General features: G+C 40.6%; 39 protein-coding genes and 2 pseudogenes (1 of these 41 cut by a window edge). 36 read left to right on the top strand and 5 right to left on the bottom strand.

Annotated features, from left to right (window positions below):
- The 5 genes from AC6RNO_RS30045 to AC6RNO_RS30025 all read left to right on the top strand — a co-directional run.
- Positions 1-1,290, top strand: the 3' portion of a protein-coding gene (locus tag AC6RNO_RS30045; protein WP_497107754.1) for a DEAD/DEAH box helicase family protein. 1,158 nt of this gene lie to the left of the window's left edge; the window shows 1,290 of its 2,448 coding nt (coding positions 1,159-2,448); its start codon lies beyond the left edge, outside the window; it ends in the stop codon at positions 1,288-1,290.
- A gap of 350 nt (positions 1,291-1,640) precedes the next feature.
- Positions 1,641-4,247 (top strand): DrmE family protein, encoded by a 2,607-nt coding sequence (locus tag AC6RNO_RS30040; protein ID WP_497107753.1) that lies wholly within the window; start codon positions 1,641-1,643, stop codon positions 4,245-4,247.
- A gap of 16 nt (positions 4,248-4,263) precedes the next feature.
- Positions 4,264-7,878, top strand: a complete 3,615-nt coding sequence (locus AC6RNO_RS30035) for a helicase-related protein (protein ID WP_497107752.1) — start codon at positions 4,264-4,266, stop codon at positions 7,876-7,878.
- A gap of 5 nt (positions 7,879-7,883) precedes the next feature.
- Positions 7,884-9,695: a DrmB family protein gene (gene drmB, locus AC6RNO_RS30030; protein WP_497107751.1), complete on the top strand. Its 1,812-nt coding sequence runs from the start codon at positions 7,884-7,886 to the stop codon at positions 9,693-9,695.
- Positions 9,696-10,159: 464 nt separating this feature from the next.
- On the top strand, positions 10,160-10,450 hold the full coding sequence (locus AC6RNO_RS30025; protein WP_497107750.1) for a phospholipase D-like domain-containing protein: 291 nt from the start codon (positions 10,160-10,162) through the stop codon (positions 10,448-10,450).
- A gap of 40 nt (positions 10,451-10,490) precedes the next feature.
- On the opposite strand, the gene AC6RNO_RS30020 is transcribed toward AC6RNO_RS30025, so the two are convergent.
- Positions 10,491-11,696: a DNA (cytosine-5-)-methyltransferase gene (locus AC6RNO_RS30020; RefSeq protein ID WP_497107749.1), complete on the bottom strand. Its 1,206-nt coding sequence runs from the start codon at positions 11,694-11,696 to the stop codon at positions 10,491-10,493.
- 109 nt (positions 11,697-11,805) lie between these two features.
- On the opposite strand from AC6RNO_RS30020, the gene AC6RNO_RS30015 reads away from it, so the two are divergent.
- The 8 genes from AC6RNO_RS30015 to AC6RNO_RS29980 all read left to right on the top strand — a co-directional run bounded on the left by AC6RNO_RS30015 (position 11,806) and on the right by AC6RNO_RS29980 (position 24,023).
- Positions 11,806-14,955, top strand: coding sequence for an ATP-binding protein (locus AC6RNO_RS30015; RefSeq protein WP_497107748.1), 3,150 nt, complete (start codon positions 11,806-11,808; stop codon positions 14,953-14,955).
- Between the two features lie 2 nt (positions 14,956-14,957).
- Complete coding sequence (locus tag AC6RNO_RS30010; RefSeq protein ID WP_497107747.1) at positions 14,958-16,862, top strand: response regulator receiver domain; 1,905 nt, start codon at positions 14,958-14,960, stop codon at positions 16,860-16,862.
- Between the two features lie 8 nt (positions 16,863-16,870).
- Complete coding sequence (locus tag AC6RNO_RS30005) at positions 16,871-17,299, top strand: DNA mismatch endonuclease Vsr (RefSeq protein ID WP_497107746.1); 429 nt, start codon at positions 16,871-16,873, stop codon at positions 17,297-17,299.
- A 34-nt stretch (positions 17,300-17,333) separates the two neighbouring features.
- Positions 17,334-19,292 carry a DUF8727 domain-containing protein gene (locus AC6RNO_RS30000; RefSeq protein WP_497107745.1) on the top strand — a complete coding sequence of 653 codons (1,959 nt, stop codon included), beginning with the start codon at positions 17,334-17,336 and terminating at the stop codon, positions 19,290-19,292.
- Positions 19,258-21,675, top strand: coding sequence for a DUF2357 domain-containing protein (locus tag AC6RNO_RS29995; RefSeq protein ID WP_497107744.1), 2,418 nt, complete (start codon positions 19,258-19,260; stop codon positions 21,673-21,675). Before AC6RNO_RS30000 ends, AC6RNO_RS29995 begins: the two co-directional genes overlap by 35 nt.
- Positions 21,676-21,678: 3 nt before the next feature.
- Complete coding sequence (locus AC6RNO_RS29990) at positions 21,679-22,443, top strand: hypothetical protein (RefSeq protein ID WP_497107743.1); 765 nt, start codon at positions 21,679-21,681, stop codon at positions 22,441-22,443.
- Positions 22,444-22,538: 95 nt separating this feature from the next.
- A complete protein-coding gene (locus AC6RNO_RS29985; RefSeq protein WP_497107742.1) occupies positions 22,539-23,414 on the top strand; it encodes a hypothetical protein in 876 nt (291 codons plus the stop codon).
- Positions 23,415-23,477: 63 nt separating this feature from the next.
- Positions 23,478-24,023, top strand: a complete 546-nt coding sequence (locus AC6RNO_RS29980) for a hypothetical protein (RefSeq protein ID WP_497107741.1) — start codon at positions 23,478-23,480, stop codon at positions 24,021-24,023.
- An 813-nt stretch (positions 24,024-24,836) separates the two neighbouring features.
- On the opposite strand, the gene AC6RNO_RS29975 is transcribed toward AC6RNO_RS29980, so the two are convergent.
- Together AC6RNO_RS29975 and AC6RNO_RS29970 are read right to left on the bottom strand one after the other, a co-directional pair.
- A complete protein-coding gene (locus AC6RNO_RS29975; protein ID WP_497107740.1) occupies positions 24,837-26,648 on the bottom strand; it encodes a DUF2201 family putative metallopeptidase in 1,812 nt (603 codons plus the stop codon).
- Positions 26,649-26,650: 2 nt separating this feature from the next.
- The gene (locus AC6RNO_RS29970; protein WP_497107739.1) at positions 26,651-27,715 is read right to left on the bottom strand and encodes an AAA family ATPase; all 1,065 of its coding nucleotides are present in this window, start codon (positions 27,713-27,715) and stop codon (positions 26,651-26,653) included.
- Positions 27,716-27,955: 240 nt separating this feature from the next.
- Here AC6RNO_RS29970 and AC6RNO_RS29965 point away from each other — a divergent pair, with 240 nt between their 5' ends.
- Positions 27,956-29,221: a methyltransferase domain-containing protein gene (locus AC6RNO_RS29965; protein ID WP_497107738.1), complete on the top strand. Its 1,266-nt coding sequence runs from the start codon at positions 27,956-27,958 to the stop codon at positions 29,219-29,221.
- A gap of 3 nt (positions 29,222-29,224) precedes the next feature.
- Positions 29,225-31,809, top strand: a pseudogene (locus AC6RNO_RS29960) (metallophosphoesterase).
- Between the two features lie 319 nt (positions 31,810-32,128).
- Here AC6RNO_RS29960 and AC6RNO_RS29955 read toward each other — a convergent pair.
- Positions 32,129-32,485, bottom strand: a pseudogene (locus AC6RNO_RS29955) (transposase); the annotation flags it as partial.
- A gap of 607 nt (positions 32,486-33,092) precedes the next feature.
- Between AC6RNO_RS29955 and AC6RNO_RS29950 the strand changes: the two are divergent.
- The 18 genes from AC6RNO_RS29950 (at position 33,093) to AC6RNO_RS29865 (ending at position 52,997) form a co-directional block, all read left to right on the top strand.
- Positions 33,093-35,867, top strand: coding sequence for a YfhO family protein (locus AC6RNO_RS29950; protein ID WP_497107737.1), 2,775 nt, complete (start codon positions 33,093-33,095; stop codon positions 35,865-35,867).
- A 47-nt stretch (positions 35,868-35,914) separates the two neighbouring features.
- Entirely contained in the window at positions 35,915-36,685 is a 771-nt protein-coding gene (gene rfbF / locus AC6RNO_RS29945) for a glucose-1-phosphate cytidylyltransferase (RefSeq protein WP_497107736.1), read from the top strand.
- Entirely contained in the window at positions 36,685-37,734 is a 1,050-nt protein-coding gene (rfbG, locus tag AC6RNO_RS29940) for a CDP-glucose 4,6-dehydratase (protein ID WP_497107735.1), read from the top strand. Before rfbF ends, rfbG begins: the two co-directional genes overlap by 1 nt.
- A gap of 30 nt (positions 37,735-37,764) precedes the next feature.
- Positions 37,765-38,184 carry a GtrA family protein gene (locus AC6RNO_RS29935; RefSeq protein ID WP_497107734.1) on the top strand — a complete coding sequence of 140 codons (420 nt, stop codon included), beginning with the start codon at positions 37,765-37,767 and terminating at the stop codon, positions 38,182-38,184.
- Between the two features lie 30 nt (positions 38,185-38,214).
- Complete coding sequence (locus tag AC6RNO_RS29930; RefSeq protein ID WP_497107733.1) at positions 38,215-39,021, top strand: thiamine pyrophosphate-binding protein; 807 nt, start codon at positions 38,215-38,217, stop codon at positions 39,019-39,021.
- On the top strand, positions 39,018-39,938 hold the full coding sequence (locus AC6RNO_RS29925) for a transketolase C-terminal domain-containing protein (protein WP_497107732.1): 921 nt from the start codon (positions 39,018-39,020) through the stop codon (positions 39,936-39,938). Before AC6RNO_RS29930 ends, AC6RNO_RS29925 begins: the two co-directional genes overlap by 4 nt.
- A 61-nt stretch (positions 39,939-39,999) precedes the next feature.
- Positions 40,000-40,950, top strand: a complete 951-nt coding sequence (locus AC6RNO_RS29920; RefSeq protein ID WP_497107731.1) for a sulfotransferase — start codon at positions 40,000-40,002, stop codon at positions 40,948-40,950.
- Positions 40,940-41,842 (top strand): phosphotransferase, encoded by a 903-nt coding sequence (locus AC6RNO_RS29915; RefSeq protein ID WP_497107730.1) that lies wholly within the window; start codon positions 40,940-40,942, stop codon positions 41,840-41,842. Before AC6RNO_RS29920 ends, AC6RNO_RS29915 begins: the two co-directional genes overlap by 11 nt.
- A 23-nt stretch (positions 41,843-41,865) precedes the next feature.
- A complete protein-coding gene (locus tag AC6RNO_RS29910) occupies positions 41,866-42,789 on the top strand; it encodes an NAD-dependent epimerase/dehydratase family protein (protein ID WP_497107729.1) in 924 nt (307 codons plus the stop codon).
- The gene (locus tag AC6RNO_RS29905) at positions 42,786-43,799 is read left to right on the top strand and encodes a glycosyltransferase (protein WP_497107728.1); all 1,014 of its coding nucleotides are present in this window, start codon (positions 42,786-42,788) and stop codon (positions 43,797-43,799) included. Before AC6RNO_RS29910 ends, AC6RNO_RS29905 begins: the two co-directional genes overlap by 4 nt.
- A gap of 470 nt (positions 43,800-44,269) precedes the next feature.
- A complete protein-coding gene (locus AC6RNO_RS29900) occupies positions 44,270-44,521 on the top strand; it encodes a hypothetical protein (protein ID WP_497107727.1) in 252 nt (83 codons plus the stop codon).
- Positions 44,522-44,704: 183 nt separating this feature from the next.
- Entirely contained in the window at positions 44,705-47,155 is a 2,451-nt protein-coding gene (locus AC6RNO_RS29895) for a TOTE conflict system archaeo-eukaryotic primase domain-containing protein (RefSeq protein ID WP_497107726.1), read from the top strand.
- A 187-nt stretch (positions 47,156-47,342) separates the two neighbouring features.
- Positions 47,343-48,797, top strand: coding sequence for an ABC transporter permease subunit (locus tag AC6RNO_RS29890; protein ID WP_497107725.1), 1,455 nt, complete (start codon positions 47,343-47,345; stop codon positions 48,795-48,797).
- Positions 48,784-49,506 carry an amino acid ABC transporter ATP-binding protein gene (locus tag AC6RNO_RS29885; protein ID WP_474684548.1) on the top strand — a complete coding sequence of 241 codons (723 nt, stop codon included), beginning with the start codon at positions 48,784-48,786 and terminating at the stop codon, positions 49,504-49,506. Before AC6RNO_RS29890 ends, AC6RNO_RS29885 begins: the two co-directional genes overlap by 14 nt.
- A 228-nt stretch (positions 49,507-49,734) precedes the next feature.
- Positions 49,735-50,427, top strand: a complete 693-nt coding sequence (locus AC6RNO_RS29880) for a YHYH domain-containing protein (protein WP_497107724.1) — start codon at positions 49,735-49,737, stop codon at positions 50,425-50,427.
- Positions 50,428-50,673: 246 nt separating this feature from the next.
- On the top strand, positions 50,674-51,582 hold the full coding sequence (locus AC6RNO_RS29875) for an NrtR DNA-binding winged helix domain-containing protein (protein WP_497107723.1): 909 nt from the start codon (positions 50,674-50,676) through the stop codon (positions 51,580-51,582).
- A gap of 27 nt (positions 51,583-51,609) precedes the next feature.
- A complete protein-coding gene (locus tag AC6RNO_RS29870; RefSeq protein ID WP_497107722.1) occupies positions 51,610-52,065 on the top strand; it encodes a macro domain-containing protein in 456 nt (151 codons plus the stop codon).
- A 26-nt stretch (positions 52,066-52,091) separates the two neighbouring features.
- Complete coding sequence (locus AC6RNO_RS29865; RefSeq protein ID WP_497107721.1) at positions 52,092-52,997, top strand: ADP-ribosylglycohydrolase family protein; 906 nt, start codon at positions 52,092-52,094, stop codon at positions 52,995-52,997.
- Here the strand turns inward: AC6RNO_RS29865 and AC6RNO_RS29860 are convergent.
- A complete protein-coding gene (locus AC6RNO_RS29860; RefSeq protein WP_474684543.1) occupies positions 52,994-53,926 on the bottom strand; it encodes a helix-turn-helix transcriptional regulator in 933 nt (310 codons plus the stop codon). The two genes, AC6RNO_RS29865 and AC6RNO_RS29860, sit on opposite strands and share 4 nt — an antisense overlap.
- 165 nt (positions 53,927-54,091) lie before the next feature.
- On the opposite strand from AC6RNO_RS29860, the gene uvrA reads away from it, so the two are divergent.
- Genes uvrA through AC6RNO_RS29845 form a run of 3 tightly spaced genes read left to right on the top strand, consistent with a single transcriptional unit; the run spans position 54,092 to position 57,629 of the window.
- Complete coding sequence (gene uvrA / locus AC6RNO_RS29855) at positions 54,092-56,647, top strand: excinuclease ABC subunit UvrA (protein ID WP_497107720.1); 2,556 nt, start codon at positions 54,092-54,094, stop codon at positions 56,645-56,647.
- Positions 56,634-56,981 carry a hypothetical protein gene (locus AC6RNO_RS29850; RefSeq protein ID WP_474684541.1) on the top strand — a complete coding sequence of 116 codons (348 nt, stop codon included), beginning with the start codon at positions 56,634-56,636 and terminating at the stop codon, positions 56,979-56,981. Before uvrA ends, AC6RNO_RS29850 begins: the two co-directional genes overlap by 14 nt.
- A 42-nt stretch (positions 56,982-57,023) precedes the next feature.
- Positions 57,024-57,629, top strand: coding sequence for a pentapeptide repeat-containing protein (locus tag AC6RNO_RS29845; RefSeq protein ID WP_497107719.1), 606 nt, complete (start codon positions 57,024-57,026; stop codon positions 57,627-57,629).
- Positions 57,630-57,671: the final 42 nt, after the last annotated feature.

Here is a 57,671-nt window from a genome sequence, read left to right as displayed (position 1 = left end):
GCCATCCGTCGTGGCTGGTTATCTTCATTCCGATATTTTGGTGTCTATGATGATACCGATTATTCATCAATTAGGTGGCTTGGATCACACTATGATGATGAACAGCTGACTGCAGCGCAGCTAAAACAAACAATGGCCGACAAGATCTACGATGCCTGGGCTGAGCATAAGCAAACAAGAACGATTGGTTTTTGCTCGTCCATCCGGCAGGCGGATTTTTTGGCGGGCTATTTTCAAGACAGGGGAATATCAGCAGTCAGTCTTCACTCTGGAACGGTAGGAATCTCGAGGGAAGAAGCGATAACACGTCTAGCCAGAGGGGATTTAGAGGTCATATTTACAGTCGATTTGTTCAATGAGGGTGTAGATATTCCTAGTGTAGATACCTTACTTTTCGTCCGCCCGACGGAATCATTAACGGTTTTCACACAGCAGGTTGGTCGGGGGCTGCGATTGTCGGAGCAGAAGTCGCATTGCACGATCATTGACTTAATAGGAAATTACCGAAATGCAGATGTGAAGCTTCGATTGTTCGCAAACGACGGGAAAGCAAAAGGAACAGCCAAGGAAGCGGTTATTCCAACCGTACCGGTCGGATGCCAACTGCATCTGGAGACGGCCGTTATCAATCTGCTTAATGAATTAAGCCGTAAAAAGCTGCCACATCGCGAGCGTTTGCATCGTTCCTTCCTTGATCTAAAGAATGAGTTCGGACGAATCCCTACTTATTTAGAGCTTCACCTTTATGGCAAATCCAACAGCTGGGAATATCGAAACGACTTCGGTTCTTACGTTGGTTTTCTTCAATGGGCCGAATGCTTAACGAAGGAAGAAGAGGAAGTTTATTATCGATATGAAGCTTGGATCCGTGATGTCGAGAAGACGGTCATGACCAAAAGCTATAAAATGATTGTTCTCCTTTATATGCTCGAACGTGGACCGGAACATTGGGCGGAGTCTGTTACCTCAAAGGAGGTAGCGCCATTCTTTCACGGTTACCTTATGGAAAAGGAATACCGGAGGAGAATCGATTTCTCCGACAAGGATTCGAAACGGCTTTGGGAGTATAATGAGACCGGGGTTAGCCAACTTATTGAACGTATGCCAATGACGAAGTGGGGTTCGGCTAAAGGGAGCATGACCCGCTTCGAGGATGGGGTGTTTAGTCTAAGGATTGAGCCTGCCCCCGAGCATCGTTCTATCCTTTACCGCTGGACGAAAGAAATTTGCCTTTATAGGCTGCATCATCATTTTGAGCGTAAAGAACTAAAGCAGGGACCCCTTCAGTAATGATGGATCATTTACGAAAAATTCATTATAAGTTGGGGTTGTATATGAATTGATGTAGGAAGCTGTTTCTTTAAAAAGAAGAACTGTTTGATACCAGACGAATATCTACGGATTAAATTATACTGCTGACAGATGGATAAGATTATTAGCACGCCAGGAAAATGACAAGATATACAAGCGTTAGCAAATAGACTCTGAAACGAACAAACAGACTAAATAACTTGAGCAGTATTTTGATACAAGGTTCAATTGAATGATGAGTAAATCGACGACACCGGACGCTATCCTGTACGTAAAAAAGTAAGCGCGGCCGGAGACGGTGATCACGATGAGTTAGAGGATGGGTGCTTATGGAGAGTCCACTTTTAGATAAATTGAAGTATGCTTTTTCAAAGGCGTCTTTTTTACTTGATGGAAAGTTGTTGATTAAAAATAATTTTATATCTCAGCACTCTGAAATTATCATTGAACTCCTCACAAAATCCAGAAAAGAACGTGGTATTATTCTTCATCAAGGAACATCCTTGCCTCTTTATTTCGCAACAGTGCTTGCCTGTTTTAAAACTTATTTATCCGATGACAGGGATCATGCTGAATTTCTTGAAGAGCTAAGCGTTGGGGACCTTGTTCTGTATGAAAACAAAAGGGGTATATACGAGGGTAGAGATGCTGACGGGAAGATAATCATTTATTACAACGACAAGGGAGGGACTAGGACAAAAAATCTGATCCCTATATCACTTGTTAACCGAATACAGCCATATTACGGAAATGCTAAAAGTCTTGACGGGAGGGGGATTAAGCGTAAGAGGTATGTAAAGAACGTCATATCGAATTTATTCAAAATCGGAGCGGACGATATAAAAAGTGTTATCAGAAATTCTGTGGTTGTGGTTTGTGATAAGTTAGAGGCAGATCAATTTATTAGTCAGCTTAGCCTTTTGGTTGACCAATCTCAGGCAAAGGTAGGGGATATTTTTCCGGCTGCTTATTATACATCGAATGAAGTCTATTACTACTCTGGTAACTCGGCAAAGGTAGATCCTCTCATTAAATTTACTAGTAAATTGTCTGTGGCACGTGAATTAATTATTGATGATAATTGCATTGAAATGCTTCTTATCGATGGGACTAACTATTTCGCAGAAGATATTTCAGAAATAACAAGTGTTTACAACCGGGGATCGCTGAAAAGCATCATCATGCTTGGTGAAGTCTGCAAAGGTTTGAATTCCAGAACTTTAAATAATCTAGAAAATCTCAAGTTGTTTCTTTGGACAAAGGATAAGATTCAGCTGAACAGTGACAACGTTCTAGCTGGTGTAAACGTTCACGATGAAAGTAAGCGCCTTGATAAGTTATTGAATAATTATATAAACGTCAATTTTGAAAAGGTTAGGGTGAATTTCGAGTTTTCAGATGTAATAGTTAAGTGCAAACAGGATATATATTCATTATCGAGGCATCCGCAGGAAAATGAAAAAAAGTCATTGTTTATTAAAAAATCATATTGGTTGCTCAATCTTCTTGAGAAGTCATTCTTTCCAATTGTACAGATGGAGAGGCTGGTTGCTGAAAACAAAGTTAATGCTCCCTCTCCTGATAAAGAACTCCAATCGTTAGTAGAATTAACAAGGGAGTTATCTGGTTGGAATTTTGAATCATTAATGCAGAATGTGATAGGGAACCTTCAAATAATTAAAAGGGGACTTGACGAATCTAATCCGAGATATAACTACTTGGTAGAAAAGTTAAAAGACTTTAAACTAACAAAAAGAAGATTTTCGATTATTTGCGCAAAAACATATTATGCAAAAGTCTTTTTAGAGTCAGTACCACACTACTTGAGGGAGATAGTTGAAAAATGTGACTTTTTCACACCAAACAAATACAGTTCAAACACGAATTACCACAGTGTAGAGGTTATTGGGGTTTGGGATTGGTCCAAACTAAATCCGTTGTTATTATGCAATGCAAAGACTGTTTCTTTTTTGTTATACGATCACGAGAGCAAGAGACTTACACAAGCACAAGATCAAACAAATCGTAGGTTATTGTCCATAAAAGAGAATAATATGCTGATAGAAAGATTTAATAATGGTACCAGGCATCAAGATGAGGAAATTACTGTTAGTGTAGAACCCGATGAAGAATACATTGATAACTACCTAGAATCTATTACGAATAATATTAATTTGACTGTGGTCTTAGATAGTTTGAGAGAATCCTCTAGTTCCGGCACTCAGACCTCTGAAATTATAAAGGTTGCAATGTTAGATACAGGGGAAAGACTTTTTTTAACACGATATTATTCCCCTTATGTATTTGATGTCGATCGTCAAAATATAACTGAGAAGGAAGTACCTTCGTTAAGTGTTGGAGATTTACTAATATTTACGAATTACGATAACGACACAAGGGATATCGTAGAGAGAATAATTGATATTATTTTACAAAGTGAAGACTGTGAAGAAAATTTTCGTGAATCTTATCGGAAGTCATTGCATTGGAAAAGTGTACTCAAAGACTTGATAAAGAAAAAACGGATTAGTTATCGAGATTTATCTAATATTATGGCAGATGCCGGGACACTAAAACACGAAGTAACTTTAAGAAGTTGGCTAGATCAGAGCTCTCATATTGTAGGTCCAAGAGATGTTGAGTCATATATGGCTATAGCCAAAATAACTAAAGATCCTCAATTGTTAAAGAATCCGGAGGCTTTCCATCAATCGACTAGAGAAGTCCGAACAATGAGAATTCGTATCTTAAGGTTTCTCGGCAAGAACATCGTTCAAAGCTATAATAAAAATCAGGATGCACAGGAAGATGAAGTCCTTAGTAAGCTGCCAATCGACCTCAATAAAATGTCGAGATTAGTACAAATCGAACAACTTTCCGATACTGAGAACTTACTAATTCCAGCTCATTTAGCAAATAAGCCTGTAATACTTTAAAGTGTGGAGGAAAGAGATGAGAGATACCCTATTAGATACGAGAAAAGATTTATTTGATCAAGTCAAAAAGGAGCTTCTCGGGCCGGGGTCCGAATATTCAATTCCAAACGAAGAACACGAAATAATTACTGACTTGCCAGAAGTAAGATACAGTGTCGGTGTTCTATTTCCTCAAAAGAACCTTGTCAATGCGGACAATAACCAAGAAGCTGTACCGAAAACTACCGTTCAGGAAGAGAATGAAGGATTAATTGAAGAGGAACCTTCAAATGATTTTGATGCCAAAAGTGAGAAAAAAAAGAGGTATTTGGGTAACGTGGCAGATGATTCCGAGAATGGTTCCTTAGATGAAGATATCAGCCTTTCGATGCAAAATATGCCATCATCCGTTGGAATGACCTTCTTTGTGGATCAGAACTGCGAAACACTTAGCGTTAAGGTTTCATTTGCTACTTACCGGAAAGCTTTACTTGAGGACTGCAAATTGCCCTTTACTCCGGAGAATGCGGATAGCTACATTCTGCCTACAAAAGTAATTCACATGGTGGGGTATCAAAAACCTGAGGGGCTTCTGGTAATAAAAAGTAGGATGACCCCCAAAGAAGTTACTCAAATTAAACAGTCCGATGAAGTCAATGATGATTACTTAATCGATTGTCTTTATAGGTTAAGTAATCAATTCACAAAAGGCTACGTTAGAAACCCTCATGAGGTCGATGTAAATATTAAATTCACTAATAATTATTTTGAAAAAACGAATCTATCAAATCAAAATATGAAGTGTGTTGCGATTAAACGTCCAACTCCTGATGGTCTTTATGCTATTACCATCTTATTGGTTAACATGAACACTGGTGCATATAATGGAACGAACTCCTTTTTCCAGCCTAAGATTTTGGCCAATACAGGAAATAATAAAGGAATTCGCTTTAAGGAATATACTAATAGAGAATATGCAGAGAACGGGGATTTAGAGGAAAAAGGACTTGACCTTCTTTACCGGGATAAAAAAGTGTACGCAACCGGTCATGGGGTATCGTCTGATTGGAATGTAATCGATACTGGTGAGGGGCAGATTTGGACGGAGTTTATGCCAACGTTCGAAGTACCTCAAATGGATTTTAGTATTAGGGATAAAAGGGTAAGTATAAATGCATTATCGATGAAATATTTGTCGGATTTGGATTCTACTGAAAGAAACATTAAAATTGCTGCAATGAAGGGTTTGATTGACGCTTATTCAACTTGGATATCCGATATTGAAAAGGTTGGTAAATCATTGGATAAAAAGTTTCAAGATGCTGTCGATAAACACATTCGTGATTGCAAGGATTCTTGTGGTCGGATGTACCACGGATTGAAGTTGTTGGAAGAAGACGATAAAATCTATGACGCTTTTCAACTAGCAAATAGAGCAATGTTTATGCAACGGATTCATTCCGCATTCCAGAGAGAAGATCATTACCCTGGTGATATCGAGTTACAGGAACGGATGGAAAGCTTGGACTATTTTAAAATTGAAGATAAAGAACATAAATGGAGACCTTTCCAGTTAGCGTTCTTATTAATGAGTCTTAGATCAATTGCAGCGGAGACAAGTGATGAACGAGATTTGGTCGATCTCATATGGTTTCCAACAGGTGGTGGTAAGACTGAGGCGTACTTAGGACTTACAGCATTCACTATTTTCTACCGTCGGCTTACCTATCTCGAAAGCTCCAATGGTACGACTGTAATTATGAGATACACTCTTCGATTATTGGCCGCGCAACAATTCCTGAGGGCTGGTACTCTTATTTGTGCATGTGAGTCTATTAGAAAAGATTGCGAAAGAAGAAAACCAAGGTATCCAAAACATACCCTTGGAAAAGAAAGGATTACAATTGGACTTTGGATAGGGGGCACTCATACTCCGAATAAAAATGATAACGCAAAACAATCTCTCGAAAAGCTTCTTAAGGCATCCAGTAGTGACTTGAGGGATGTAAAAGATAAACATAATAAATTTCAGATACTTAAGTGTCCGTGGTGTGGTACGAAGTTAGTGAGAGATCACGACGCTACAGGGAAAGGAATAATTGGCCAATGGGGATATATGATGGAAGGAAAAAACAACTTCCGTATTTATTGTCCTCAAGAAAGTTGTGATTTTGAATCGGCTTTACCCATCCAGATCGTGGATGAAGAGTTATACAAGAGCCCGCCCACGCTATTGTTTGGTACAGTGGATAAATTTGCAATGCTACCTTGGAAAAATGAAGCAGGGAGTTTTTTTGCAGCAACCCATACCACTCGGAATAATAGAACTCCTGAATTAATTATTCAAGATGAGCTACATCTTATCTCTGGACCGTTGGGCACAATTGTAGGTTTATACGAAACAGCAATTGATGCATTGTGCAGCGTAAAAGGCGTGAAACCTAAGATCATTGCCTCTACCGCCACGATTCGACGTGCAAAGGACCAATGTTCGAATCTGTTTAATAGAGATGTGTGTCAGTTTCCCGCACCCGGTATTGATGCATCAGATTCTTTCTTTGCTCGTGAAGCAGAGACCACAGAAAAACCAGGGCGTAAATATGTTGGAATTATGCCATCTGGGAAGACAAAGGCAATGATGGAGGTACGTTCTATCGCTTCAATCCTCCAACGCGTTCATATGATGAATATTCCAGATGAAGTTAAGGATAAATTCTGGACATTAGCCGTTTACTTTAACAGTTTGCGTGATTTGAGTAAATGCTCAACCTTAGTGGATGATGACGTAAAGGATTTTCTCAGAAGGACGGCGTATCGTTTTGGGAACAGGAATTTAACGAGACAAATTGGATCAGCAGATGAATTAACAAGCCGTATCTCTACCTCACAGTTAAATGAAACTTTAGAGAAGCTGGAGCAAGTTGTTTATAGCAATGAAAACATAAAAGATAAAAAATATCCAATTAATGTATTACTTGCAACAAATATGATTTCAGTAGGTGTGGATGTGGCGCGGCTAAATGTGATGTTGTTAGTTGGTCAACCAAAACTCACGAGTGAGTACATTCAAGCATCAAGCCGGATTGGAAGGACATATCCAGGAATCGCGTTTGTATTATACGATGGTGCAAAAAGCCGCGATAGGTCCCACTATGAACAATTTAGAAGCTATCACGAGTCCTTCTACAAGTTTGTAGAACCTACAGGTGCGACTCCTTTTTCAAAACCAGCACGTGATCGTGCGCTACACGCGGTTATGGTTACGCTTATTAGGCATAAATACCAACTTTCCCAAGATAATGCCGCCCAATTTTTTCAGCGAGATGATGAAGCGACGAAAGAGATTGAGTCGTACATCTTAACTCGTGTGAATGAAGTGAAAAAACGGGCGGATATCGAGTTAAAAGATGAGACGGAAGAGATCCTTAGGGAGATGAGCGAGTTCTGGGATGATTGGGCGGATCGAATTAATCGTTCGTCTGGAACACCATTTTACTACGGTGATAGATACATAGTACAAGACCCACCTTCAGACTCGAAAAGGTTATTAAAAGTATTTGGTAATGAAAGTTCCGATTCCGCTAAAGAAACTCTAACTTCCATGCGGAATGTGGATAGAAGTGTAACTGCGGGGCTAATAATCTGGGAGTGATATCCATGGCGAAATTAGGTAGACAAAAAGATATACAAAGACTTAACAAAGTTACGCATACAGTCAGAAGTTCCCAAGCTATACTTCAGTATGGTGTAGGGGCAATGGTCGATTTCCCCGACCAAACATTAATGACGGCTGCTCCAGAATATTGGGGTACGAGGGTAAGCAGGATTCACGATGAGAGATTGGAAAAGGCATTGAAAGTGGATTACTTTGGTATGCCGGGAAACAGTAATTTCAAGGATGACTGGGGCATTGCATACACCAGGTTCCCCGAGTGGTATTTTTGCCCCAAATGCCGGGTGTTTCAACCGCTAAAATCATGGATCAAGGAGTATGCCAAGAAAGCGACTGCAAAACAAAAGGAAATAGACCCAAACATGAAAAGACCTAGGTGTATGGAGTGTAGGCAGGGTTTAGTTCCAAGCCGTATTGTAGTTGCATGTACAAAGGGGCATATTGATGATTTTCCGTGGGTTAGATGGGCACACGAAAAAAATGTTACTGGTAGACAAGACATATGTCCCGACCCGAAAATAACATTTGAGACAGGAACTACTTCTACTGCAGGCCTAGAAGGGCTTAATATTAAGTGCAAAAGCTGTAATGCACGGGCTACCTTAAAAGGTGCATTTGATAGGGATGCTATGGAAAAGTTAGGTTTTAGATGCACTGGAAGAATGCCTTGGAAGAATCATTCCGTTGATTGTAATGAATATCCTAGGGCTATGCAACGAGGAGCATCCTCGTTGTATTATCCTAAAGTTGTAAGCTCGCTTGTGATACCTCCTTATTCTGAAAAAGTTAATGATTGGATCTCATCCTCAAAAGGCTTTGAAAAAGCATTAAATTACATTGGGGAATGCGACGAGTTCGAGCGTCAGGAGAATATCAAAAAAAGGTTGGATAAATGGTCAGAGGAAATCTCAATCGAGATATCAGTTGATGAAAGAGTTATAAAGAATATCTTATCTAGACGGTTAGTGGAGTCTGCTGATGACGATTCTGAGATAGTAAATGCAAGTGGGTTGCAATATAGGCTTGAAGAGTTTGAGGCGCTTTCCGGAAAAATTTCAATAAGCAATCTAAATGAAAATGATTTTGTTAGGGAAGAAACCGATATTAATTTCTACGATATCCCCTTTGTAAAGAATGTTTCACTTATTCACAAGATTAGGGAAGTTCGTGCACTTACAGGTTTTACGAGAATAGATCCCTCTGACGCAAATGAAGTAGGAGAAAATATACCTGGTTTTATCCCGATAAAAGAGCCGGAAACAAGATGGTATCCAGGTTATGAGGTTCGTGGAGAGGGGATATTCATTGAATTTAATAATGCTGATATTAATCAGTGGTTTGAACAGAACGAACAAAGCATTCAAAAGAGAATAAAGATTATGAATGATCATTATCAAGCATCGTATCAAGGGGAGTTCACGAGCAGGGTTATTACACCTAAGTTTGTCTTACTTCATACAATAGCTCATTTGCTAATACGTCAATTAAGTTTTGAATGTGGTTACACAGCTGCATCTCTTCGCGAAAGATTGTATTGCAGCGAGCCGGAAGATGGGTTCGAGATGTCTGCCATTCTTATATACACGGCAAGCGGGGATTCGGAAGGAACTCTTGGTGGGCTTGTGAGACAGGGATACTGGGATTGCCTCCCTAGAACATTTAAAAAGGCAATTGAGTTTGGCGAATTATGCTCGAATGATCCTGTCTGTATATCTAGTAAAGGACAAGGTCGAGACGCGTTAAATCTGGCATCTTGCCACTCTTGTAGCTTACTTCCGGAAACTAGTTGTGAGTAATTTAATGTTTTCCTGGATCGTGCATTAGTTGTGGGGACTTTTGAGGAAAAAGAGATAGGTTTCTATAAAGATTGGATATAGTAATACAGGGAGGGATTTGCTAAATCTCTCCCTGCTTGGTCTCGCCTACTCATACTTGTTATACATGTCCTAACCATTCTTAAGGCATGATTCATATCGCTCATCTCCCTTTAATGAACTCGTTATTAGGATCTTCTTCAAGCTCCATTTTAATTTCGGAAACACTTCGTGCAAGATAAGAAAATCGAACTCCATAGCGATCATAGCCACTAAGTTTACATAGGTTTCAAACTTACGTATCTTCTAGGGTAATTATTTATTTCAGTTTTATGATTGATTCATAATGATTTAAAGGGAAAATAATTAGGTGGTGACTCGTTCGGCTCTTATGCAATTTTGGACTAGACCCAGCTCAAATAAAGTTGTAAAACATCCTCAACGCTTTGCGGATATCGAAATCCATTCAGTTCCCAATCTCATCCTTACTTCGACTTCTCTGCCAGCTGGCAAACCGTCCTCTTGGCCATAATGAAGTATCGGGTTTTACTTTTCATGCAAAAGTATTGGTTGCGGATAGGTCTAAAGCTTATTTAGGAAGCGCCGACTTCACGCAGTACGGTTTTGAGAGAAACATTGAATTAGGTGTTTTGCTTAAAGGTAAACAAGTTAAGCCCCTTTACTTTTTATTAAACGTAATGTTGTCTTCTCGAGGATGTACTCCGTTTTTTACATGAAAATATAAAGAGACCTAAGTGAATGTCTTAGGTCTCGGTATTATGCTCGAGCTGCTGCGACTAATTGTTCTGAGAAAAGTTCGGTTTGCAACTCTTTTAACAGCTGATTGTATATAAGATCTACGAAAGATTGAGCAAGTTTCACAGGTACTGCATTACCGATTTGAGTGGCTATATTTTCGGTGGAGCCTTCGTAAGCCTTTCCATCGACACGACCGGTAAATTTGTAATACAGTGGAAATGTTTGAATTAATGCAGCCTCTCTCATGCTTATTGCTCGATCTTCTTCAGGATGTCCAAACCGTCCTTTTGTATAGGCTAAACACCCGCATGTTATGGTAGGAGCATAATTGTCGAAATTCATTCTTCCATAGACATCTCCAAAATTAACGTTCGACTTTTTATGGCATTCCAATGCTAACTGCTGTTCTTTCCAATCGGAACGACTACCTCCGTTCTGAGGAGTAGCCCGGATTCTAACTAGATTATCAGGGGAAAGATTTCTACATCTATGTAGTTTATCTTTTTCATCAGCCCCACCGGCTTCTAATTTAGTTAAATTATATGGCTCCAAATGCTTCCTTAACGTGGGGGCTTTTTCTGTTTTAGGCCATAAAGGAAGCGGGTTAGTTACATATGGTTGCCCCTTGACGGATTCTTTAATAATCGCATCGGTGTTCGGGAATTCATTTATCTTTTTTCCGATAAGTATCATTCTTTTTCTGTGTTGAGGAACTCCGTAATTAACGGCATCTACTACTTCAAAGCGTAAGTGATATGACGGAAGATCCCAATGTTTTTTGTGACCGTCGGAATTCAAATTAGTAAGAAGAGATAGGAAGATATGAAAAATTTTGAAATTAACTATATTATCGACGTTCTCAAATAGGATATAATTGGGTTGAAATATATTCACAACTCGTATTACTTCCATTATGAGTTTGTTACGATCATCTGTATTAGAGACACTCTTCTTGCGGCTGTGTCTTGAAAAACCCTGACACGGCGGTGTTGCGACAAGAAGATCCAGGTTATCACCATTCAGTTTTTTTTTGATCTTGCTCCATTTTTTTTTCTTGATTTTTTTTATATCTTTCACTAGCAGGTGGTCACTACCATGATTTAGTGCATAGGTACTTGCGATTATTTTATCGAATTCTACGGCACATTTTATATCAAAGTGTTTTTTTAACGCTTCGGATACCCCACCTGCTCCGGAAAATAAATCTATAGCTGAAAATTTCACATGGTACCCCCTACAATAATACTCCTTATAACATATTATTGTATAACAATGTGCTGGCTACTGAAAAGTTATTTTTCGAGGAAAACTATGTAATCGGAAGGTGATCCATTTGTCGATTAATAAGTTTCGAACCAAAGCAAGAGCCATTGAGCTGTTAGGGCGAAAACAGATCAGAGACGATATTACAGCATTAATTGAATTGATGAAAAATTCTTACGATGCAGATGCGGAAGAGGTTACTGGCGATTTTACTCTAAACACCGCAAATCCATACATCTTTCTGTACGATATTGGTATAGGTATGGAAGCGAATGATATTTTAAATAAGTGGTTGGTACTAGGAACAGATTCCAAAAAGAAGCCTCAAAAAGAAAAGTTGTCAAAAATCAAAGAAAGACGATTAATGGGGGAAAAGGGAATTGGCAGATTGGCATCTGCTGCTCTTGGTGAGCAACTTTGGTTGTTTACTAAATCACAAAGCGAAAATTGGCATACCTTATATTTGAACTGGAATATTTTCGAAAACCAAGATATGTACCTTGAAGATGTAGTGATTCCATTACATTTTAATAAATCGAAAGAAGAAATTGTATCAGCTGAGTTTTTTTCATTACTAGTCCAAGAACAATTATCCAACTTAAAAAATGCTTCTTGGTTCGATGAAAATAATGTTAACTCTGTTAAGGAGAAATATTCAGAAATATATGATAGGATCGAAAGGCAAATTTCAAGAAATAGTACGCCGTTAGATCATTTAACTGAAATTGTTTACTCTCTTGATAATAAAAACCAAGGGACAATTTTGCTCATACAAGATTTACGGCACTCATGGTCAGATGTGTTTGATACTACCAAAAATAGATCCGATAATTACATGGCCACTCAAAGATTTAATAGGCTTGGATCATTTATTGACAGTTTCAATAACACAATGAAAGATTTTAAAGTAGGACTTACTGTAAATAATGAACTGATCCAATTTAATCACTTTATAGATGATGAATTACATGAACTTTATGATCTCAAAATAAAGGGAAGAATTGAAAACGGTAAATTTTATGGAAAGTTGTTCGCCTTAAATGCTGATGCGGAACTATTAGATGCATGTAATGATGAACTTATCGCGGGGATAGACGTTACACACGGGATAACTAACCCTTCAATCAAGGATTGTGGGCCTTTTAGTGTGGAACTATGTCATTATGAAAAGGAAGAAGCTAATTCAGGTTTAACCAAAGAGCAGATAGAAAAATTAGATTCTAGAATAGAATACGTTGGGGGTTTAAAAGTATACAGAGATGGTGTACGAATTCTGCCATACGGAGATCCCGAAAATGACTTCCTCAATTTGGAACAAAACCGTTCTAAAAATGCTGGGAAATATTTATTCAGCCATAGAAACTTATTTGGAAAAATTGAACTGACCTCGGAAGAAAATCCTGAATTAGAGGATAAGTCAAGTCGAGAAGGGCTAATTGAAAATGAACAGTTTCATTATTTCGTTAAGACATTGCAAAATTTGCTGGTAACTATTGCTGTTGATTACTTATCTAATAAGAGAAAGGGAGCAAAAGCACTACGAGAAAGTTATGTAAGCTTTAATAAACTTAGACATGAGAGAAACAAGAAGGAAAACGAAGCAATCGTTAACGAGGAAAAAGAGACTAAAAGAGCAATCAGTAATATCTTAAAAGAAATAAAAGAGAAAAGGAGCTTTTTTAATAATTTTAAAATAAATTTAAACGACATAGTGGAATCCATGCCGAATGTGCCTGAGAAGTTTAGCTATGCTTTATTAAATAAAGGTTACTCCGAACTTCTGAGTTTTAAAGAATTAATTTATAAAAAACTCTATGAAGATCACGAGCAAATGAGATTGTCAGTCAACCCTAGGTTTGTGCCAAACGAAGAGACACAGGATGACATTAATATATTAAATTCAGATATTGATGAGTTTTTCAATGAAAATCTGAATTCTCTAGAGACTTTATTTAAAGAAAGGGAAAAGGCTTTTCGACAAAGGATGGATGAATGGCGTAATAGAGTCTCAAAGTTATTTAATAACGATTTTGATAGATATGTAACTGCTAATTTAAACAGAGTAACTGTATTGAGAGATGATATTAATAATATTTTCGATCATATAGAAAATGAACTTAACAAGGTAGAAAAAAATGTACTAAATGAAACTAGTATGCTGATTGCGCTTGAACGAGTCTTGTCGGAAATAAAACAAGATATATTATTAGATAATCGTCGAATAAAAAAGACTCTGCTTGAAGAAGTAGGTAAAGGCCAATCGATGTTAGAACATTATCATCTGCTAGAGCCTCAAGAAGTCAATAATTTTGATAAGGAGTTTAATCATTTAATTAATAATATCGAACTTCGAATTGACGAAATTAGACACCGAAAATTGAATGAGGTAATGAATTCATTTGATACAGCATACAAGGAGATCTTGGATAAAACAATTATAGAAATATCAAAATTAGGTAGAGTTAATTCATTAAATGAAATAAATGAATTAGTTGGTGTTCTTAAAAATCAAAACCAAGATCTTAAAAGAGAAAATGAAATTTATGCGGATCTCGCAAATATGGGGATGGCAGCAGAGATCGTAAATCACGAATTCAATCAATTGTTAGTAAATGTCGAAGATGGAATTAAAAACATTAAAAATACGAACCTTAATCCCACACAAAGTTATTGGATTCGTCAGATTGAAGCTGGCTTTAAGGCGATAGGAACACGTCATAGCCAACTTTCTCCAATGTATAGAAGCTATAATTTAACTAGACGTAAAGTTCAAGTTCATGCCCTTTTAGAAGAATTAATTACATTCTTTAATGCTAGATTGAATCAAGCAGGGATAAAAGTGGATAATAAAGTGGATAAGGATTTTGTTCTTATGCTTTCCCCTTCGAAAATTTATCCAGCTATCTCTAACTTGATCGACAATTCGATTTATTGGTTACTTAACGGACATCATAAGTTAGTTTTGTTAAGAAGCGATATACTAAAAAATTCTTTGTATTTAGAAGATAGTGGTCCGGGTATTTCCCCTAGAATCCAAGAAAAAGTCTTTGAACCCTTTTTTACTAGAAGATCCGGAGGAAGAGGGTTAGGACTTAGTATAGTTAAGAAAGTACTTGAATCTCAAGGGCACTCTATTTCGATTATTCAAAGAAGAGAAGATAAGATGCTTGACGGTGCATGCTTTGAGATAAAATTCAATGAAAATGATAGGGTGGGGTAATTTTGTTAGATACAATTAATCCTAAAGTTATTAATATTGCTAGAGAATACTTTAAAGATATTCTTTATGTAGATGATGCTATTAAAAAACCGAGTGATTTAAAAAGCATTATGGACTTAGCAAACAAAGAATCAGCCGCGGCATCTGAAACGGCAAATTCAGTACAAGAACAACCGATTACTAGAAGACCTGTATCATATTCGATTGAACCGGAGGTAAATCAAAACAACATTGAACAACGAGTGGAAATTAAGCAAAGTACACTTGAGACTAGCGGCATGCTTGATGATTATTTTGATGCTTTCGAAATAATTTATAATCTTAATAGTAATGGTAATAAGGTTAGTCCGTTTTTCTTTGAGGGTGACCATCAAATTGAGACGGTTGTATCTTTAATTGAACAATCACATTTGACAATTCTAGATTGGGAACTAGATCAAACTGGCGGAGAAACGACACTAAACATTCTAGAATCTGTTTTTAGAAATACAGGTAGATTAAAATTGATTGTTGTCTACACAAAAAACCCGCTTCAAGCTTCAAAAATGATTCGAGAAAAATTTAATTCAAAAATTATCAACGACACTAAAACAAAAGTTGAAGAAAGTACAGTAGACATATTTGATTTACAAGATGCCTTTGTTTTAGTTTGCAAAAAAAGAGAACTGCCCAGTAATAAATTGAAGGATACATTTATTGAACTACTAATTAATAAGTTTGGCATTTTTCAATTTGTTTTTTTTGATTCAATAAATAAGATAGTTGGAGAAACGGCAACTGTACTTAAGCAATTTTCGCACCCATTCGAAAATATCTTATTACTTCAACTTCAGTCATCAGGGGTTAGTGCAGCTGATTATGCTAAAGTCATTTCTAAGATGATAACTAACCATATAAATAAGGTGATTGATGTAGATTCGGTAATTTTCGAAGAGATAACGGAACAATGGAAGGAAAATATTGGACTTATGTTAGCTATGGATAATGCAAAATTGTTAGAGCTACTAAGCAGAAAATTTATTAATTTAGAACAAACACAAAATAATAGAACAAACGGAAAGAAAAACAAAAAATTTATTTTAAGTATAAAACAGATGTCAGTGGAAAAATGGCGGGAAATATTTACTTTATTGTGTGGATTGAATCTAATTGACGCTGCTTCTTTAGATCCGGTAATTAACGTAATTATTGAGCAAGTAATTGAAAATTCGTCCGAAGAGGAATTTGCAAAAAACACTGAATTAGTTAAGTTGTGTGGTGACAATCAAACGTTAAAAGAACAATGTATCGCATTGTACAGGACCAACGTAAAAAGGGATGTTACTGCATGGATAAAACCTATATTACCGAGTATATTGTTAGCTTTAATAGCTGATCGTGGGACGACACATTTTTCTAAAACGGTAGTCGATCTAGTTCATCTAATGAAAGTGATTGAATATAAAGAAAAACGTCTTGATAATATAGATACCATCATTGGGAATAACAATATTGTAAATTATTTTAATTCTGGGGATGTTTTAATTAATGGGGATAAGCTTCTTCTCTGCATATCACCTAGTTGTGATGTGTTTCGCCCTGAAAAAGTAGACAATATGCTTAAATTTGTAACCGGCAAGAGAATAGACAGTGATTCAGCTTTCTTACAACTAAAAACTTACGAACACTTGACAATTCTGCCTAACCATGAAAATTCAAATAAATTAATGTGTGCCCTTTGGAACTTCAGCGTAACCGAGGTACATAATATTGAGGAATTAGGTAATTATACAAGACCATACAGGTTAGAGCCTGGATATATTCAACAAATCATGAATGCGTATATCGCATATCAATCAAGGACTGGAGTAGATGAACTTTTTGTTAAAAATACATCCAGTTTGAGAAACTTTTATGTTTTTAATTAGGAGGCTATATGGACAAATTCTCCCAAGAGAAAAGAAAGTCGATAATGGGGAGTATAAAATCTAAAAATACAACGCCGGAGCTTATTGTTCGGCGTCTTCTTCATAAATTAGGGTATAGATTTCGCCTTCATAAAAAAGATCTTCCTGGCTCACCTGATATTGTTTTACCCAAACATAAAAAAGTTATTTTTGTAAACGGGTGTTTTTGGCATAAACATGAAAATTGTAAAAAATCAGAACTACCAGAAACAAATAGAGAGTTTTGGCAAGATAAAATCAGTAAAAATATAAAACGTGATGCGGAGAATATAGCAAAACTTACTGAATTGGGATGGGGCGTTCTTACTATTTGGGATTGCCAAACAAAAAAAAAGGATTTGGAAAAGCTACAAATAATTCTAGATAGTTTTCTTAGAAGTAATAATCAAATTTATTGACGGTTATAAAATATGCCCAAGGTGGAACCCGAAAATGAGTATAAACACAATAATTGGTTCAGAGCTGTTCGAAACTTACAGCAAAATTTCTAACGCTGTTAAGACAATTCAAAAAGAAGATAAGACATTGGACGAAAAGAAAATTTTAATGACGGAATTGCGAAAACAAAATGAAGCTGTTCTTAAAAATTATAACGATGTGGCTGCAGAGTTTGCTCGTTCATTTATAAATAAGAATCAATTAAATGATGACCATATTATCGAAGCAAGAATCGGTAGTCCTACACCTTATGGTAACCAACCGAAGGATTATCTTTGGTCGGGAATCTCCATACACACAGATAAATCTTTTAGTTTTCAATATTCATGGGTATTTCAAAAAGATCTTCTTGAAGTTACCTTTTGTTTTGGCTCAGGAGGTTCCTCAACAGGAAGAATTGATGCTTCTGTTAAAGAAAAAAAGGAAGCACAGATGAGAGCACTCGAACAACGGTTCATTAACATTCTTATGGAGGACAGATATAAACCGATAATCTTACGCTTATTAAAAGAAGAGGGGTTTGTTATAACCTCAGAATGGTTAAATTCAGGAGAAAAAATGCAGGATATTGAGAGCTACGTATCCTATATTCGGACGAAAACCGGTTCAAAGACTGGAATAACTAAGTTCTTTAAACCGGATGAGCTTCTGAATGAAGGGTTCGATCTGGAAGCTAAGTTATATCACTATTTTCATTTGTTTCTTCCAATCTGGGAACAGCTACACTTAAAGGATAAAGAAACAAACATTGATGGTGAATCGATTGAAACTGAAATATTTAACTACAAGCAAGACGACGATCAAATTTTTGGTGTTTTACAAAAAATGAAAAAATATATTAATCATCAAGGCTTCCAATATCCCGACAAACTAATTGAAAACTTCTACCTTTCCTTAAAAACAAAGCCTTTCGTTATCTTGGCCGGTATTTCCGGCACCGGGAAAACGAAGCTCATCCAAAAATTCGCAGAAGCCCTTGGGGCAACAGAAGCGAATGGGCAGTTTACGCTTATTCCGGTTAGACCGGATTGGAATGACCCGTCCGATCTAATAGGTTACAAGGATCTGGGTGGAACATTCCGCCGCGGAAAATTAACTTACGTACTGGAAGCGGCATCTGAGCCGGAGAACCGGCAGAAACCCTACTTTGTTTGTTTAGATGAGATGAACCTAGCGAGAGTAGAGCACTATTTTAGCGATTTACTCAGTATCTTAGAAACGCAGCGTTGGCAAGATGGGCACATTGTGACCGATAAAATTGTTACTGAAGATCAAGTAGGTAGCAATTTTGGTATCCCTGAAAATGTGTTCTTCATAGGTACGGTGAACATGGATGAAACCACGCATCCTTTTAGCAAAAAGGTATTGGACCGAGCCAATACCATCGAATTCAATCATATCCAACTCGACAGTTTTTATGGATTAGAAGATATTGTAGGTATTACGGAAGAAGAATCAGAGGCTGTATACCCAGCGACGAGTTTTTTGACCAGCGACTACTTACAGTTAAAGGACACATACGCAAACAATAAAGATATTGTCCAAAGAACTGTAGGTCAATTGGTAAGAATCAACACGATTCTTGAAAATATCCACGCGCACGTTGGTTTCCGTGTCAGGGATTCAATTTGTTTCTACTTGATATACAACGAACGGTTCTCTTTGATGACTACCGATGAGGCAATGGATATGCAGATCATGCAGAAGATTCTACCTCGAATTCAGGGCAACAACTCAGCAGTGAAAAAGGTAATCATCGAGCTCTTATTGCTCTGTATTACTGGTTCCACCGTTCAAAGCAAAGAATATTTGGATGGAGAAAGAGATGTTGAGCAGCTGTGGACTAAGCATGCAACCGAAAATAATGTCAAATATCCTCAATCCAGTAGGAAGCTTATCTACATGCTACGGAGGCTTGATGATGACGGATTCACTTCATTTTGGGTCTCTTAAAAAGAACGTGATTCTCCTGCACATTGAAACGAATCTGTTTGATCTCTACTTAGAGGGGAAACCGTACCATCCAACGGTAGATATGCTCCGGCTACATCGGACAGAAGAGAGTGTGTGGGAGCAGGCGGATCTTCATGTATCTATTCACTCCGATCAATTGCAGGTTCTATCTATTGCTGTCTTTAATCCCAATCGTGGAGAGCTAGAGCCTTGGCAGAACGAACAAGCTTGCTTTCCGATCTTTTACGAGACGCAAACCTACAATTTATTGGTTGAGAAGAAGGCGGATATAGACTTATCTTTTTACCATGAAAATTATTCGTTGCGCGAGGCGGTATTGCCAAAGGGAAAGCGGGTTCTGTCAGGGAACTTGAATTTTGGGAATGAGATCGGATTTTCAGAGCTGGAATTACGATCAAGCGCTTTATCTCTATTGAGGATTAGGTTGGAAGTTTTCCCTGTGAAGATGGATTACAAGAGGGATTATCAGGTCATTCTTCAAGATGTGAATCACCAGATTCATAACCTGACCTTTGATTTCCTGCGCAAAACATATCAGTTAACGGGCCTGAAAGAGACGAAGCAGCAAAGTTTAACAGAATATTTTACGATATTACGCTATCTTTTTGACCAACTTATAAAAGCTGTCCAACGGATAGAAGGCTCCCCTCACACGCAAATGCATCAGAGTCAACGCATTGTCCCGGCCGAGAGGGCAAAGAAAATCAATACCAAAACCTTACAATACTTGAGTAAACATCCGCAGCAACTGGTCAAAGATCCCGCGAACGGAATGGTTCGAGTCAGAGGCGAAAGATATGTTCCAACGCATGTGTTGGATGCTCGAAGAGTCGTTAATTATGATACGCAGGAAAATCGATTCGTTAGATGGGTGTTCCTCCGTATTGAGCGGAAGCTGAAAGACTTGTGGCAGTTACTAAAGGACCAGAAAAGACTAGAGGACCCTTTGTTGGCTCAGACGATGACCCGTATGCAGAAGGAGGTTCGAAGGGTGCTTCAGTTTGATTTTTTACAAGTGGGAACTATGAAGCAAATGTCGGTTTCCCTAGTGATGCAGATGGCTCCAGGGTATCGAGAAGTATACAAGTACTACCTCATGCTGCTCAAAGGCCTCATCATCCAGGATGACTTATTCCGGTTGTCTTTGAAGGATTTAGCCACTCTTTATGAATACTGGTGCTTCCTTAAGATACATCAGTTGTTGAGTAAAAAGTATGAGCTGGTCAGGCAAGACATCATAAAGTTAAATTATAGCGGGGTTTTCGTTAAGCTTAAGAAATCTGCCACGTCGACGGTGACTTACCGCAACCCGAAAAACGGAGAAATTTTTAAGTTGTTTTACAATCAAGCGCTTCGGGGACCGACGCTTACGCAGAAACCGGATAACGTACTTACTCTTCGAAAAATGGAGACGTCTACGGAGTATAAGTACGTGTTTGATGCGAAATATCGATTGAATCCTGCGGAGCCGGGGACGCCATATTATGCGACCTATGACGGGCTTCCAGGGCCTGAAGAGGACGATATCAACACGATGCATCGTTACCGGGACGCTATCGTTCATGCGGAGAAAGATTCGGAGCAGTTCGAGCGGACGATGTTTGGGGCGTATGTGTTATTCCCGTACCCGGATGAAAAGAAATATAAAGAGCATCGATTATACAAAAGCATAAAGGCCGTTAATGTCGGGGCATTTCCTTTTCTGCCGGGATCAACAAAATTGTTGGAAGAGTTTCTGGATGAGATTATTTTGGACAGTCCGGAGAATGCATATGAGCGAGCTGTTCGACCAAGGGGGTCGAAGGAGTATTACGATAACAAGTATAACGGAAAAAATGTACTGGTCGGTTGCATGAGCCGCGAGGAACAGTTGGAAGTAGCGCTGAAGCATAATTTTTATCATACCCCGCATGAGAATATCACGAATCATAAGATCCTTACACAATTGGAGTATGTGGCGCTTTATCAATCAAAGAAGTTCTTCGATAAGACTAATGAAATAGTAGGTGTGAGATACTATGGAAGAATAAGGGATTGGAAGATTGTGAAACGCGGCGAAATCACAGTAATTCCCTCAAAGCATAATCCTTCGGATAAGCTTTATGTAGTATTCGAAATCGAGGACTGGGAGACAAGGAAACAAATCATTCTCCCCGGTGGTCATGGGGTTCGAAGCATCGCTTTCACCTCAAAGTATATATTCGACCGGGCGTTGGAAGTAGCCGAGTTAAAGCTGGATAATGACGAAGAGCTTCTTGTATGGCGTGAAGCGCGCCGGAGAGGTCACGTGGAAGTGAAGTTAGATCATGCGTATATTGACGATGCTAAGAAGGTAATAAGCGTGAGCTTAAAGGAGGAATAAATATTGCGGCATGTGGATTTTTTAGGCGACAATAGATTGCGACATAAAATTGTCTACGATAAAGAATCGTACTCTGAGTGCATTTACTGTGGTAAACCAGCGGATACCAGAGAGCATATACCGTCAAAGGTCTTTCTTTCACAACCATATCCAGACAATCTTGGTATTGTTCCGGCATGTAAAGAGTGCAACAAATCATTTTCTGGTGACGAACTTTTTTTATCACTATTAATCGATATTCTAAAAAGAAGACATTATGGAATGGAGTATACTTTTTCAGAGGAAGTCGAAAGTAGAATAATTTATAACAAAAAGCTAGTCAAAGATATTGAAGAGGCACTAGAGAATAAGCAGCTAGAGAAGTTTGATGTGAAAGTTTCAAGGATCATCTTTAAACTAGCTATAGGGCATTCTGTTTATGAGCTTTCCGAAGGATATTGTATTAAGGAGGGAGCTATCGACTACTCTTTTGGAGACAGTATGTCTACTAAAGAAATTGAGGAATTCTCTCTTCCATTTGATATTAGCGGAGAGCCACTTTTGGAGATAGGCAGTAGGGTGTATGAAAGGGTAATAGTTCTGGATCTCAACTTGGCAGCTATTCATAATACTGAGCAAAGATTAAATACTTCCTTAGTATTGCTGGATTGGGTAGATGTACAGGATTCTAAATATTCTTACACCAGCTATAGATTCGGTGAAGAAATCATAGTTAAGATGATAATAAATGATTTTTTATATGCCATGGTGACTCTTACGTTGGAGTAATTGTCCGTGGGTAAAGAGTTTTTTAACGGGAGTCAGCCTAATTCTAAGACAGTAGAATATTGGGTGAGAAAAAGTAAAATGAAGAGGTAGAAATTATGAGCATAAAGACTTTTGGGGCTGAATCTTCTGCGGAGGATTGCATACTGACTCTAGATAGATTGTTTACCTTATTAGAAGACATTGATATAAAAGTAAATCCGTCCTGCCGCTTTGCAATGTTTCGTAGAAATTTTGAACAGTTTTATAATCATGTTATGTTTGCTGGCAAGAATCCTAATGACTATAAGTTAACTGAATTATTGGAAGGTTTTAGAGACTATAGTGAGTTAAAGATAATATGCTCATCGAACAAATTGCTAACTGAGGCTAGAGGGGATATTCAATTAATAATGTCTGGCAACACACTTGATTCAATGGATAAGAATAGAACCGCTAGAGACGTTCAGTTTCAACTTTCTTTTGCGGCACATCTAGAATTAGCTGGATATAACATTAGTGTTCAAGAGCCTGATTTTTTAGTAGAAAAGAATGGATTGACTTACTCAGTAGCAGCAAAACGACTTTCGGGTAAAGGGTCGATCTATAATAATATTGTTAAAGCAGAAAAACAAATAAAGAATTTTCCATATCCCGGTTTTATAGTCCTCTCGATTGAAAGACTAATGGATGAAAAGGATTTTGTGTTGTACATAGAAGACGCTGATTTGTCGGCAGAGATTAGTTATGCATTGATGTTAAAAATAATAAAAAAGCACTTTAATCCAAAACACTTTACGAGAGATGATCAAGTAAAAGCACTAGTTTTTTCATTTTCTATGGGATGTATCTCTCCTGACTATGAGCCAGGGTATTCTTCCGCTTTCACTTATTTTCCAATTGAAGAGTTAAGTAGCGAGTCTGGGCAGGAAGTAGTAACGTTTTTTGATAATTACAGTATCAAGAGTCCTAGCTTTTTTTCAATTTCACAATAATTCAATCAGTGTTTTAAGTGAAACACTCTAGAAACTAATTCGTGTCTTAGTTGAGCAACTACAATGAGATCAATCAAAAGAAGAGAAGATCCCGATATACCAATAACATTCGGGTTACTTATTGCTGATTATCGTCAACAATTATGTAGAGAGTATATTCTCAATTACATCGATAGGTTTAATTATAGATCCGACAGATATATTAATTTTTATTTGCCAGGATACTTTGAAGAAGATTTGTATAGCTCAACGCAAATTATTAAAATAGCGGGTAAACAGTATTATTTTAATGATGAGAAGTATATGGAATTTTTGGGAAAACTAGAAATTGATTTTGAAATAGGATACATATACAACCCAACGTTAATTTTAATGGAATATGATCGCGGTAATTTTAATCAGACTAAAAGAATCCTAATTGAATTAGACCATAACGGAGCGGATATCAAGAAAACAGGTGAACTGTTTGAGAATATTTTTGAGTTAGCCAAACATCATGTGAACATTAATGAATTCTCAAATGAAATGATGAAAAAGGAATTCAAACGAGGGCTCTTTGATAGAGTTTTGAAAGTGGTGGACAATAAGCTTGTTACTGAAAATTTATGATACCTACGGTAGAGTGAAAAAGTTTAAATTGTCTTAGATATACCCTATAAATACTTTTTTCAATATGGGTATTCGATTTTATGAATGGACATTTGGTTTGTCACAGTAAGAAAAAGTGCATAATTGTAGCCATTTGACCTGTGGCAATATTGTGAGACATCTGCTTGACACACTTGACCCAAATACTGATATGCAAGCCGATTATGAATACTTTTTTCATTAAAATGTCCACCTCAAGTTTTATTATAGCTTAAGGATAACACTTAATCCGCGGATATGGTCGCTTAGGGAGCAAAAACATCGGCATTGTTTGAGGAATTGAAAAGCCGTAAGATAGAATCACAATTTGACGGCCAGATAATTATTGCCGATATATGCGGCTATAATTCAATGCTATCGGAGTATCCAATATTTGTTGACACCTTGTTGACGAACATCGTCAACAAGCAGCCAAACTTAAACAAAATGAATAATACACGTTGGTTAAAACCCTTATAAATCAAGGGTTTTAACCAACTAGTACAGAAGCCAATCAACTCCCACATGTTCCCGCATACGATACAAGTATAGTCGTTGGCGCTGTTACTTCAGAATGATGTAATAGTTAAATATAACGCCGCGGCACGTGAAGTCCTTGATATTTCAGGTTTTTTAGGTTTAGTTGCATCCAGCAAATTTTTTCCATTCGCCAATGGCTTGTCTTAATACAACTTCCCCCCACCGCGCTTGGGCAGGGGGGTACCTGTGTTTTGTCTAGCCCTGTTGAAGTTGAATTGATTGCTGATTCTATCCTTGCATCATTCTAGGATTGCTTCAATCCATCCGGAAAACTTTACCCTTCGGTACGAACGGCAGATGCTGGCCTTTGGGAATAAGGAAAGCGTGCTCCCGACGGATGTTTAGTCTGTCGCAGAAGCCGTCCGTGATAATCAATAACGGTCCGTTCTTTGGGAAATCCTCCGCATGCTCCAACAAATCAATGCCAGGCTGTAGGATGGTGCCTCCTCTGCCTTTGATGGAGACTCTGTCCGCTATCACTTCCGGTGCAAGATACCCTTGGTCATATACAGCTGCATCACAGAAAACTACGCGTACTAACGGGACATCCCTTGATATGCTATAGCTCGCAATAGCCCCCAGAGCTTTCCCTAACAGTTTGGTATCCATGGAACCTGAAGTGTCCAACACGACACCGAAGGTACGACCGTCTTCATCACCTGCATTCGGTACCCATCGGGGTCTTGGAATATCCGGAGTAGAAGATTGTCTACGGCTAATCCTGGAATAGGTCCGAACCTTTTCCACCGGGGAGAAGTAATGATCGAACCATTTTGCAAGTTCCACATCCCACAGGATTGGCGGCTGAGAGAGTGCGCGGATTTCTTCAACAAGGCCTGCAGGAAGCAGCCCACGGTTCTGATCATAATGGTAATCAAGGCCTTGGCTTAAACTGTTTCGATAAAATTCATCGAGTGTAAGTCCATCGTTCCTGTTCCACCAATCCGGTATACGCGGGGTCAGTATATCTCCCAGACCGACTCCCCGGAATGTAGCGACTTTGCGATATAGCCTTATATCGTTGACGATACGGTCGTAGACGGATTCAGCCGACATTCCCTTCAGATCCGGATCATGGAGCCCGCCAATCCTGGGGAAGGCTCCTAGTCCCATTTCCATTAACCACTGATTGATGACATAATCACAAGCAATATTCCACAAATAAGGGTCTCGCCCATCGGCACGGGCGTGATGCCTCAATCCTACATGCAGAAATTCATGAGCGAGCACGAATCGGCACTCTTGCTCGTCAAGGCCCGCCGCTGGATTAACGTAGATCTCCTTTAACTCAGCATCAACAGCTGCTACCGAGATGGATAATCTGTTGCAAAGAACAGGGTCCTCTATGATTTTGAAGTCCGCTGCCATAGCTCCCATGAGAGGATATCTGTTGATAAACCAATTACGGGATTTCAAGACAGGTGTCAGAACTTCTTTGTTGGCCCCCAAGAAAGCTTCATATCCCGCCGTGACATTGACAGCGCTGGTCACAGCCATTATTAGCCCTTTGCCCAAACAGTCCTGCCAATTTACATTTTTATTGTTCCAATAGGAGGGGACGGTTGTTCGGGGATTCAGGATCATATCCTGAAATCCGTGCCCAGCTGAACCAAGGTTGTGGAACGAAGCGGGGAGCCCCCTTTCCACAAAACTGTTATAGAGTTCATCTTCACTTTTTGCAGCAATGTCTACACGTCCATCCATACCTGCAGGAGGCTGCCCAAGCTTCATGTCATAAAGAAATTTCGCAATAAAGCAATCGCATGCCGCATTCCATAGGTCCTGCCGCTCCATAACTCGGAAATGTCCGAATCCAAGATGAAGCAGAGCATGAGCAAGCATGTACACCCATTCCTCGGGCAGACCTCTTCGTTTGGGATGAACGTGAATATGGCCGTTACTTGTTGTGACGACCCAGCCATTTTCCGGACAAAGATTTCCTTCTTGACGGACAAATCGCGCATGGGATGCTAAAGGGGCAAACATGGGGTGTTTACTGATGAAATGCAGCCCCTCCATATAAGCTTTTGTTGCAGGATCCGACTCATGGGGTTTTTGTTTGGCCATAATCAAGCTTCCTTTTTCTGTACTAACCTGGGCAGATCGCGGACAATCTCTACAAGGAACCAATCAGGAAGACTTTCACCCGCTTCACTTTTTGCAACGGAGAGTTGGGCAATTTCAAGACTGATCGTGCTTAGACTTTTAATCAGAGCTTTAGCACGGTGGGCAAGCTTCTTATGGTGTTCGCTCAGAATGTCTTTCGATTCCGGCAGTTCTTTGATTAGGTGCGCACGAAAGGATTGCGCCATGAAGTACAGTACATCCCGATCCTCCGGTTGATGAGGCCATCCGGTTTCACCTTCCAGAATTGCATTTAGTTTGTATTTGTTGTTCGTTTGCTTATAGAAGGCTTTGAATTGCCCGGCATGATGGGGAGATAAACACCCGGCAGCCAGAATGTCCAACATATCAGGTTGAAGTCGGTCACCATATTCCTTTAATGCATCGCTTAACATATGCCAAGACCTTGGGGTTGAAAACGGTTCTTCGTGTTTCGGAGGCTGCACCCACAAATGATCAGGACGAGTCTCGATATAATTAATCACTAAAGGGTGGATATCATTCTGGTAGGCCCACTCTAGCCATTCACGATGGGAAACCCTTAACTGGACATGAAACATTCGGTTAATAAGTGCTGATGACATGGGCTTAACTATGGCGCTGTCCTGAGCGCGGTTCCCCGCACCGATCACGACGGAGCCCTCCGGCAGTACGTATTCCCCAATACGCTTTTCCAGGATCAGGCTGTAGAAAGCTTTCTGAACCTCATGGGTACAAGCGTTCAGCTCATCCAAAAACAAGCAGTAGGGTTCATCTCGAGCGATCATATTGGGAGGGCAAAATCGACTTTTTCCTTCTACGATTTGTGGGACCCCAATTAAATCCTCCGGTGCCAGTTGACTTCCGAGTAGTGAGACACAAGGTAACCCCACCATATCGGCAAATTGCTGAACTAGCGATGACTTCCCTATTCCCGGTGGTCCCCAAATGAAGACTGGACGTACGACGGCAATGTTTAATAAAAGATCCATCATTTGTTTTGACGAAACAGAGGTAGATATATTCATCATTGATTCCTTCCACAAATTAACGTTAAAGTAATATTACCACAAGGTGATCAAGAGTCTGATGATAAAGTTTAGTTATAACGTGTGATTCATATTCCCACCCTCGTAATACTTCCACCCTGTTCGTTTGCATATAACTAAGCGAAAATACGATCAGTGACTAAGATCATCGAGTGACATAACGAGATACCGGTAAAGGTTATCCCGCACGGTGCCCAATTTGAAGTTCAGGAGTAGATTGAGATGGCAATTGTCCAAGTCAGATCCACCAACCCTCAGTTTTCGTTTTTGATCAAGAAAAATCCGAGTTCAGGTATGATGCTTCGCTCGATCCGCAGGGGTATGGCGTATGGCTGGTACGCGGATGAGCGGACTTTTAATGTATATTTTAAAGATGCGGACAATGAGATCTCCTATAAGCAGCATGAGCAGGAGAATTTCGAGTATTTGAATGTATCGAGGTACAACACGCCATTATTTCCGCTGAATGCGATTAACGAGTTCTTCTCTGCACCGCTTAAGGCACGGGACGAACGCGACGCGGAGGGCTACGAGCATACCTTTTTCATCAATATGATCCATATCGAACTGGTTCGGTATATCGAGTTTTTTGAGAAGCATTTGAAGGATTTCTCATTTGAAATCACCCATCAGGCGCATAAGAGCTATTCGCTTACCGTCACGACGAGGAAGAGCCTGTATCAGCTGCTCCATGCCGTAAGTGTTTTGTGCTTATTCCTTTCCATGTTCGGTAACGAAAATATCGATATCTCGGATAGCATCCTGGATAAGTACATCAAAAGCATGAATGTGATCGATGCGCCGTTTTATATTCGCAGTTTGTTTGTGCGGAACTTTTTGTCCTCCAGGGATCGGTTTCAGAAGTACAAGGCGGAGCTTGAGAAAACGGAGCGTTATGACATTCAGTTCGCTTACGGGGGGACGGGGCTGCAGCGGAGGAATTATATCGGGAGTGCGCTGGCTTTTGACAAGTCGATCTTGGATGTGGGTTGTGGAGAGGGGTTTTATGCGATTCCTTTTGCCGGGAAAATTGAGGGCAGCTACTATGCGGTAGACATCAATGAGGAGCTGCTGGAGAAGGTAAAACGCAAAGCGGGGGCCAAAGAGATCGACAATATCGTCACTTTCGGCTCGATCGATCAGTTCCTGGAAAGCTATAACGGGGAGCAGGTTGATGTGATTTTAACAGAGGTCATTGAACATATGAGCCAGGATGAGGCAAAGCTGCTGATTCATCAAATCTGCGCGCATGTCGATTTTGACAAGTTCATCATTACGACGCCTAACGCCGATTTTAACCGTTACTATGAGCTGAGCGATTTCCGGCATGACGACCACAAGTGGGAGATGGGGGAACAATCTTTTCAACAGTGGATGCGTGAAGTGATTAAGGAAACGAATCTGCATGCCGAATTTGTAGCTGTCGGGGACGGCGTCAACAATATCAAGACTACGCAGGGCGTTATTCTTAAGAAAAGGGGGGCCTGACCCATGGACATCCAAACGAAGGTTCACACGGTTTTCATGCTGATCGGGTCTACGGAATGCGGCAAAACGACGTTTGCCAAGGAAGTGCTGATTCCGGGGCTGCGTTTTGAAGATGCCGGCAGGAATGTCAGGGCCAATATTCAATATTTGTCCTCCGACCAGATCCGCCAGGAGATCCTTGGCTATGAATACGACAAGTATGACCAAGTGATGCTTGAGGCCAGTGAGCAGGCTTTTCACCTGTTGTTTGAAAGGCTGAAGATGGCGACGGCTTTTCCGGTCAATGCGGAGTTTGTGGTCGTTGATACAACCGGGTTGTCTGAGGATTTTCGGGCAAAGGTGAAGGAGATTGCGTTTCGGAACAACTATAACCTCGAGGTCATTGTTTCGATTATCGAAAGCGGGAAGATTACTATGCGTCGGAGCGTTCGAAGAAGCTGATCACGAACCACATTAACCGGTTGAAAAAGGACGTCCTCGGCTCGCTGACTCGCGAAGGATACGGCAAGATCCATAAAGTGCGTGCAAAAGACTTTTATCTGGCCGAAGAAGGAAAGGCGAATCCTGAATACAACATCGTCATCGAGGATTTGGATGCTTACTTAGCGGCCATCCTCCCTCCGGATCAGCAGTACGTCATCATTGGCGATGTCCACGAATGTGCGGACGATTTGAAGGGGCTGCTGCTTGACTATGGATACCGGATCGAAGCGGGTAAGCTGGTTGCGCCGGAGAAGCTGAAGCAAACTAAGTTTGTTCTGGTCGGGGACTGGATTGATAAAGGCAAACAAACGAAGGATATCGTTCAGTTTCTGTATGATAACCAGGAGCACTTTTACTTCGTGCTTGGGAATCACGAAAACTTTGTTTACAAGTATACGCGGGGCGAAATTAACGGCGTCGACCAAGAGCTGCTGCATACATATTTTGACTCAGCGCAAGTATTGTTGAGCGATCCGGATTTGCTGGGAAAATTCCAGCACCTGGCGTCGATTTCGCAGCCATTTTATCGGTATGTGGGGGCGAAGGGGCCGTCCTTCTATGTCACTCATGCCCCGTGCCGGAATAAGTACATCGGTAAGCTGGATACGAATTCCGTCCGGCATCAGAGGAGTTTTCGGATCGACCGGGAAGCGCCGCTGGAGGGGCAGCTTGCTTTTGTGCAGGAGGAAGCGGTCAAAAATCATCCTTACCACGTGTTCGGACATGTCGCGGCCAAGCAGTCTTTCCGGATCAGGAACAAAATCCATATCGATACCGGCAGCGTATATGGCAACCTGTTGACCTCCGTCAGCATTTCGTATAAACCGTTTATGAAGTCCCGGAAGTCCAGCCAAGCGGTGATTGCCGAGGAACTGCAGATCCTATTCAAGCAAGAGCGAAAGGTGTCCATTCAAGATCTTGGGGAAGATGACATTCGCCGACTTCACTATTGCACGCGAAACAAAATCAATTTCATCTCAGGTACCATGTCACCGGCGGATAAGAACGACGAGACGAATGAACTGGAGTCTTTAAAGCGCGGACTCGATTATTTCAAGGAACGCGGTGTCCGGCAAGTTGTCCTGCAACCCAAATATATGGGTTCGAGATGCAACGTTTATTTGCATAAGGATCAGGAGCAATGCTTCGCAGTCAGCCGTAACGGCTACAAGATCAATCATGTGGATTTATCCGAAATTTACGGCAAGCTGCTGCTCAAGTTCGGCGGTTATATGGAAGAGCAGAAGATTTCCATGTTGATTTTGGACGGGGAGCTTCTCCCGTGGAAGGCGCTGGGCGAAGGGCTGATCGATAGACAGTTCAAGCCCATTGAGAAAGCGCTGGAGACAGAACTGGCGTTCCTGCAGCAAAACGGTTTTGAAGAAGCCTACAGTAAACTTATTGCCGAATATGAGGCGAGCGGGTTTGAAAAAGACCAGCATCGTACCGCCAAGTCCGCTTTAAGCGACAAGTACGGCCCGAGTGTGTATCAAAATTATAAGTACGTCCATGATATTCGGGAAACTTATGTCCCTTTATCCGAACACATGGAGGCCTATCAAACGTACAGAAGACAGTTAGAGCTGTATGCGGAAGACGAGGCCATGGAATATAAGCCGTTTGCCGTTCTGAAAATCGCATATGAGGACGGAAACGAACAAGTCCCGGAATGGAAGACCTCTGACATGTACGGTTTTCTGTCTGAAGACGAGGCGCTCACGCTGGATCTGTCCGAGCCGGATTGCATGGGGAAAGCGGATTACTACTTCTCTAAGCTTACGATGGAGAACCATATGGAGGGCGTCGTGATTAAACCGGAGTTGTGGGATGGAAGAACGGTGCCCTATATGAAGGTGCGGAATCCCGAGTATTTGTCCATCATTTACGGGTATGATTACAAGTTTCCGCATAAATATCGCAAGCTGATGAGGCAAAAGAATGTGGGTCAAAAGCTTCGTACCTCGCTTAATGAGTATCAGCTTGGAATGCGAATGCTCGCAGTGCCATTTGACGAGATTGCGCCTGAGCATGAGGCCTATAAAGAGATCGCGGCCAATTTGCTGTTTGAAGTTGCGCAGGAGCGGGAGATTGACCCGCGTCTGTAATAAGGATATAAAAGTTCAAGCGCCGGGCTTCCCTGACCGACGCTTGGGCTTATTTTCTTTTAATAATCGATTCCGCAGCCGTGGGGGATGTTTCCCATTCGTGTCTAGTTTGCTAGAGGCCATCTAATAGTTTCATATTTCACCTCATCTCAAGTTTATTGTTTTCTGTATATGTTCCAACTCTTAAATATCTCCTTCAAAGTGGCTTGGATGTGTTCCACTGAAAAAAATGTGTCTGTATATAAATTATAGAAATACCTTTTTATCCAAAATTTTCCTGTCGCAGGAGGACTCTCCTCCGAATCGAGTTTTCTTATTTGTCCCGAGTACTGACTCCTTTGGCATAGATAGCGACAATCTGCTCCTCGATACACTTGACATTCGTCTGATTCTTCTTGATCAGGATAGGATTGAACTCGTCTAGGCGATCCTGCGGCGTCTGAATCTCCAGGTCACCATACTTGGTGTGAACCGTCTTCTTCTCATAACCGTCGCGGCTATTTTTTGTAGTTTTGTTCCAAGCATATTTGAAATAGTTCAACTGGTTACCCAGCTCCGTCTTCAGCGCTTCCTCCAGCATGTCTTTCAGTATCAGCTGAATCTGTTCGACAGACTGGAAGTGATGTTCTTCAACGTATGCCCGAATGTCTTTTTTGGTCCAGTACTTTTTGCTGATAAGGGGGGGATCAGGCGCGAGTATTTGTGTTTCCAGGTACGGATGTTTACAACCTTGCTCTGTTTTTGCTCCATGTTCCTCGTATACAATAGATTCGACAAAATCGGTTTAATGGTTCTTTGGTGCCAGAATCTTTCCACATTTTTTGCTCCCGCTACCGTTCTAGGTGTCGAAACCTTTATACGTGTTAAGTACTTTGAGATTCTGCTCAATCCTCAGTTTTCATGGGGGCATATTTCTGCATCCAACTTAAGTTGATTCCTACTCGCTTGGATGTGAATCTATCTTCTATCGTGTTTTTTACGTCAAAAACTACGATAATATGTATTGTTACGTTGAAATAAAAGCTCGAATCCTGTAAGATGGTAGTGTGCTTTGCTCCTACAATTAAGAAAAACCCGTTCTTAAATGGATGCGATTTGAACGTATAATAGTACAGTGTGAGGAGTTTTTTGACGTTTGCAACCAAAGGTGTAATGAGAATCTGGTTCTCAATGCAGCCATGGGGAATCTTGTGCTATCTTGGGTGCAGATATCGGGTTTCTGTGTAAACCTCGTTGAGTATAACCGCGCATGCCACATCGATAATACGAGCAATTGTATATGAATGAAATGGGGTTATCAATTGTTTTGGTTGGTTAAATTTCACAATAGCAGATTGTTTAATGTTGTGCTGTTTGTAATCTTTTTTTCTTTGCCATTTGTTCTTTATTGGGATTTGTTTACTTCCAATAAAAGTTTGGTGTCTGGGGATGGTGTCCAGTACTATTCACTGAAGATGTTTATTCAGTCTTCTCTTGCGCAAGGGGAATTCCCGCTGTGGAACAAATATCTCTCGAATGGTGTTCCTTTTGCCTCGGATTTGACAAATAACGCCTTTTATCCCATAGCGCTTGTATTCTCCTTTTTACCTTTTAAATTGTATATGTATTCATATTATGCGATCCATTTGGCAATCGGTTCTTTATTTACATATTTATTCACAAAAGAAGTTGGCTGTAACAAGGTTGCGGCTTTATGTACAGCCTTGATATATGAATTATCTATTCATGTGGGAGGATACCGCAAGGAACATATCACTATTATTGTTACTATAGTCTATTTACCAGTAATTCTGTTTTTTATACAAAAATATATTAACACTAAAAAAATTAAATGGTTGCTATTTTCTTCTGTGGCAATGGCATTTCAGTTTTATGTTGCATTTATACAAGATGTTGTTTACATAGATATTGTAGCTGGGATCTTTTTATTGGTCGTTGGGTTGCATTACAAAATAAAAATCAAAAAAATTATAAAAGATGGGCTGTTATGGGGACTTTGCTATTTTGGGTTAATCGCATTTCAATTACTTCCCACAGCCCAACTGGTTCGGGAATATGAACAATCAGGGGCAACTTCTGCATCTATAGAATATTTTAAATTTCTATCAATTCATTTTTTGAAATTATTAATGATGCTTTTTCCAAAAATTTACGGTGAAAACGTAAATGGTCCCTTTGGAGTTTCCTATTCATCCGAATTAGATATAGAAATATTTTTAGGGGTCTTTGTATTTCTTGTTATCGTGTTTGGGGCGACTAGATATTTTTCTGATTTTTGGGTAAAACTATCGCTTGGTATGATGGCGGGGGCATTCCTTTTTTCTGCTAACGCACACGTTCCACTACTTAGCGAATTACTTTATCACATTCCAGTAATAAGCGGATTTCGCGTCCCTTCGCGTGCGCTTTTCATTTTTATCTTTTTTTCACTGGTTTTATTCTCCATTACCTTTTCCAAATTAGGGGCACAACAACACTCAGAAAAATTTTATCGTTTTTCTAAATGGTTTGTTATAGGGATTTACTCTATGTTTTGTTGTGCTATTTTTGCAAATATAATCAATTTATTGTCGGTACATAAACAAAACATTGACGATATCAAAGTTTTCTACAATTATTGTAAAACTGCATTTTTGCCTGGATTACTTGTTTTATTGGCAACATGTTTTGTTGCTTTTATCCTTTATAAAGGAAGTACAAAGTGGTCAAAAGCGAATTACAAAATGGTTTATAGATGCTTAGGTGTGGTCATTGTTGGGGTTACTTTTGCTGAAACAAGTTCCTATAGTAACCTCTCTAGTTCAGCCGATATAAATAGTTTTTATTCTATGGATAAGGTTAGCCTTGCTATTGCACAAAATATTAAAAATTATAAGGTATGGGATGCCTTTCCTGGTATAGGCGGAGGACATAGGACCTTTATTTCTCAAAATTCTAATTTATTTAAAGGGATTTCTGCAATTAATGCTTATATTCCTTTTAATAATCCGCGCATATACAAACACTTTTCTGGTGGAAACCAGGCACCATTGAATGCTTCTGGGCTTCTTATAGGTTCGCCGAGAGCAAAAGATAATTTATCATTGCAAAATGACTTGTTATCCATGCTGGGTATTAAGTATATCGTAGATTCTAGCAATCTTATTGATGAGAAGGGATCAACTGAAAAAATCAAAGGAGAAAAAGCGGTTGTTTATGAAAATAATGCTTTTTCCATTCCAAATTTTAAAGGGGAAATATTTGCTTATGCGCAACCGGTCGCAATCAAACCACAAACATATTATAAGGTTGAATTTAACGTAACTTCTGTGGAAAAACAGGGATTGTTTTATGTGGATTTCTATGGTGGGGAAAAATATGATAAACCTGAACAACAAAAAGAATTTCAAATCGAGGCAGGTACTTCCCACTATAAAGGTTATATTTTTTCAGGTGACTCTGCAGTAGCAGATAAAGTTGATATAAGAATAGTTTCCACCCCGACATCAGAAATGAATGTTACCAATTTTGTTTTAACGGAAATGGAAACACAGTTACAGGAGCATGTTTACAAGCCATTTTTGATTGACAAAGAAAATCGTATTTTTGAGAATACTAATGCAAAGGACATATTATATGCTCCTCAACAGACAAAGTCTATTAAGGATGTAAATGATATTTATGGGAATTTAGGTGATTATGACCTTTCCAATATAAGCTATGTAGAAAACTTTAAAAATATGGATTTAAGCAATGCAAACACTACCATTTCTGTAAGGGATTTTAAAAATAACAGTATTGAAGCGAGCGTGCATTCGGATAAGCCTTCTTTCATTAATTTCTCGCAGAACTACTATCCAGGGTGGAAAGCAACAGTAAATGGTAAGGAAACACCGATATATATGGTAAATGGTCTCATTCAAGGTATAGAGGTTCCTATGGGCAATTCCGAGATTAAGTTTTACTTTTTTCCAAAAATACTTATTGTAGGTGGATTTCTTACCCTGTTTACACTGATATTTATGTCTTTTGTTATCGTAAGAGAAAGTCGGAAAGAGCGAATTTTACAAGAAAAATAGTGTTTTTCATCATATTGGTTGTTGAACAACTAGGGGGTATTGATACGATGAAAGTTGTAATTTTAGCAGGAGGATTTGGAACACGAATTTCTGAAGAAAGCCATCTAAAGCCAAAGCCGATGATCGAAATCGGCGAACGCCCTATTCTCTGGCATATCATGAAGTGCTACTCGACTTATGGCTATAATGATTTTATTATTTGTCTTGGTTATAAAGCTTATATAATTAAGGAATTTTTTGCGGACTATTTTTTACATACGTCAGATGTTACTTTTGATTTAGCCCAAAATAGTATGACGGTTCATAACAACAGTGCGGAACCATGGCGGGTAACTTTAGTTGATACTGGTCTTCATACGATGACGGGTGGGCGTGTAAAACGTATTCAAAAATATATAGGTAATGAAACATTTATGTTGACATACGGGGATGGAGTGTCTAATGTTAACATAGCCGGGTTGGAAGATTTTCATAGATCTCATGGCAAGATGGCTACACTAACAACTGTCAATGTAGGACAACGATTTGGAGTTCTTGAGATTAGTAATGATAATACAATCCGAGCTTTTAGAGAAAAATCCGATGATGACGGCACTATGATCAACGCAGGCTTTATGGTGCTTAACCCTGATATTTTTGACTATATTGAAGATGATAGTACAGTGTTTGAAAAATATCCTCTAGAAGCTGTTGCCAAGCAAGGCCAGCTTATGGCCTATAAACATGAGGGTTTCTGGCAGTGCATGGACACACAAAGGGATAAACACAAATTGGAGGAGCTGTGGGCAAGCGGTAAAGCTCCTTGGAGGAATTGGTAGTGGACCTGGACTTTTATAAAGGTAAAAGAATTTTAATCACCGGACATACGGGTTTCAAAGGTTCGTGGCTAAGCAAGATGCTGATCAATATGGGCGCAGTAGTCACCGGATATTCTCTAGAGCCGCCTACAAACCCAAATTTATTTTCCATTTGCGGTTTAAGCAATAGTATGACATCTTTAATTGGTGATATTCGAGATATCAATAAACTAAAAGCAGCGTTTAAAGAAGCTAGTCCGGAAATTGTAATACATCTCGCTGCCCAGCCGATTGTAAGGGATAGCTACAAAGAACCGGTTTACACATACGAGACTAATGTTATGGGAACAGTTAATATCTTGGAATGTGTTAGGCTGAATAAAAGTGTTAAGTCGTTTCTGAATGTTACAACCGACAAAGTGTACGAAAACCGAGAGTGGGAGTGGGGATATAGGGAAAATGATCCGTTAGATGGATTTGATCCTTACTCAAACAGCAAATCTTGCTCAGAACTTGTAACGCATAGTTATAAAAATTCGTTCTTTAACGATAGTACAGTGGCTATTTCGACTGCCCGCGCCGGCAATGTAATAGGTGGAGGGGATTTTGCGAATGATCGTATTATTCCTGACTGCGTTCGAGCAGCTGAAAAGAAAGATACGATTATTGTGCGTAATCCTCACTCAATAAGGCCATACCAACATGTATTGGAACCGTTATATGCTTATTTGACTATCGTTCAAAGACAATATGAAGATGCTAAATTTGCAGGTTATTATAATGTAGGACCTGATGATAGCGATTGCGTATCAACGGGAAGGCTTGTGGATTTATTTTGTCAAAAATGGGGAGCAGGTTTGTCATGGCAGAACATATCCATAACAGGTCCTCATGAAGCGAATTTTCTGAAACTAGATTGCTCGAAATTAAAAGCTGTATTTGGCTGGAACCCGAGATGGAACGTGGAAACAGCCATTGAAAAAACAGTCGAATGGTCAAAAGTATTTTTTGATAAAGGTAATGTTTCCTTAGTAATGGATAAGCAAATAAATGAGTTTTACACACGATAGGTTATTGAATTATTGAGGAAGTCGCTGACCATGAGAATCTTTTCCAAACTGTGCATCTTTGACAAGGAGCAATTTTTTAAACTTATAAAGCAATTTGTGAAATTTGGTATCGTAGGCATTTCTAATACTTTAATTAGTTTCTTAACATATTATCCTTTAACACTCTTAGGTCTATATTATTTATTGGCACATGTTTTAGGATTTATTACAAGTGTACTTAATGCTTATTATTGGAATAATAAATATGTATTTCGAAAAAACGAAACCAGCACGATAAAATCGCTTGTTAAAGTATTTGTCTCTTATGGTTTCACATTTATCATAAGCACGGTCGTGCTTTTTATATTGGTTGATTATTTAGGTATTTCTAGTATGATTGCACCAATAATCAATCTCCTGATTACTGTGCCTCTCAATTTCATATTAAATAAATTTTGGGCATTCAAATAAATGGCTTACTACAGATAAGGGAGTACGGTTATGAACAGTTTGCAGTTGGCGTGGAAAATAAGAAGACATGGAATAGAAATGACCCATTTGTCAAAAGGCTCCCATATTGGTGCTGTCCTTTCTGTTGCTGATATTGTTGCTGTCCTTTACAATGATATTATGACTATTTTCCCTGATGACCCCCAAAATGACCAGCGTGATAGATTTATTCTTAGTAAAGGGCATGCTGGGGCCGCTGTTTATGCTGCGTTAGCTGAAAAAGGCTTCTTTGATGTTAAAGAGTTGGAGACCCATTATTCTGATGGAAGTAGACTTTCTGGACATGTTTCTCATAAGAATGTTCCGGGCGTGGAGTTTTCGACTGGTTCCCTTGGACACGGCATTTGTGTAGGGGCTGGAATGGCTTTGACGGCTAAGCGTGACAACAAAACTCATAAGGTTTTTGTTGTTGTTGGTGACGGTGAATGCGATGAAGGCTCAGTATGGGAAGCGGCTCTTTTTGCTAATCATTATAGATTATCAAACTTTACTGTAGTTGTTGACCATAATAAAATACAGAGTTTGGATTTTTGTGAAAACACATTAGAGCTTATCGATTTGGGTGCTAAATGGAAAGCATTTGGATGGAACGTTATTGAAGTAGACGGTCATGATCATGAACAGTTAAGGGATGTATTAAGCAATCAACATCATGAAAAACCAACATGTATAATTGCTCATACAATAAAAGGCAAGGGCATTTCATTTATGGAAAACGAAGTATTATGGCATTACAGAGATCCACAGGGTGAGGCTTATGTAAATGCAATTAAGGAGTTGGAGGCTATAAGACTATGAGAAATAGATTTGTAGATACAGTCTTAAATCTAGCCGAAGAAAATCCTGATATATTCCTTATTTCAGGAGATTTGGGTTTTGGTGTGCTGAATAAGTTTTGGGATACATTTCCTGAAAGGTTTATTAATGCAGGTGTATCTGAACAAAATATGACGTCTGTTGCAGCAGGGATGGCATTGTCTGGGAAACACGTGTTTACTTATTCTATTGCCAACTTTCCAACAGCCAGATGTCTTGAACAAATTAGAAATGATGTAGCGTATCATAGGGCGAATGTGAAAATAGTGGCAGTCGGGGCAGGATTCTCCTATGGAGCTTTGGGAATGAGCCATCATGCCACAGAGGATATTGCGTTTATGAGGGCGTTACCAGAAATGACTGTATTTACTCCTTGTGATCCGTTGGAGACAGAGGCAGTAACAAGGCTTGCTGTAGAAACGGACGGGCCTTGTTACATCCGTTTGGGAAAAGGCGGCGAAAAGGAATTGCACAAAGGAGGTGTAAAAGTTAGTGTAGGAAAAGCTAATGTGCTGAAAAACGGTCATGATACTGCTATTTTCGTAGCAGGCGCAATTGCAAACGAGGCACTCGATGCTGCTAACAAGCTGGAACTCCAAGGTGTGAGCTGTGCGGTGTATTCTTTTCCTACAGTAAAACCTATTGATTCAAACACAATTCTTGAAGTTGCCGACCAAGTAGACTATATCTTTACTTTGGAAGAACACAATATTGTTGGGGGCTTCGGAAGTGCTGTTTCTGAAGTAATAGCCGAGACGCGCACCAAGGCTGTTGTTATCAGGTTAGGATTAAACGATGTGTACACAAGCATTGTCGGTTCCCAAAATTATTTGAGGAAGTATTATGAACTTGATGGAGATAGCATTGTTTTAAGAATTACTGAGAAAATTCGATGCTAATTTGCAAAACGATGAATGAACTTAAATAGAAAAGTTATTAATTTTAGGAGGAAATAATTGTATGAGCAATTTTAATTTCGTAATGGTTTCTGCAGGTTTTGAGCATGGTGGGAATGTAACTCACAGACACCTGGATGGACATCCTGAGTTATTGGTTTATCCGTTTGAATCACAATTAGGAAATAGGAACTTTAATGATTTTCTGACTTCCGTAGAAAGAGTTCAGTATCGGTATCCTGAATTTCCTGAAGGGTTAACGGCAGAGGAATTATACGAACAAATTATTGATGAAGAAATGAAAACCTTTTTAAGAAAGAGAAATGGCTCTAAATTCAGAGAAGCCGATTTGGTTTTAGATGAAAAAAATAGACTTGAGAGCTTTAAAAAATACCTGGGCGATGCTCCTTTTACTCGCAAAAAAGTCGTAGAAGCTTTTTTTCGGTCTACTTTTGTAGCATGGGAAAATTACTACGTTCAACCTAAGGAGAATATGACATATGTAGGGTATTCGCCTGCTATTGGTGTAGATGCAGATAGAATGGTCCGTGATTTCCCGAATATTAAAATCATGCATATAGTTCGCAACCCATTTTCCGCCTATCGCGATACGAAACGCCGGCCTTTTCCGTTGCCGCTTAACCGTTATTTGATTACTTGGAATATTTATCATTCTACAGTGGAAATGTATGCTAAGATGTATCCTAATAACGTAAAAATATTCAGATACGAAGACTTGGTGGCAGATAAAAAGAAATTTATGCAAGCTGTTTCTGAGTTCATTGGTGTTGAATTTAATGAAACGATGCTGTATCCTAGCTGGAACGGTAAAGAAATTAAAGATATGATCGCACCGTGGGGCACTGTTTTGAAAAGCACTGAAAGTTATAACGAAGAAATTATCGATGAATTGACAGAAGAAGAAAAGAACAAAATTGTGGCTGGGACTGTCGCCCTGGCACGTCACTTTGGTTATGATAAAGTTTTCTATTTGAAAAAATATTATGCTGAGTAAATTATATCATTGCGATATACCTGAATTGCAAAATCAGGAAAAACCAAGTGTTATTTTAAAGGCTTTAACAGATGATTTAAAGCAATCCTTCCACAATGTTAAATTGTACGATTGTAGGCCGGGAGGAACACTTGGTGTTTTTTTTTACGCTGAAATCGACGGTAAAGAAAGATTTGTTAAATCTCATTTGCCGGGCAAAATGTATCAGGATAATTTAAGGAAAGAGATTGAGATTTTTAAAGTTTTATATAGTGATTGCTTACACATTGAACGCAGGGACCTGACGATTCATGGAAACAATTATACTTTCCTTGTTATGGATAGGCTTGAAAGTTTAAAACAAAATCCAAGTGTTTCAGAAATTAAATCGCTAATCGACGAATATAGTGACAAGTTAAAAATATTATCCGAAAGCGCACATAAATTTGATGGTATATATACATTTTCTCGAATTTATGATGCGAGTTTAAATGCTTTGGAATTGCTTATGCGGGGCCAGTTAATTAGTCCTGAAATTGCAAATGAATGTGAAACATACGTAAAAAGCTTGGATATAGTATCCGAAAGGCACCAAGAAGTAATCTGCCATGGTGATCTGAGCAATAAAAATATCATGTTACTAGGAAGCAAGCTAATTGTTCTAGATTGGGAAGATTGCTTTATCGGGATCAAAGATTATGATTTTTGCTACTGGTTGACATTCTTTGATCAAAGGAAATATTATAATCATGATTTATTCAGTCCAGAATGTTCTGATTCTAGCAAAATGGTCGCTCTTATGATTGTAATAACTGTTTTAAAATGTTACCTGTCCTATAGAAATGGTTCTTATAAAGCCAATTCTGTTACCTTTGATAAAAGATTGGAAGAAATCCTAGCTCTAGCGAGCTAGGATGACGCAAGGGGGGTCATGGGTTGGAAAAAGTTATTATTACAGGGGCAACAAGTATGTTAGGACTTGCACTCTTGAATGAGTGCATAAAAAATAATACTCAAGTGGTTGCGCTTATTAGAAAAAATTCTGCTAAGAAAGAAGTCATTCCTAATTCTCCTTTGGTTTCGGTGGTACAATGTGACCTTTCGGATTTAAGTACTCTTTCGTTACCAATAAAAGACGACTATGATGCTTTTTATCATTTTGCTTGGGAATGTACCGAGAATAAGAGTAGAAATTATGTAGAAGCGCAAGACAAGAACATTGTGTATACGTTGGATGCAGTCAAATTTGCACACAATTATGGTTGCAAAAAATTTATTGGTGCAGGTTCACAAGCAGAGTATGGCAGAGTTGATGGAAGAATATCGCCTGACATGCGAGTATCGCCTGATAGTGCTTATGGTGTAGCGAAATATGCCGCGGGAAAGATGTCCGCAATATTAAGTCAGCAATTAGGTATCCAATTTATTTGGACTCGCATATTCAGCACGTATGGAATTAATGATATGTCCTCCACCATGATTATGTACTGTATAGATAGTTTATTAAAAAAACAGAAACCGATTCTAACCAGATGCGAACAAATATGGGATTATTTGAATTACAAAGATGCAGGCAGAGCATTTTATCTTTTGGGCAAAAATGGTAAGGATCAAATGATTTATAACATTGGCAGCGGAAACGCCAGAGCTTTATCCGAGTACGTGTATGAAATCAGAGATGCAATTAATAAAACCCTTGAATTAGGGATCGGTGAGAGAGAATACGCATCGGAGCAAGTGATGCACTTGTGTGCCGATATTTCAAATTTAATTAATGACACCGGGTTTACGCCGACCACTTCATTTAAAGAAGGAATTCGTGAAACCATCGATTGGTATAAGGAGATCGTTGCCAAATGATGATTTCTATTTTAATACCGACATTTAATGAAGAGGGAAACGTTACCCCGCTGAGTAAAGATATTATAACTGTATTCGAAGAACAGCTGCCATCTTACGACTATGAAATTATATTTATCGATAATTGTTCTACAGATAACACCCGTGAGATAATTAAGAAATTGTGTGATGGAAATTCGAAAATTAAAGCTATTTTTAATGCTAAAAATTTCGGCCAATTTAATTCTCCATATTATGGTCTCTGTCAAACTACCGGAGATTGTACAATCTTAATGTGTGCAGATTTTCAAGATCCAGTTGATATGATTCCAAAATTTGTACACGAATGGGAGAATGGTTATAAGATTGTTTGCGGCATTAAAACGACTAGTAAAGAAAATTCGATTATGTACTTTTTACGATCTTGTTATTACAAGATGATTAAAAAGTTATCTCATGTAGAACAGATTGAACATTTTACTGGTTTTGGTCTCTACGATAAAAGCTTTATTGAGGTTCTTAAAAATTTAAACGATCCAATTCCATTTTTGCGCGGTATCGTGGCAGAACTTGGTGCTAGTCGCAAAGACATATCCTACGAACAAGCGCAACGAAGGTCAGGAAAAACTAGTAATAACTGGTACCGCCTGTATGATGCGGCTATGCTTAGTTTCACTTCATACACAAAAATCGGATTAAGATTAGCGACAATGACCGGGTTTACTTTTTCGGGCATAAGTTTGATAGTAGCATTAGTTTATTTAATCTTTAAACTGATTTTTTGGAATAATTTCCCTATGGGGATGGCGCCAGTATTATTAGGTGTTTTCGTAATAGGATCAGTCCAATTATTTTTTATAGGATTGATAGGCGAATATATATTGAATATAAATGCTAGAATTATGAATCGTCCGTTGGTAGTTGAAGAAAAGCGCCTTAATTTTGACATTAATTGGCTTGCTAAGAACGAATCAATGAGCAGAGCGACCGATATGAATGAAAATAAAAAAGAGGCTTTACACCAACAATAGTGTTTGAAGCAGGATATGAGCTGGAAGTAGACCGACGCCCATATCTGTAAACAGCAAGCTGAACCGGTATTTCATTGGTATCAGCTTGTTTTTAATTTCATGACAAACATGGGAGCCATTTGTATGTTAAAAACCACGAATACAATCATTGTACGGCATTATTGGAAGTAATAATAACTTGTTTGTCGACAGTATTAGGAGGACTTTTATAGCAAGACGGGTTGACCCGAATTCTTTATGTATAAATATTGTAAATATTCCCAAAAAAAGCCTTAATTAATGAATTTGAAAAACTGGGAACTGTTACTGATGAATCAGTTAAACATATATGGAATAAAATTGTTTCGCTAGAAAAGGTATTAGATGATATTGTTTACGAAAGTACAGAACGCTACAGCAACAACTTAGAGAAAAATCGAGAAATAATAAACCTAATTAATTCTGATAACCCTGATGCAATAGTAAGAGGCTTGCTTTCCCTCGCATTAAATGCGGATGATGGAGATTTTGTACAAGACCTGATGGTTCGATATAGTCAGCATAAAAACGATAAGATAAGAGGAATAGCAATTCTTTGTTTTGGTCATATTGCTAGGATACATGGAACGGTTAATAGAGAACTGATTATTCCGCTTATCAATGATGCATTGAAAGATGAGAGTAAGTTTGTTAGAGGGCATGCTCATTCAGCTTTAGATGATATAAAAATGTTTTGCAAGTAATCACGCTTCAGAGACTTTCTCCGAGGCATTTTTTATGAAGGTGGATTATAAGGTATAGAAAAAACAGAGTCTGTGGACTCATGCCGCTGGCAAGGCTCTATATGAATAAACAGGTTTTTCTTGTTCTAGTCTCCATTCTTCATATGATAAACTACTCTTATGACGTTCATTTCTGGAGGAAATATGAAGAATCTGGAAAGAAAGCTTGAGCTTGCCTTGAAAGAAATAGAACGATTGAATCAAGAGAATTATCAATTGAAACAAAAGCTTGCTGACATTTCAAAAAGCACTTCTGAAATAGCTGATTTACGCCGTCCTCCTGTTAATAAGGATGCTTTTGTCATTAACGAGCCTATCGGCAAGATGGAATATGAAAAGGGTACCGTGCATAATTACTCTACTCCGAGTGAAAAGATTGCACTGTTTCGCAGTCTATTTCGCGGGCGTGAAGATGTATATCCAAATAGATGGGAAAGTAAGTTGGGGAAGTCTGGATACTCACCGGCGTGTAAGAATGAATGGTCAATAGTATGTAAGAAGCCTCAGATCAAATGCTCAGACTGTGCTCATAGAGAGTTTCTTCCTGTAGCTGATGAGGTCGTATCCAACCATCTCGATGCAAAGATTAACCGTACAATCGGAGTTTATCCGATGCTTCCTGATGAAACTTGTTGGTTCGTAGCGATTGATTTTGATAAACAAAACTGGCAGCAGGATGCAGCCGCTGTTATGGGTACATGCAAAGAACTCCAGGTACCTGCTGCATTGGAACGCTCCCGTTCAGGAAACGGGGGGCATATATGGATATTTTTTGATCGGCCTGTTGAAGCAAGTTTGGCTCGGAATTTTGGATGTGCCCTTTTAACCAAGACGATGGAAAACAGATACGAGCTTGGTCTGGATTCCTACGACCGTTTGTTTCCCAATCAAGATACGCTACCAAAGGGCGGTTTTGGCAACTTGATCGCTCTGCCTCTGCAAGGCGGCCCTCGGAAAGAAGGGAACAGTGTTTTCATAGACGAGAATTTTATTCCGTATGAGGATCAGTGGAGTTTTTTATCTAGTTTACGGAAAATGACCTTATCTCAGATTGAGGACAAAGTTCATGAGATTACAAGAAGTTCCAAAATTCTTAACGTCAGTATTTGGAACGAGGAAATGGACGAGGATAGGCCCTGGGAGAAACAGCAAATTGATTTCGATGAAGCACGAATTGATGCTTCGATGCCATCGAAAGTTCATATCATTTTGTCTAATATGATTTATATTGAGAAGACTGGTTTACCGGCACGGATGATTAACCAAATTAGAAAGCTTGTGTCTTTTCAAAATCCGGATTTCTATAAAACTCAAGCGATGCGGTTGCCTACGTATGGAAAACCTCGTGTTATTGGTTGTGCGGAGGATTTCCCTAAGCATATTGCCCTTCCTAGAGGGTGCCTGCAACTAATTTCAAGTTTGTTTGAAAAGTATGGCGTTGAATTATCAATAACCGATGAGAGAAACAAGGGAATAGAAGTTGACGTAATCTTTAACGGTCAGCTCTCTATTCTACAAGACGCCGCGGCGAGAGCGATCCTGGCTCATGATACGGGAATACTATCTGCGACAACTGCATTCGGAAAAACAGTGACAGCAGCTTCCATGATCGCCTCCAGAAAGGTGAATACGCTAGTATTGGTGCATCGCCGAGAATTGATGGATCAATGGAAGGAAAGATTAAGTACGTTTCTAAACATGGATATGAAGAATATCGGTGTAATTGGGGGCGGCAAGGAGAAACGAACGGGTATTATCGATATCGCCGTCATTCAAAGCCTGAATAATAAAGGGAAAATAAAGGATTACTTAACTGAGTACGGACAAATCATTGTCGACGAATGCCATCACGTTTCAGCGTTTAGTTTTGAGCAAGTGCTGAAGCAGGCAAATGCCAAATATGTCGTTGGTCTAACGGCTACTCCTATACGACAAGATGGCCAACAACCTATTGTGCTTATGCAGTGCGGTCCTATTCGAGTTAGAGTAGATGCGAAGTCTCAAGCTTATGCAAGAGGCTTTGAACATAAAGTATTGCCACGGTATACGTCTTTTCAACTAGCAACTTCTCACAAGGCGAGTCATTCCATACAAGATATTTATCAGTTGTTAGTAGAAGATGAGAAAAGGAATGAATTCATTTTTGATGATCTTTTAAAATGCTTAGATCAAGGAAGGTCCCCGATCCTGCTGGCAGAGCGAACTTCCCACGTCGAGTATTTTGAAAAGAAACTTGAAAAATTCGCGAAAAACGTGATCGTGCTGCGCGGCGGAATGGGTAAAAAGCAGCGGGAGGAACTTCGGCAGCGGATAGCAAGTATACCTGATACGGAAGAACGGGTCTTTATAGCTACCGGCAAATTGATAGGAGAAGGATTCGACGACGCCAGACTGGATACGTTGTTTCTGGTTCATCCGATTTCATGGAAGGGGAGCTTGCAGCAGTATGCCGGAAGGCTGCACCGCTCCCATGCAAATAAGCAAGAGGTACAAATCTATGATTATGTCGATATCCAGGTACCGCTTCTCATGAGTATGTATAGGAAAAGGGTAAAAGGTTATCGTGCGATGGGATACAGCGGAATGGAGTTGTAAGTTTATGTAATTTGATTGAATCCTAAATAAGAATGCTGATTTTGCTCAAGTCATTTCACCCACTTAAGTTGGGGAGGTGACTTTTCCATATATTCCCCCTTGCCGCGGCTTTAATTGCATAATCAGCCGTACTCCTTTATAATTGCTCAGGGTTCATGTTTATTTTATGAGTTGGGAGAGAAGCAGGTTGAAAAAAATTTACCGTTATACGGTTCTTATGCTGTTGATGCTGCTGACAAGTTTTCCCGTTCTGACCGCTTATGGGGCAGGCAGCCAGTCAGAGAGAACTCTTGTGCTGGGTACCAGCGCCGAGTATGCGCCGTATGAATTTCATAAAACGATCAATGGGAAAGATCAGATTGTAGGTTTTGACATTGACATTGCGGGCGAGATCGCCAAGGATATGGGAGCGAAGCTTGTTATTGAGGATATGAGTTTTGATGCCCTGCTGCCCGCTTTGCAGAGCGGCCGGGTTGATTTGGTCATATCGGGCATGACGCCGACGGATGAACGCAGGCAAAGCATCGATTTTTCGGATAATTATTACCAATCCAAGCAGGTCTTGATGGTTCGTACCGAAGACAAGGAACGTTATAAAACCATGGACAGCCTCAACGGGGAAAAAATTGGCGCGCAAAAAGGTTCCATTCAGGAGGAGATCGCGCAGTCCATTCCCGGGGCTGTGATTACATCCCTGGACCGCATACCGGATCTTGTTCTGCAATTGCAGACGAAACGGGTTAATGCCGTCATCCTGGAAGATACCGTCGCGCTCGGCTACCTGCAGGACAAAGGGTTTACACTTGCGGAAGCTGTTCCGGACCAGGCACCTGTTCAGGCGGCCATTGGCATCCGCAAAGGCAACGCAGAGCTGCTGGCCAAAGCCAACTCGACAATCACCCGTCTGAAGAGCGAGAACCGCATAGCCGAGATGGTTAAACAAGCGAGCCAGCTATCTGTTGAAAGACAGCCGTCTACCGGCAATATATTCACAACATTCTGGGAATACCGCAGCTATTATGCGCTTGGTCTTGGCTATACCCTGCTGCTGTCGGCGCTTGGCGTCCTATTCGGCTTTGTGATCGGCCTGATCATCTGTCTGCTGCGGATGTCGGGTACCCGGGTGATCCGTTGGCTGGGCACCACGTATGTCGAGGTGTTGCGCGGAACGCCGATGCTGGTGCAGCTCATGATCGTCCACTATGGGCTGGCGCTCACTCTGAACATCAACTTTACCCCGCTGCAGTCGGGGATTATTACGCTGTCCCTGAACAGTTCGGCCTATTTGGCGGAGATTTTCCGCGCGGGCATTCAAGGCGTGAACCGCGGGCAGATGGAAGCAGCCCGTTCGCTTGGGATGAGCAGGGCGCTGGCGATGCGCCATATTATTTTGCCGCAGGCGTTCAAGTCCGTCCTTCCCGCAATCGGGAACGAGTTTATTACGATTATCAAGGAATCCTCCATCATCTCTGTGATCGGGATGGCAGATATTATGTACCAGGCGGGGATCGTGAAAAACATTACGTACAAGGGACTTAGTCCGTTCATTATTGCAGCCGCGATTTATTTTGTATTGACTTTCTTGCTGTCCAAACTGCTTGGTGCATGGGAAAGGAGGATGGGAGCAAGTGATCACCGTTAAAGGGTTGCGCAAATCGTATGGGAGCACAGAAATTCTCAAAGGAATCGATATCAGCATTGCGGGCGGCGAGGTCGTTGTTGTCATCGGGCCTAGCGGCTCGGGCAAAAGCACATTTCTGCGTTGTATGAACCTGCTTGAGCAGCCCAGCGGCGGCGAAATTATGTTTGAGAACGCGTCCATCACAAGCCGCGGGCACAACATTAACGCCACCCGGGAGAAAATGGGCATGGTGTTCCAGCATTTCAACCTTTTTCCGCATAAAACCGTTCTGCAAAATCTAACCCTTGCACCTATCAAGGTGAAAGGCCTGCCAGCCGCTGAAGCGGAAAAGACTGCGATGGAGTTGCTGCATACTGTCGGACTGGCAGACAAAAGGGATGTTTACCCGTCCCAGCTCTCCGGCGGACAGCAGCAGCGGATTGCCATCGCGCGCGCATTGGCGATGCAGCCGCATGTGATGCTGTTTGACGAGCCGACTTCAGCGCTTGATCCGGAAATGGTCGGCGAGGTGCTGGATGTCATGAAGAAGCTGGCTGAAGGCGGCATGACCATGATTATCGTAACCCATGAGATGGGGTTTGCCCGCGAAGTGGGCGATAGGATTGTGTTTATGGACAAAGGCGTGATCGTGGAGGAAGGAACGCCTGAGCAGGTGTTCGGAAGCCCGTCTAACGCTCGTACGAAGGATTTTTTGGCGAAAGTTCTATAGAGTGAGTGCAAGAGATAGTCGGGGAACGAAATGAGGACGTGCGTTGTGCATGGTCCTCATTTGCATTTATTGAGGTTCACGGCAGTGTATAATAGTGGAAAAAATTACTGTCGAAAAAAGGGATTTTCAGTTAGAATGTGGAATAAGTCGTGAGAACTATCGGGCTGGTTTTCAACAACTTTATGGGGGCGCTGTCGAATGAAGATTACAACAAAGGGGGAATTATCTATGAAGTACAGATTATGTATCTTAATGGCACTGCTCATTCTTTTTACTTCATCCTCGATCGCTTCTGCTCATTCAGGACGAACGGATTCAAATGGCGGCCATAATTGCTCTGCCAAGTCACAAGCCAAAGGATTATGTACGGGTTATCACTATCATAACGGAGGCAGCTCCAGTTCCGGCAGTTCAGACAGTTCCTCTTCATCGCCCTCAACCAAAACTCCGGCAAGCGAACCCAAGAAAGCAGAGCCTGATCATAGACTAAAGGCGTCTTTGCCAAATTATAAAGTTAAGATCAATGACAAAGAAATCGATAATACATATGCCAAGTATCCCGTCTTATCTTTTAAAGACATTACTTATTTTCCGATGACCTGGACATACACCCAAGCGCTTGCTCTAGACATTAGCTGGAGTGCGGATACCGGTTTTTCGATCAGAAAGACTGATAATAAAGGCGCTGATTTTACTCAAGAAAAAGGGTCATATAACAGTTTGAACGTAGAATACGTGGTCAATCTTCCGTCCGGCAACATATTTGTAAATGATGCATGGCTCGATAATGCCAAAGAAGAGTATCCTGTAATTGTTTATAATGACGTTGTATATTTCCCTATGACATGGAAGTTCGCCGTCGATGAACTTGCGCTAACAGTAAGCTATGATTCAACAACCGGATTCAATATTAAAAAGTAACTATCTGCCGGATCCGTTTCGGTAAAAGTCAAAATCTGCGGGGCACATACGTGCTGCCGCTTTTTTGCATATCACGAATGCGGTGAACGATGAAGACACTCGCTGCTGCGGCTGCATCCAAGTAACAAAAGAATTGTGACGAAGTCCTGAACCGGCGCGTATTGACATTGCGTTATGAAGTTGATGTATAATAACAATTAGATAATAACATTTTGATAATAACAAAATAAGGCAGGTTGTATGATCATGAGCGAACCATCATTCATTCGTGACCGGAATGGCATGACTGAGAAGGAGTACTTAGATTCCTATGATGCAAGTATATACGAAAGTCCTTCTGTTACAGTGGATATGCTTATTTTTACCGTTATGGATCAAATTCAGGATAATTACAGGAAGCTTCCGGAGAAGTCGTTACAGCTTCTGCTTATTAGGAGAGGGGAGCACCCTTTTATTGGTCAATGGGCTTTGCCGGGAGGCTTCGTTTCCATTCATGAGAGCATTGAGGATGCGGCCAGGCGGGAACTGAAGAGCGAAACCAATATCGGGAATGTGTATATGGAACAGTTGTTTACGTGGGGCGACGTTGACCGGGATCCGAGAACGCGGGTTATCAGCTGCTCTTATATGGCGCTTGTAGACCGTACATCCTTGGATGTTCGGGCTGGAGACGATGCGGACGACGCCAAATGGTTCGATGTAACGTATACCGTTTTCCAAGAGAAGATCACCAACCTGGATGAAGGTTATGAAATCGAAAGACTTATCAAGATCGCCCTGCGAAACGAAACCGACAGTTTAACTGCAACGGTAAAAATTACGGAGACAGCGATTCAGCGAACAACAAAAATAATCCGAGAGGTTGTGGACTCGCAGGGCATCGCTTTCGACCACGCCAAAATTATCGAGTACGCGATAGAACGATTGCGCAACAAAATCGAGTACACAGACATCGCCTTTAACCTCATGCCCCCGTTGTTCACGCTATCGGAACTTCAACAGGTATATGAGGTCGTGCTTGGAAAAGAACTTTTAGCCGCTGCATTCCGGAGAAAGATTGCGCCTATGGTCAAGGAGACAAATGAATTCACAAAGGACGCGGGACATCGTCCCTCCAAGTTGTATCGGTTTAACCCAAGCTGGAATCGGCACTGAAGGAAGAGAAGGGGGCGAAGTGAGAATATGACGGTTAATCTTGTTACGGGAGATTTGTTTCAAGCATCGGAACATATCATTGGTCATCAGGTGAATTGCCAGGCAGTAATGGGATCGGGAGTAGCCAAACAGGTTAAACAGCTTTATCCCAAAGCGTTTACGGAATATTTACAGTTTTGTCTGCGAAATAAAGAGAACTTGCTTGGAAGCTGCCAGCTAGTTGCAGTTGGAACGGATAAGTATGTGGCCAACTTGTTTGGACAGCAATATTTTGGCAGGGACGGTAAGAAATATACGAACGATGAAGCTTTAAGAAGCGCTTTGGGGCAATTATATGAGTTTGCCAAAACGAATCAATACTCCGTTGCGCTCCCTTATCGAATCGGTTGTGATCGGGGTGGCGGAGACTGGGCCGTTGTCTCGACTATGATCCATGATATTTTCACAGATGCAGCAGTTACGCTCTATCAATATAAGCCTTAACGTCGCGGAAACAGGGAGGAATTTTGATGAGTATCGATAAAATCAAGGGTGGGCTATACGGCGTTGCGATTGGAGATGCACTAGGCGGTACGACGGAATTTATGACGAAGAAAGAAGTTCAGCAAAAATATGGCTATCTTACTGAAATTATCGGCGGAGGAGTCTGGGATTTAGATCCCGGGGAAGTGACTGACGATACGATGATGACTTTGTGTGTGGCGGAGGGAATCTTAGAAAACCCTCAGGACCCTGGCCAAGCAATCGGTGAAAAATTTCTTGAGTGGTACCGGTCCGATCCCAAAGATATCGGGAACATCATTCGAAGAGTGTTCGCCACCTATCGCGGAAATTGGTTTGAGGCCGCATTCCTGGCTGATTTGGATCTGGGACAGAGCGCCGGCAACGGCTCACTCATGCGCTGTCTCCCTGTAGGATTAAGCTATCCTAATCTCTCGGATATTGAAACAATTTCACGAATGCAGTCAAAAATGACGCACTATGACGAACGCTGCAATCAAGCCTGTGACATATACAATCGCATAGTTTGCAGACTCTTCAACGGTGAGGCCCTCATTGAAGCAATCAAGAGTGAAATCGTCGATACGGAATACCGGGATATCCTTACAAATGAACCCGACTGCGAACCGAGCGGTTTTGTCGTTCATACGTTTCGTTGGGTACTTCACATACTGCTTCATACCGCTTCCTTCCATGAAGTCGTTCAGCATGCGGCCAATTTGGGAGGGGATTCCGATACGATAGACGCAATTGCAGGAGGTCTGGCCGGCGTCCATTATGGATTCGACAATATTCCCCGGCAATATTCGGATGCGATAATTATTAAAAGCAAGCTTGATACATTGTCGGAGCAAATCGCAAGACTGCGCGGGCAGTACTCCGAGAACACGACGGGCAAAACGTCAAGCAGCTAAAGCTGGCTGACGTTTTTTATTTTATAAATCCCCATTAATCTGTTAATTCTTCGAATAATCTCTAATCGAACATTTTCAGGCTCCAGGCATTCGCATTTATCTCCAAAACGAAGCAAATAACCGTATCCGTGGTCATTTTCAATAAATGGAAAGGAAACGATCCATTTATTTTCCCCATAAGACTCGATGTTTTCTTCTCCGCAATAGTCCGTCATAAAATCTCTGAGTGATTCATCGATTAGAAGTTTAATCGTAATCGTATTATTTTCGGAGGAGTTCAACGTCCCGGATTCAAATTCTCTGGGAACAAATCTCTCATCGAGCAGTTTTAGCGACGTAATGCGCGAAAGTTTAAAGGTACGGAAGTCTTGCTTGGAAGTACAATAGCCGTGCAAATACCAAGCCGAATCTTTTAACACCAATCTATAGGGCTCGATCCTCCTTTGAGTTCGTCTGTCATTTTGGTCGGAATAATTAAAAGACAATAACCGTTTCTCATCGAGCGCAACTTTCATTTCCTCAAAGTTTGGCTTTACGTTTCTGCTGCCGAACCACGGCGTATGATCAATGGTAATCTGACTTTCGAAATTCCTGATTTGCTCTTCCGGAACCAACCCTTTTACTTTTGCCATCGTATTGAGGATTTCTTCGCTGGACATAGAAGAATGGATGCTATTAAGTCCGATTAGCAGCGCAGTGATGTCCGTAACCGTAAACAGCTTTTTTTCTATTTTGTATTCTTCCATGATGCCGATACCGCCGTTAGCGCCAGGATAAGTAATGATCGGGATACCTGCCTTGTTTATTGCTTCTATGTCTCTAAAGATGGTTCGAGGCGTGACTTCAAACATTTCCGCAAGCTTGGAAGCACTGACTTTATTACGCTCAAGCAGCAGCATGACAATGGATAGCAATCGATCTATCTTCACTGTAATCACCTTAAATTTTTTAATTAGCGCATAAAAACTATGACATACTGTTGTCATAATTGTATATGATACCTTTAAATATGTCGATGCCCAAAGTCGCCCGTTAAGTCCTCAACTTCTGAGCTGGATGCGGTAACTATTTGATGTGTTCGAGGAGGTCACCTTATGCACAGCTTCATACATGTTAGCGGCGCAAGGGAAAATAATTTAAAAAACATCAGTATTAAAATTCCGCGCGATCAAGTCGTTGTATTCACCGGAGTGAGCGGTTCGGGGAAGTCCAGTCTGGCGTTCGATACGCTTTATGCCGAGGGTCAAAAACGCTACGTGGAATCGCTATCCGCATATGCCCGCCAATTTTTGGGGCAAGTCCAAACACCGGACGTTGATTCTATTGAAGGGCTTTCGCCAGCGATCGCGATTGAACAAAAAACAACCTCGAAAAATCCCCGTTCCACTGTCGGTACGGTGACAGAAATTTACGATTACTTGCGTCTGCTGTGGGCTAGGACAGGCACTCCGTATTGCCCCGATTGCAAGGAAGAAATTAGCCGGCAATCTATCGATGAAATCGTCGATCATATTTACAAGCTGCCGCAAGGAACCAAATTTGCGGTATTGGCGCCGGTAATCCGGGGCGAAAAAGGCGAGCACCTTAAGGTACTTGAGCAGGCCAAGCTGAACGGATATGCGCGTGTTCGAGTGGACGGCACTTTCTATTCCTTGAATGAAGATATTCAACTTCATAAAAACAAAATGCATACGATTGAAATCGTCGTAGACCGGCTCACTGTTCGGGCGGAGGATGCGCAGCGTCTGGTCGATTCCCTGGAATCAGCGTTTTCGTTATCCGGCGATGTCGTAACTATATATCAATACGAGAGTCAAAAAGAAACTTGCTTTTCTCAAAGCTACAGCTGTTCGCGATGCGGTCAATCGCTGCCCGAGTTATCGCCGCGAATGTTTTCGTTCAATAACCAATACGGAGCCTGCCAGACTTGCTACGGACTCGGATTTCATTTCAAAGCGGGCTCGTATGAGCAGTTTTCCAACATGCAGAAGGAGGTTGAGGATGACCTCTCCGCACCGCCGTGCCCCGATTGTGATGGCGACCGCCTGGCCCCTATGCTCCTTGCTGTAAAGGTCGGTGGTATAAACATTGCCGATTTCTGCAAATTATCCGTTAACGACGCGATCGATTTTATAGCAAATCTGAGGCTGCCCGGGGCGAAAGCGGCAATCGCGGATTCAATCCTCGCAGAAATTCGCTCCCGGCTTATGTTTATGAAAAACGTCGGTCTGGAGTATTTAACGCTTTCCAGAGCTTCAGGCACGCTTTCCGGCGGTGAAAATCAGCGCATTCGGCTAGCTACGCAAATTGGCTCGGGCTTGACCGGAGTGCTGTATGTTTTGGACGAACCTTCTATTGGACTTCATCAGCGGGACAATGCGCTCCTCTTGTCCGCGTTAAGGGACTTGTGCGATAAGGGGAACACGCTCATTATTGTTGAACATGACGAAGATACGATCCGGCAAGCGGATTGGATTGTAGATATAGGGCCGAGAGCGGGAAAACATGGCGGACAAGTTGTTGCGCAGGGAACGCTTGACAACCTTATAAACGAACCAAACTCCATAACCGGTCAATATATTTCCGGCAAGAAACAAATTGCAGTGCCCCAAATGCGGCGCACGGGCAGCGGAAAATCCCTGACCATCATCGGCGCGGCGGAAAATAATTTGAAGGGAATCAACGTTTCGATCCCTCTTGGCACACTGACCTGTGTTACCGGCGTTTCGGGCTCCGGAAAGTCCAGCTTAATCAATGAAATATTGTACAAAAAGCTTGCTGCGGAGCTTAACCGGGCCCATACTCGCGCAGGCAAACATAAGCAAATAGAGGGAGTGGTTTCTCTCGACAAAATTATTTATATCGACCAAAGCCCGATCGGGCGCACGCCCCGTTCCAATCCGGCTACCTACACGGGTCTTTTTGACCTGATCCGGTCACTCTACGCGCAGACAAATGAAGCGAAAATTCGCGGATACGATGCGAAAAGATTTTCGTTTAACGTTCCGGGCGGCCGCTGTGAGGCTTGTTCCGGCGATGGTCTTATGAAAATAGAAATGCATTTTCTTCCTGACGTATTTGTCCCCTGCGATGTTTGCAAAGGGAAACGTTATGGCCGTGAAACGCTGGAAATTCACTATAAGGGCAAAAGCATTGCAGATGTGCTAGCGATGACTGCAGACGAAGCTGTTGCGTTTTTTGGAAGTATTCCTAAAATCCGTAGAAGAATAGAGGCGCTTTGCAAGGTAGGGCTAGGTTATGTTCAGCTCGGGCAGGCCTCAACGACGCTTTCAGGCGGCGAAGCGCAGCGGGTGAAGCTTGCAGCGGAACTGCTTAAACCGGCTACGGGCTCGACTCTATACGTGATGGATGAACCGACAACGGGTTTGCACGTTGCAGATGTGCATCAATTGGTTCACATTTTGCATGACTTGGTTGACAGCGGAAATACGGTTGTTATAATTGAGCACAACTTGGATGTGATAAAAAACGCCGATTATATCATTGATCTGGGACCCGAGGGCGGCATAAATGGAGGTCACTTGGTCTGCTCCGGTACTCCGGAGGAAGTGGCGGAATGCGAGATAAGCTATACCGGGTACTATTTGCGAACTGAGCTGAAGGGGAAGCAAACGAATGAATCTGATTGATCACGAAGTTACTCATATTAAATTTGGCGCCGGGCGGGTAGTGAACAAGGATGACGAGCGGGTAATGGTCGTATTTACGGACACAATCGGGCAAAAAACGTTTGTATATCCGGACGTCTTCGAGCAATACCTGCGAATGAACAACCCCGTCATTCAGGACTTTGTTTTCTCGGAATATAAGCGGAAGCAGGAACAGCTCGAAGCGGAAAAACAACATCGGGAAAAGCTGCTCAGAGAAGAGGCGGAGCGAGCGGCTTCCATACTAGCCGAGCGACAAGCCATTGATAAGAAAGCAAAGCCATCCAAGAAAAAAGCCGTAACAAAAAAGAAGTAGCCGTACGAACGGCTGAAATGTTTGTTGGCAGGAGGATTAAATATGTACCAATACAAGAATCAGTCCTATGATGAGGTGCAATTTGACGGGCGAGATTTACGATACGGCGAGTTAGTACACTGTACATTCAAAAAATGTACGTTTATGAATGCCTCAATGGAAGAAGTGGCTACAAGCAACTGCCGTTTCGTCGAATGCATTTTCCGCGGAGCCGCCTTAAACGGCTCTGTACATACGGAGACAGCTTTCGAAAACTGTCATTTTACCGGAGCAAATCTTTTCGTATCTAAATTCACGTCTTGCAAAATGACAGGTTCCGACTTTGCAGGCGCCCAGTTGGATGGGATTACGATTCAAGGAGGGGACTGGTCTTACACCAATTTAAGGCATGTGGCGCTAAGCAAACAAGATTTAAGGGGAGTTCGCTTCTTTGAGACCGATTTTACGGATGCAAATTTGGAAAAGGCCGATTTAAGAAATTGCGATTTGACCAGAGTGTCATTGGCCAAAGCCAAACTGCAAGGAGCGGACCTGAGAGGCGCTAACCTAGAAGGGGTTGATTTAAAGAGCCTTAATTTGAAGGGGGTGCGAATGGATAGTATTCAAGCGGTTATCTTTTTAAAATCCTTTGGAGCCAGAGTAGATTAAAAGCGGTGCGAATGACAAAAGAAGCGGGCCCGCGGGCCCGCT

It is taken from the genome of Paenibacillus sp. sgz302190, from assembly GCF_059820445.1.
This window is presented reverse-complemented; position numbering and strand designations above follow the sequence as displayed.

Bases quoted from the DNA above. Each gene is read 5' to 3' on its own strand.
- AC6RNO_RS30040 (WP_497107753.1), top strand. From the start codon at position 1,641: ATGGAGAGTCCACTTTTAGATAAATTGAAGTATGCTTTTTCAAAGGCG.
- AC6RNO_RS30035 (WP_497107752.1), top strand. From the start codon at position 4,264: ATGAGAGATACCCTATTAGATACGAGAAAAGATTTATTTGATCAAGTC.
- drmB (WP_497107751.1), top strand. From the start codon at position 7,884: ATGGCGAAATTAGGTAGACAAAAAGATATACAAAGACTTAACAAAGTT.
- AC6RNO_RS30005 (WP_497107746.1), top strand. From the start codon at position 16,871: ATGGACAAATTCTCCCAAGAGAAAAGAAAGTCGATAATGGGGAGTATA.
- AC6RNO_RS30000 (WP_497107745.1), top strand. From the start codon at position 17,334: ATGAGTATAAACACAATAATTGGTTCAGAGCTGTTCGAAACTTACAGC.
- AC6RNO_RS29995 (WP_497107744.1), top strand. From the start codon at position 19,258: ATGATGACGGATTCACTTCATTTTGGGTCTCTTAAAAAGAACGTGATT.
- AC6RNO_RS29985 (WP_497107742.1), top strand. From the start codon at position 22,539: ATGAGCATAAAGACTTTTGGGGCTGAATCTTCTGCGGAGGATTGCATA.
- AC6RNO_RS29980 (WP_497107741.1), top strand. From the start codon at position 23,478: ATGAGATCAATCAAAAGAAGAGAAGATCCCGATATACCAATAACATTC.
- AC6RNO_RS29975 (WP_497107740.1), bottom strand. From the start codon at position 26,648: ATGGCCAAACAAAAACCCCATGAGTCGGATCCTGCAACAAAAGCTTAT.
- AC6RNO_RS29970 (WP_497107739.1), bottom strand. From the start codon at position 27,715: ATGATGAATATATCTACCTCTGTTTCGTCAAAACAAATGATGGATCTT.
- AC6RNO_RS29965 (WP_497107738.1), top strand. From the start codon at position 27,956: ATGGCAATTGTCCAAGTCAGATCCACCAACCCTCAGTTTTCGTTTTTG.
- AC6RNO_RS29950 (WP_497107737.1), top strand. From the start codon at position 33,093: ATGAAATGGGGTTATCAATTGTTTTGGTTGGTTAAATTTCACAATAGC.
- rfbF (WP_497107736.1), top strand. From the start codon at position 35,915: ATGAAAGTTGTAATTTTAGCAGGAGGATTTGGAACACGAATTTCTGAA.
- AC6RNO_RS29935 (WP_497107734.1), top strand. From the start codon at position 37,765: ATGAGAATCTTTTCCAAACTGTGCATCTTTGACAAGGAGCAATTTTTT.
- AC6RNO_RS29930 (WP_497107733.1), top strand. From the start codon at position 38,215: ATGAACAGTTTGCAGTTGGCGTGGAAAATAAGAAGACATGGAATAGAA.
- AC6RNO_RS29925 (WP_497107732.1), top strand. From the start codon at position 39,018: ATGAGAAATAGATTTGTAGATACAGTCTTAAATCTAGCCGAAGAAAAT.
- AC6RNO_RS29920 (WP_497107731.1), top strand. From the start codon at position 40,000: ATGAGCAATTTTAATTTCGTAATGGTTTCTGCAGGTTTTGAGCATGGT.
- AC6RNO_RS29915 (WP_497107730.1), top strand. From the start codon at position 40,940: ATGCTGAGTAAATTATATCATTGCGATATACCTGAATTGCAAAATCAG.
- AC6RNO_RS29905 (WP_497107728.1), top strand. From the start codon at position 42,786: ATGATGATTTCTATTTTAATACCGACATTTAATGAAGAGGGAAACGTT.
- AC6RNO_RS29895 (WP_497107726.1), top strand. From the start codon at position 44,705: ATGAAGAATCTGGAAAGAAAGCTTGAGCTTGCCTTGAAAGAAATAGAA.
- AC6RNO_RS29880 (WP_497107724.1), top strand. From the start codon at position 49,735: ATGAAGTACAGATTATGTATCTTAATGGCACTGCTCATTCTTTTTACT.
- AC6RNO_RS29875 (WP_497107723.1), top strand. From the start codon at position 50,674: ATGAGCGAACCATCATTCATTCGTGACCGGAATGGCATGACTGAGAAG.
- AC6RNO_RS29870 (WP_497107722.1), top strand. From the start codon at position 51,610: ATGACGGTTAATCTTGTTACGGGAGATTTGTTTCAAGCATCGGAACAT.
- AC6RNO_RS29865 (WP_497107721.1), top strand. From the start codon at position 52,092: ATGAGTATCGATAAAATCAAGGGTGGGCTATACGGCGTTGCGATTGGA.
- uvrA (WP_497107720.1), top strand. From the start codon at position 54,092: ATGCACAGCTTCATACATGTTAGCGGCGCAAGGGAAAATAATTTAAAA.
- AC6RNO_RS29850 (WP_474684541.1), top strand. From the start codon at position 56,634: ATGAATCTGATTGATCACGAAGTTACTCATATTAAATTTGGCGCCGGG.
- AC6RNO_RS29845 (WP_497107719.1), top strand. From the start codon at position 57,024: ATGTACCAATACAAGAATCAGTCCTATGATGAGGTGCAATTTGACGGG.